We start from the raw sequence: 57,671 nt of genomic DNA, 5'->3' as shown, positions 1-57,671 counted from the left end.
GTTATGGAGTTCTTAAGAAAAGAATTATAGTAAATTATTGAATCACTTTAATTATAAATACATAATTCTTAAAATGCAATCGTTTACATTGATGTTATGTTCTGCATTAATGTTTTATGATTAATTATTAATCAAATTATTGGTGAATTATATAAAATTTATAAATTTGACTGAATCAAAAAAATATTAACTATGAAACTCAAATTCAAAACCACATTATCTGTGGTTGCAATGGGTGCTATACTGGCATTCGCTTCATGTACAAACGCCCAGCTTGAAATGCTTCAGACAGAAAATTCAATTGGGACATCACCAAATTCACTGGTTTCCAAAACTGTTGTTCCTTTAGCAAATTGTGTAGCTCCCGGATGGGCCTCCCAAAATGGTGGTACTAATGGTGGCGGAACGGCTGCTGAAACAACGGTAACAAATTTTTCTGAGCTTAAATCGGCTGTTGAAAATTCAAATGTTAAAGTAGTAAAGGTTGTCGGAACCATTACGCTAACTACACGCTTATCTCTTCAGGACCAAACAGGGAAAACAATTTATGGAGTAAGTGGAGCAAAGCTGGTTTCCTCCAATCAGACTAAGGATGGTTCAGGAATTATCAATATTAAGAGATGTAATAATATCATTGTACGAAATCTTATTTTTGAAGGCCCCGGAGCTTATGATACTGATGGTTGGGATAATGCAATTCTTGATGATTGCAGAAATGTATGGATCGATCACTGTGAGTTCAGAGATGGAGTAGATGGTAATTTTGATATAAAAAATAAATCAGATTTTATTACGGTATCATATACCAAATTCCACTATCTAAAAACTCCAAAAGCAGGCGGTTCAGGAGGGACTGATGATCATAGATTCTCTAATCTCATTGGTTCTAGTGATGGTGCTACTGCCGATGCAGGTAAATTAAATGTAACATTCGTACGCTGCTGGTGGGCACAAGGCTGCAGAGAACGTATGCCGAGAGTCCGTTTTGGAAAAATTCATATTCTTAACAGTTATTTCAACAGTACAGTAAGCAATAAATGTATTGCCGCTGGTGTTCAAGCTAATATTTTAGTGGAGAGAAATGTCTTTGAAAATGTGAAGCAGCCTATAGATTTAATGAGTGGATATACGGCAGTTACTGAAACCGGAAGCACTTTTACCAACGTGACCGGAAACAAAGTTGGAAATGGTACTGCATTTACTCCACCATATACAATAGGAAAACTTACAGTAGGTTCTGTTAAGTCTGATGTAATGGCAAACGCAGGAGCTACCTTAATTGGAAATATATGTGAAACTTTTTAAGAGAAGAGTATGTATTATGTAAAAGCTTGACCCAATGGTCAGGCTTTTTTTCTTATAACGATTCTTTAAAAGAACTGTTGTCGTTGTTAAAATATTATTGGAATGTTGTAAAATCATTGGCTCTGGCTCTAGATTGGGCGAGTTTTCTATATTTAAATAAAAAATCTGTTGGTGTGAGAGGCTCATTATTATATGTCCAAATCCAGATTTTAAAATAATTTCTCAACTGCTTGATGTTCTCAAAAGATAAACATCTAAAAATGGATTGGTTAACTTCGTTAGAACACAATTCTCATGCTCTATACCTTAAAAAGATCACAAAAATATAGCAACAATAAACCTAGCATTTGTTTGCAATGCGCCTGGGGCCTTGAAGGATGTAAAAAATAGACGGAGAATATCTGGTAAAGGGTGAAAATGTCACTGGATTCAACAATACTGAGGAAAGATGCTGTTCAACTGACCGATGTTGTTCCTTTTTTGGTTGAAGATATGCTTAAAAGAATGGTGGTGTATATAGTAAAATAGAAGATTGGAGTACTTATGTTATAGTTGACGGAAGAGACTGGTCACAGGACAAAATCCTGCCTCATCTGAAAAAACGGCTGAGGAACTTTTAAAACTGATTTAGGCTTCATCATAGAAGATGAGACGTATGAGCTTCTACTGTAGAATAGTTTCATTTTTTGGAAATATTAAGATAATCAGGCCTTTTTTTTAAATACAATTAACACGGTTGATCATCTTCATATTCATTTTAACTTGTATTTAAGTTATAAAAATGAAATCAGAAAATTGTCTATATATATGATAATTTCTGATAAATAAAAAAATATCATAATGTCTTCTTCTTATAAATAATCTTGAAAATTAAATTGGTAGATTTAAATATATTATTACTTTATTATAAATAGAAAAAAATGATTTATTTTACCGAATGAACTGTTACAGTTTTAAATTTATCCAATATAGTATGATAATTTTCTGATAAATAAAATCATATCATCATATCTTCTTCTCATAAATAACCTATTGAAAATTAAATTGGTACATTTAAATATATAATTACCTTATCATAAATAGAATAAAAAATTGATTTATTTTACCAAGTGAATTGTCACAGTTTTAAATTTATCCAAAGACCTTTACAATCGTTTCAATATCTGTGCTTTTATAATCGGTATAAATATGAGAATGAAATTCATTAAGTTTTTTCAAAATCCTCAGAAGTTCATTCTTCTCATCTTTGTCAAGCTTTCCGGATAAAAGTTTTGATGTTTGGTTGACTTTTGCTACCGATAGATGAAATGTTTCCTCACCCTTTTTGGTCAAATTGAGTCTTTTGCTGCGCTTATCATCTAAGTCATTTTTTTCTTCTAGAAATCCTGCTTCCAAAAGTCTTTTGATAATTTGAGTTCCGGTCTGTTTTTCGTGTCCGTTTTTTTCGATCAACTGAATTTTCGTTAAAAAAGGTTCGTCTTTTAAGCGGTACAGATAAGTAAATTCTTCATTCGCTAATTCAGGAAAATCTCCTAACCCTTTTCTGATTAGTAATTTAGAATATCGTCCTAATAAGAGAACCTGTTTGCAAATTTCATTTTCGGTAAATGAAACCTGATGTTTTTCATTCTTAAAAAGCTTAGTCGGACTTTCGTCGGAATATTTTTTATCATTCATCCACACCCGAAAATCGTCCACAGTCGAGTTATGTTTACACACATCAGAATTTTCAAATTCTTTGACTTGATGAAGTAATTCTATGATAAAATCAGTTTGCATTTTTGTAATTTATGGTAAAGATATTAGTTTTTGGGAATGGTTACAATTTGATGTTACTCATTCCGCCGTCAATCCCGATGATTTGTCCTGTAATCCAAGATGAATTTTCAGATAATAAAAACTCAACCATTTTTGCGATTTCGTTCGCATTTCCAACTTTTTGCAACGGATGTCTCTTTCCCGAAGCTTCTCTTTTTTCAGGTGTTGAAAGAAGTTGTGAAGCTAAATTAGTATCCGTTAAAGAGGGAGCAATGGCATTAACTCTGATTTTCTGAGCAGACAATTCAGCCGCCAGACTTTTCGTTAAACCTTCAACAGCACTTTTACTTGCAGAAATCGAAGCGTGAAAAGGCATTCCTAATTTTGCAGCCACCGAACTGAACAATACAACAGAAGCACTTTCCGACTTCTTCAAATTAGGTAACAGCTTCTGAATCATTTTCACCGCACCCAAAACATTGACTTCAAAATCATTCTTAAAATCTTCAATCGAAAGCCGATTAAATGGTTTTAAATTAATACTTCCCGGCGAATAAACCAATCCGTCAATAACTTCAGGGAATGTGATTTTATCCAGATTCCCCGAAATGATATCTATCGGATGAAATTCAATATTTAAATTTTCAATTTTAGGATTTTCTGTTCTTGAAATGCCGATTACATTGTAGTTTTCCGACAATATTTTTGCAGCAGCAAATCCAATTCCCTGTCCGCAACCGATAATGACTATGTTTTTCATTTTTCTAATATTTTTACCGTTTCGAAATTTTATTATGACTTATCATCCGTTGTCTAGTGCACTTAAATCTCTCAATTTCAGGATTTCTCTTCATCAGATGTTTCTGGCTAACTCCCGAATTCACTCTCATTCTCCAAAGTCTAAAACTCGAAGGTTTCAATTCTCTTCGCATCACGTCAATCACTTCAGATTCAGAAATTCCAAACTGAAATTCTATTGCTTCAAACGGCGTTCTGTCTTCCCAAGCCATTTCAATGATACGGTCTGTCTGTATTAAATTAAATTCTTTCACAATTATTTTAAATTTTTAATCGTGTGCTGTGCGATTTTAAAGTGTTCAGATTTTTTCTCATCCGTCATTTTATCCAAAGTTCGCAACATCATTCCCAATCTTGGATTTGTTTTGAAAAATTCTCTGTTATCATTCACAAAATTCCAAAAGAGGGCATCCCATTTTTCCGTCCAGCCGTCATCAGAGTAATCGCTCATCTTTTTGATATAATTGCTTCCGCTGATGTACGGTTTTGTACTCATTTTTCCGCCGTCAGAAAAGCTGCTCATCCCATAAACATTCGGAACCATTACCCAATCGTAAGAATCGATGAACATCTCCATAAACCATTGATAAACGTCGTCTGGATTGATTTTCAACAGATTCATAAAGTTGGCGAAAATCATTAATCGCTCGATGTGATGCGCATAACCACTTTCCAAGACCTTCAAAATTGTGCTGTCAATCGGTTTAATTTTAGTCTTTCCAGTATAAAAAGATTCGGGTAGTGGATTTTGATGTTTCCAGTAATTTTTATTCCGCTGAAAAGTTCCCTGATAGAGGTAAATCCCCCTCACAAATTCTCTCCAACCTAAAATCTGACGCACAAATCCTTCCAGAGAATTGATGGGGATTTTATATTCGTTCGCATATTCAATAGCTTCTTTCAAAACGTTTTCAGGAGCCAAAAGTCCAATGTTTAACAATGGCGAAAGCACGCTGTGATGCAGAAAATGTTCACACTCCACGATACTGTCTTCATATACTCCAAAATCGGCAAACCGCAGTTCAAAAAACTGATTCAACCAATTTTCAGCTTCCTCAAAAGTGACGGGATAGAGTTGATAGGAAGTTAAATTGCCATAATTTTCATTGAAATTTTTCTCCGTATAAATTTTTGCTTCATCATAATATTTGCTGTTTTGAGGAAAATGAACAGATGGTGCTTTTTTGTTTTTAGGATATTTTTTACGGTTTTCTGTATCGAAAGTCCATTTTCCACCGATTGGTTTTCCGGCTTTCATCAGAATATTTCGGGAAATTCTCTGTTGCTTGTAAAAATCGGTTTGATGATAAGATTTTTTATCTTCAAAATAGTCTTTTAAATCTTCTCGGGTATTTATGAATAAAGGACTTTCAAGAATTTCTAATTTCAATATCGTTTCCTTAATTCTCTTTTCAAGCCAATCGTCGCAAACATCCGTAATGAGAATTTTCTCAAATTCTTCTTTTTCTAAATGTTTAATTAAATTCCGAATATCAGAAAGTGGGGAAGTGCTTTCAATATATTCAACCTTGAATGTTTTCTTGGTCAAATATTCCTCATAAAACTTCATACTCGCCCTGTGCAAGGCAATTTTCTGTTTGTGAAATTTGTATTGTTTGAAAAACAGAAACTCTTCCACCAAGAAGACCGGTTGATTTTTATCCAAATAATCCGTGTCTTTAAAAAGCTGATGCGGAAATATCAACTGCGCCGTACTTACTTTTTTTGATGGCATATTTTTCAAATTTTAATACTTAATCTGAAGATTTTAAACATTTAGTTCTTCGGCATTTTTCGCTGCAATATTTTACGTCGTCCCAATTTTTCTTCCACTTTTTCCGCCAATTGAAGGGCAATCCGCAGACTTCACAAATCTTTGAAGGTAAGTTGGCAGGCATTATTGGATGAAATTTTTGTACTGATCGATGACGATATTTTTGGCTTTCAAATCGTGCATCATATTGTACAAACCAAAAAATGTTCGGTTCAGATAAATAAAATGTTTAGAACCTCTATTGGTATTCATCCCTTTCATATCACTGATTTTTGCGTATTTTTGACCCAAATCTGCAATTTCCTGAAAGAAAGATTCATCAGAAAAATCAAAGATTTCTGCGTTGAAAGGTCTTGTGAACAATTCCAGCAATTCGTAGAATAATTTGGTGAAAAATTCCTGTTCCTTCGCAGAATCATTATCACTCAAGATTTCAAGCTCGTATAATTTTTCTTTATAAAATTCAGGATTATTTAGATTATCACGTTTTGCCAATTCAAAATAAGGTTTGTAAAAGTCATTTGGAATTTCTTTGATACAGCCAAAGTCAATTACAAGTAATTTTTTATCTTCCGAAACCAAGAAATTTCCGGGATGCGGGTCAGCATGAACCTGCTTCAAGACGTGCATTTGGTACATATAAAAATCCCAAAGCGTCTGTCCTATCTTGTTCAGATCTTCCTGAGAATTATCCAATTTTGTGAATTCCGAAAAATGTTTTCCGTCCACCCAATCCATCGTGATGATTCTTTCACAAGAGTATTGCGGATAATATTTTGGGAAACTGAGATTCGGAAGATGAGCACATTTTTCAGAAATTTCCTGGCTTCTTTTAAGCTCCAAATCATAATCCGTCTCTTCAAACAATTTATTTTCCACTTCTTGAAAATAAGATTCCGAACCTTCTTTTTTGATGTTAAACATTTTCATCGCAATCGGTTTTACCATTTTTAAATCGCTCGAAATGCTCTCTCTCACGCCAGGATATTGAATTTTAACGGCAAAATTCTGACCATCTTTTTTCGCTTTATGAACTTGTCCGATGCTTGCTGCGTTGACAGATTCATTCGTAAATTCATCAAACATATGCTCAGGATTTTTACCAAAATATTTTCTGAAAGTCTTTTTTACCAAAGCTCCCGAAAGTGGCGGAACAGAAAATTGAGACAAAGAAAATTTGTCTACATAAGCTTGCGGAAGAATATTTTTCTCCATGCTCAACATCTGAGCAACTTTCAACGCAGAACCTTTCAGTTCTTTCAGAGAATCGTAAATGTCGGTTGCGTTGTCTTCATTTAAAGTTTTTCTTGCTTCGTCCTCGTCTTTATCTTTCGTGATTTTGTTTCCGTAATATTTGATGTAATTAACACCCACTTTTGCACCGGCTTTCAGCAAACTGCTTGTTCTTTCCAACTTTCCGGTTGGTATTTTATTAAGTGTCTTCATCTAATTCTTTTTAAATTTTTCTTTGAATAAAAACTTTCCGAGGTCAACAACTTTTCTTAAAGGTTCATTATCCATCAGTTCAAACCCGGTATCAATGGTTTTTTCAATGAAAATATCTGTCTTTTCGAAGGCTGGAGAAGTGTCTTTTTCCCAAAACTCAATGGCGGAAACCAAATGAATCCACAATGCTTCTTCACGGGCTTTTTCGTGGAAATTTTTTACATCATCTTTCGCTTTTTGAATTATTTCCCAATCGTTGAACTCGAGAGTTTTGATGAATTGTCGATGCGTTTCTTTGAGCTGATTCAAGATTTTTGCCGAATGTAATTTGTCATTTCCCAAAATCATCAAAACCAAAGAACGGTTCATCGTCATATTTTCAAAAAAGATGAAATAGACGTTCAGAAGTTTTTCTTTCGAAGTGATTTCATCAGAACTGCTAACTTTTGAGGCCAACTCTACAGACTTCTCAAAAAGATTGACCAACATTGATTTTTCAATCTGTTCAAAGCTTGAAAAGTAATCGTAAAAGTCTTTTTCTTCGAACTCATTGTCTTTTGCGAAGCGGTAAATATTCTTTGGTCTTTCGCCGTGATTCAAAATGTAATCGCCATACAATTCAAATATTTTATCTTCTGTAATTATATTTTTTGGTTCCATTATTGATTTTATTTATCAACAAATTTAGTAATTAAATTTACTAATTAAATAAATAAAGTATAAATTTGTACTATAACAGTGATTCAAAATATAACTAATGCTTACAATACAGGCTCAATCTAATGTACCGACCGATTTTGGAATGTTTACCGTCTACGCATTTTCTGAAAATGAAAATGACTGGAGTCCACATTTGGTTTGGGTTGCTCAAAAAACAGATTTTAATAAAGTTGTCAATGTACGTTTCCATTCGGAGTGCATTACAGGAGAAGTTTTTCATTCGAGGAAATGTGAATGCGGACAACAATTGGATGCCGCGATGAAATTTATGTCGGAAAACGGAGGAATGATTATTTATCTCAGACAAGAAGGCAGAAATATTGGAATCATCAATAAATTAAAGGCTTATGCTCTTCAGGAAGAAGGTTTTGATACGGTAGAAGCTAATTTAAAATTGGGTTTGCCGGCAGATGGTAGAAATTTTGATGTAGGCATTGAGATGTTGAAAATTCTTAAAATTAATAAAGTTAATTTACTGACCAATAATCCTGAAAAACTTAAAGCTTTCGACAAAAGTGGAATTTTGCTCAACAAAAGAATTCCTTTGGAAATTGAATCAAATCCTGTCAATGCGTCTTATCTTACTACAAAGAAAGATTATTTCGGTCATCTTTTAGAAAAGCTTTAAACTCAGTTTTAAATTCATAAAAAAATTATTTAACTGATTCAAAATTAAACTCGTATGAAAAAGATTTTATTAACAGGAGCAACAGGTTACATCGGCAAAAGGATGATAAGCGTGATTACTGAGCAAGGCTACAAAGTGGTTTGCTGCAGCCGTGACGTCAGCCGATTTTCTAAACCTGCAGGCATCGATGATAATTTAATTGAAGTCATTGAAGTTGATTTTCTGAAAGAGGAGACTTTGAAGAATATTCCGAACGATATTTCCGGTGCTTACTATTTGATGCATTCTATGAGTGCGAATGGTGATTACGAAGAATCGGAGAAAATTTGTGCGCAGAATTTTGTTTCTGCGATTGAGAAAACGGAGTGCGAACATATTATCTATTTGTCCGGATTGGTGAATCAGAAAGAATTATCAAAACATCTGAATTCAAGATTTAATGTGGAAAAGATTTTAATTGAATCTAAAATTCCAACAACAGTTTTACGAGCTGGGATTATCATCGGTTCCGGAAGTGCGTCATTTGAAATTATCCGTGATTTGGTAGAAAAATTGCCCATAATGATTACACCTAAATGGCTTACTACCAAATGTCAACCTATTGGTATTGCTAATGTTCTGGATTTTCTAATTTTCACTTTATTCAAAAAAGAAACTTACCGTAAAAGCTTTGATATCGGTTGCGATGATGTCTTGACTTACAAAGAAATATTGCTCGGCTTTGCGAAAATCAGAGGTTTGAAAAGAACTATTATCACATTGCCGGTAATGACACCGAAATTGTCTTCCTATTGGTTATATTTCATTACTTCAACCACTTACAGTTTAGCAAGTTCACTTGTTGGAAGTATGAAAATTGAGGTGGTCTGCAACAAAGAAAGTTTATCAGAGATTAAAAAAATAACCGGAATACAGCCATTTTCTTACAAACAGGCTTTGGAGAGAACGATGGCAAAGATTCAGGCCAACGAAATAAGTTCCAGCTGGAAAGATAGTTTTGTCAGCAGCAGAAACGATTCTTCACTAAAAGAATTTATAGAAGTACCGCATTTTGGCTGTTTTAAAGATATTAGAAGTGAAAAATATGACGACCGGGAAAAATGTCTTGACCGTGTTTTTGGTTTGGGCGGTAGCAATGGTTGGTACGGACAAAAACTTTGGAAAATAAGAGGTTATATGGATGTCTTGGTTGGTGGTCCCGGATTGAGAAGAGGAAGAACACACCCTTTACAACTTCACGAAGGTGATGCTTTGGATTTTTGGCGGGTGCTTTATGCCAGCAGGGAAGAAGGTAAATTGATTCTTATTGCTGAAATGAAACTACCCGGAGAAGCTTGGCTGATGTTCAAGTTATATAGGGGCAAACTCTGGCAGAAGGCAGTTTTTCGACCAAAAGGATTGTGGGGAAGATTGTATTGGTTTTCTGTATTGCCTTTTCACGGATTGATTTTTAAAGGGATGGTGAGAAAATTGGCTGCGAGGCATTAAATGAGTTTAATTCATAAAAAACCTTTTGAACACAGGAAACGTAGATCAGCAAACCCCTTTATGATAGTGTTATTGAAGGTAAATAATAATCATCCCTAATTAGAAAGAGACCTTGAAAAATATCATCTATTTGGTACATTTAAGTGTATAGGTCTTATTTTTGATTTATACATACAAATATATTACTGCCATTTCTTATTTCCTCAAAATAGATTTAATAAAACAATAAAATCCTGATCTGGATTATTCTGGAATCAAAAAGCAAAAAAAATGGCTCAATTTGGGTGTTTGTGAACTTAAAAGGACTCTATTCAAGCCAATTAGTAGAGGATATTGATAATATTTTGAAGGTGTTAACTGGTATTTAAATTATAAAAATGAAATCAGAAAATTTTCTGTTTATAAATGATAATTTTCTGATAAATAAAAACATATCACAATATCTTCTTCTCATAAAAAGCCTAATAAAAATTAAATGGTACATTTAAATATATAGTTGCCAAAATCTATTAGTACTGATGGATGAAATTAATTCATTAATCAACTGCCTCTATACGTCGAATAGCCATAAGCAGAAAGTGTAATCGGAACGTGATAATGATTTTTATCCCTGATTTTAAACACAACCTCAATAAAAGGATAAAAACTTTCTATATTATCTTTTTTGAAATAATCGCTGGTGTAGTAAGTCAATTTGAAAATCCCGAGATTATCTTTTTCTGAAGGTAGAAAGTCCGAAATCCTGCCGTTTGTATCAGTATTTTTCTCGTCTAGAAAAGTCCATATTTTCGATTGGTTATTATACTTTTCTAATTTTATTTTGACTCCTGAAACAGGGATACCTTTAGATACATCCAAGATATGACTTGACAGCTGAAAAGTATTTTTCTGAGCAAAAGTCCCGATAGACAAAAGTCCTAAAAGGATGGTAAAGATGAATGATTTCATTTCTTATTATTTTAAATTAAAACTTTTTTGCTGTGGTGATTCCAATTTCAGGGATGGAAGCAGACTGAGCGATCCAATCATCAAATTAAAACGGTTTTTACATATTGGTCAATAGAGTAGAGCTGTATCGCTTTTTCAGTCTTGTTTTGTCCGAAGCATAAGTATGAACTCAGCAGGACAAACAAAAATTGTATTTTCATATCCTTTCTTTTGCTGCAAAGTTAAAGACCAGAAAAATCAAAAACGTTGTCCTATGTCAAGGTTTTCAGAGTTTAGATTTGATTCTGCTTAGGGTGGAAGGGGAGATTCCAATATACGAAGCGACCATCCTGTTGGATACCCTACGTAAAAGATGTGGTTGATATTCGATGAGCCATTTTACTTTATCTAATGCGTGAAACCCTTGAAATCCATAGATCCTTTTTTGTGCGATGATGAATCCAAGCTCCAAAATTTCAGTATATATTTTTGCAAATTCAGGCATTGTTTCAACGAGATGATAAAAGTCCTTCCTCGAAATACAAAGCAATTCTGATTTCTCAATTGTTTGCAGATATTCTCTTGCCGGTTTTTGGTCAATAAAACTAGGCAAAGCCGTTGCAAAATTTCCTTCAAAAGCGAAATACCTTGAGCTGTCTAGACCCTCTTTTGTGGTTGTGAATAAACGAATACAGCCTTTGTTAATAAAGTAATACCATTTGCATACCTGATCATATTGGAGAAGTATTTCATTTCTATTCGTTTTAAGGGGTTTAAAGAAGGAGTTTATCATCTCAAGTTTTTCTAACGAGATATTACTTCTACTCCGGATAAATTTTTCAAGAATTGAATACATAGTTGAGCAATGCTGATCTAATTGAGTGATTCTTAAAGTTACATTTTTTTATTTATTCTGAGACAAAAAAGTGGATACATAAGTATGTTCTCTAAACTTTAATCGAGTTTAATATAGTAAACTTTGTTTATAGAGTTTCTTAGCTTGATGAAATTTGATTAATTTAACTGAAATATAAAATAAAAGATTACCTTTTAAAAAATAAACTATGACAAGGCGATTTCAAATTTTAAATATGGTTGCTCTGGTGGTAACAATTGGCATCAACTATCTATCCAACACCGGAATTTTTAATAATGAAACGATGGCAACCATTTCAGCCAAGTATCAGAATCTGTTTACTCCTGCGGGATATGCTTTTTCCATTTGGGCACTTATTTATCTCGGGCTTCTTGGTTTTGTAATTTATTTCGGTCCTTTTACAAAAAATACAGATGCCAAGGAGAAGACTGTTTTAAATGTTGGATGGTGGTTTGTTATTTCCTGCATTGCGAATAGTCTATGGGTATTGACCTGGTTGTACGAATATACTTTTCTTAGCATTCCAATCATGGTTCTCTTATTTATCTCTTTGCTGAAAATTATTGGAAATAATCGTGGTCTGATAGAATCTAAAGACTTCAAAACGGGAATTTTCCTTCGTCTGCCCTTTTATATCTACTCAGGTTGGATCTCTGTCGCTTTAATAGCAGATGTAGCAGCCTATTTGAAAAAAATACAATGGTCAGGGTTTGGAATTTCGGAGGCTAGCTGGACTCTTGTGATGTTTGCCGTTGCAACAATTATTCATTTGTATATGGTTTGGAAGATGAACATGAGCGCATTTGCGTTGGTTGCGGTCTGGGCATTAATTGCTATTGCGGTAGCGAATCAGGATTCCAACCAGACAGTTTACATTGCGGCTATCATTACAGCAATATTCATTTTTGTAAATGTTTGTTTTCAGATGTTTAAAAAAAGAACCGCACCCTTAAACTAATGTTTTTTTATGTGAAATTTCCGCTTTTAAAATAACAGTCTGATTGTGATATTTTTATTATCAGTTTTTGTAAATTAAAATATTTTCTAAGGAATTAAAACACTAAATACCAGGAGGTTTCAAATTAAAGATCACTTATCATATGAACATAATAAATATATTATAATTAAAAATAAATCAAAATAATTGATGTTAACTCATTTTACCAATCAACAGATAGCTGATTTAGAGGAAAGGAGAAGAATTGCAATGATCAATTCCCTGAGCGGCTTCAAAAGTCTTAATTTAATTGGAACTTTCAACAAAGAAGGAAAAACCAATCTTGCTATATTTAATTCGGTGATGCACATTGAGGCAAATCCTCCTTTGATAGGGTTTATTTCCCGCCCCGATTCCGTTGAAAGACACACCTTGGAAAATATAAAGCAAACAAGCTATTATACAATTAACCACGTTAATAAAGATATTTTTGAAAAAGCACATCAAACATCGGCACGATACAAGCGAGAACAGTCAGAATTTGATGCTACAGGACTGGGCATTGATTACAAAAATAATTTTGTTGCGCCTTTTGTTCTGGAGTCGCCGATACAAATGGGTTTAAAATTGAAAGAAATTGTTTCTATCAAAAGCAATGGTACGCAACTGATTGTTGGTGAAATTGTGGATTTATATTTCCCAGGTGAAATTTGGGAATACAACGATATTATTGATATTGAAAAGGCAGGAACCATTGCCGGCTCTTCTCTTGATGGTTATCATACCACCCAATTAATTAAAAGAATGAAATACGCGAAGCCTTAGTAGTCGCAATAATAGATTTGATTTTGTAATTATTATCTAAAATCCTGGTCATTATTTTACATTTGTCAAAATCAAATTATTCATTTGTATTTGACTGATATGAAATGATCATGGTTATAATACAAATAAGTAAAATATTTATGATTTTCATACTTTATTTTTTTCTGTATCACGATGAATAATCTTTCCATCTTTTGCAACATTAATATATAATCCATTAAAAATCCATATATTTTGTTTAATCTGAGAGTCTCCCAATTTAAGTTTTAAAGCTTGATTTGCTTGTTTCAAAATATTGAATCCTTCTTTTATAAAAAGTATTTACTTTATTATTAGTTGGGTCTTTTAGATTCTGCCTGCATATAATAGTGTTGACCATTTTGTGAAGACTTAGAATCTCAAGATTTTAAGCATATCAGTAGAAAATAGACTTACTGGATATTATCTTTAATGAATAGAATTCACATTTTGTCATCAATGGTGATAAGCTAGTAAATAAAAATAAAATGTTCAGTCAATTTATCAATAACGGCACAACTTTTAATTTAACCAATATATTTTAGTTTTAAAAGTAATATCGGTAAAAAAGTTTGATATGAATAAAAATTTTACGACTATAATGGTGATCTTTTGCGGAATATTATTTCCTTTAAAAGGATTTGGTCAGAAAGCCTCAAAAAAAAATTTCTCCTTGTTCAGCCCTGTGCCCCGAACACAGATGCGGGACATGGAAACCGACCGTCCCGATGTCACCTAGTCTCCTTATACTGTAGATGCCGGACATTTCCAGTTAGAAACAGATTTGGTTAGAACCATCAGGGAAATAAGTGAATCCAAAGAGACTCATACCGTATTGATTAACCAGATGAATCTTAAGATCGGGCTTACCAATTCAACAGCGGTACAGATCGGTTACCAAACTTACGGCAGGCAGAGCGAAAAAGAATTGGATTCAGATTCTAAAACCATTAATGATGGTCATGGTGATCTCACTCTTAGAATCAAACAAAATCTTATAGGAAATGATGGTGGTAACTTCGCATTGGCATTACTACCTTACGTAAAATTCCCCATTTCCGGATATGAGGACAGCAGACTCGAAGGCGGATTAATCGTACCGATGCAATATAAACTCCCCGGAGAATGGAATCTGGGATTTCAGGTAGAAATAGACCGGCTCAAAGATCAGGATCAGCAATCCATGCATACTGAATTCTTACAGACTCTGACCATCAGTCATTCCATCATAAAAGGGTTAGACGGAATCGCAGAAACATACTACACCTACGATTTCAAAGAGCATCAATTTTCGAACTACATCAACGCATCCCTTCAGTTGGATGTTGCCAAAGATTTTAAACTGGATGCCGGTCTAAACATTGGTATACAGCATACAGCGGCTAAGCATTATTTTATCGGCGCCTCTTATCGCCTTTAAATAGTAGATGAAATTTAATGTATGTGAGCAATTTTACTCAATATAAAATGCCTTGAACAATTTACATGGTATTTTTAGGATTGCTTTATAAAGTGTTAGATGAGCTTTTATCCTGAAGGTCTTCCAAACAAGTGCTATATTATTCAAAGTTTTATGATAAGTTGATGAGCAATAAAACTATCGAAATTCAGTAACAGATTTTAAAAACAGTGAACTGCTTTTTCCTATTTCAATCTTATTCTGGTTGAAATTTTACGTCAATTAAAGATTTATCGTATGGTATATTATTTGTAAAGTGGTATTGTGTTAAAATTATTCGTTATGAAGTATATAAGAGTTAAATATTACGTATTTAAAAAGTATTTGAAAAGAAAAATTTTTATTGAGGATATTGTGTAGATTACTTACCTACTAAAAGTGTATAATTAGATGACAATTGTTTTAAAATGTTGAAGCCATAATGCTGATTTTTTTAGTGGCGAAACTTTTTGAATTGCTTTTTTTTGCATTATTTTAGACGGCTGCTCAGATTCTCCTATTTGTTTGGTGATAAATACGAAGTCCTTTATGTGAATATTTTCAATAAAACTATGGATTACACCAATCTAAATCCTTGTTTTATATGGACTCCTTTTACAAAAATAATATAAGCCAAATAAAATATAATTTTAAGAAAATTGATAATTTATCAACGATTTAATAACCTACAACTTGTATTACGCAATGGACTGATTAGTGAGGGCAGGTTCTATAACATCTGTGAATTTGATTGAAATTGCTGCACAGTTTTTAATCTCAATAGTAAACTTTCTATGATGATTTTGTAAATAATTTTTGATGTTTTCGATTGTGATTTGTAACAGCCATAGCAGAAAGTTATTATGGGAAGGTAATTCTGAGGGGTTATTCCAGATTTTGACGAAGGTCTCTTTCAAAATGTCTGCTGAATATTTTTCTGACAGACCTGAGTTTAGTAAAAAACCATATAAAACAGGGCTGTAAAAATCATAAATATAATTGAAATATTTTGTTTCTCTTGTCTTAAGTAACAGAAATAATTCGGTATCTGAATATTGTAATTGCTTGATCTTCATGATTCGACAAAGAATATATTAAAGTTGTTATTATTGTACAGACCCTTCCTCTCAATCACTAAATTCCTGCTGTTATGTTTCACATAGCAAATGCTGTGCTAAAAATATAATGAGCTAAATTTTAAACTCTGATAGGTAATAAAATTTCAGGTACTGCTAGAGAGAAGCAGATGATTTCTTGGGATTTTGAGCTATTGAGAAACCTGTGAATACATTGGCCTAATGCCAAAATCATAAATTGTTACGCTCCATATACAATGGCTGGAAGACATTTTGATTTGTAAAATTAAAATATTTATTACCTTCTTGTTTTAATAGGATGGTTTAAAAATTTAATCTTTATATTCCGGGTTTTGATTTTCGTAAATGAAATATGGAGTTTAATAAAAGCAATCTTGATAAGTTTTTTTTTGAAAAAAATACAGTGGAAAATGCTGCAGGCATGTAAGCTTTAATGATAATGTATTATCTAATTATAAGATTGTCTGTTACCTGGCTATAAAAATCTAAATTAATTTTATTGGAAAATTTAGTGAAAATAGCATTGAGACCCGCTCCGTTATCAAGAATGAATTTTCTTTCACATTGTTGATCTTTGCTTTGATGATATATCATCCAAAATTCCATATCAGACCCCGGAACTGATGAAAAGTACTTACCAGTTAATGCTTGAAGATCAAGTTGACATTGATCTGAAATACTTGGCCTATCTTTTTGATAGGATCTACTTTTTTGAGGGCACACCACAGAAATTCGTAACTCAATACAACGCAGAGGGCAGCATCTATCCGGTTGTCAGTAAAAATGAACTCGACAAATTGCGAAAAAAAATACAATTTACCGGAGCTCACACAAGATGAAATTGATATGATCCCTCTGTAGAAGATATATAATCTATCGAGAACCAGAATCCAGATTATATTTTATGGAGAACAAGAGTGGGATGGAAATGAAATATTGAATTTTCGTTGAAAATTAAAAAACAATTACTAGGACAAAAGAACCTATATGATAAGCTCATATTTGTTATATACTTAACAGAAGAGCTTATTGTGATTTTATTTCATAACATACATAATTAAAAAAAATCAAATTGGTAATATTGATTGTAAATCAATATTACCAATTGTTTATGCTTTGAGATTTATTAATAATTTCTTTTATAAGGGAATTGAAGTGATTGTTCAAACCATTATAAGCATCTTCAAATCTTATTTTTCCATCATCTTCGAATAGATATAATTTAGATTTTCCAATTTTCAAAAGTTTTAAGGTGACCCATTCATCACCAGTCCAGCCACTTGCCCCTCTGTAGGTACCTTCAACATATCTTTTAGCTTCAAAATCAGGACTGTTGATCCGAATTTTGCCATCTTTAAAAAGAAAGGTTAGTTTATATGATAGATCATATTTACGAATTGTTTTCCCGAGCCCATTAGAAAGTTTTACAGGCAGAACTTCTTCTTCATATGCTGTTATACTGATGCTTTCACCTTCAACGACACTAAGTCCTTTTTGTGGATTTTTGAAAATTGAATTGATAGCATTGAGCGTATTTCTATACAGATCTTTTTGTTTCACATTTGGCACATCTACGACAGTAAAATCGTTTTCTTCATTGGACAAAAATCCAGTTGGAGTCAGTTTGAAATATTGTGCAAAGCTTAGTTGCGTTGCAAGCAAAAGTATGACAATACTGATATTTTTTATTTTCATAATATTTTAAAATTTTTAGGTTATGATAAATTCAGGATTTTTACAGTTAATGTTTTGGAATCTCAGCCAGTGGATGACCCAGCAAATTCGCTAGTCTGATATCATTGTTTGCAGTCCTGCTTCGGCACGTTCTGTAAATATTCTGTTTCTTAATGGATTTCCTGATGTACCTGTAAAATAATTTAATCATATACTATGATAAAAATAAATCGAGTTTCGGTCAATCACTATAGTAGTTCAGAAGTGCACCTGCATCTCCGGATGTATCGACAATAAAATTAGTTGTCTTTAGGATATTAGCATCCTTATCTAAAATTGAAATTGTATAACTTGCCCCCGGTGTCCCTTCGGTAATGCTCGCAGAAAAACCAACACCACCAATATTTTTATGAAGTCTGACAGTTTTTTGCCAAGGTGGTGTTACCTGCTCTTCGTATTCAAGGTCGTCCGGGATCTCCGTTATATTGGGATCAGTCATCGTTGGGGTATATTGAACTACCAACTTGTTGTTGCTGGGTCCAGTCAATTGATAAGTGTATTCGTAATCCTGCTCTGCATTGTCTTCTCTGGAACAGCTAATTAACGCAATTGCAGAAATAAGGAAAAATAGGGTGGTGATTTTTAATTTCATAATTCTTTTTGCTAAAGCTTTATTATATTGAGTTATACCTTACAAAACTAAATTATAACGATTCGGCAGTCAATCCATTGAAAACAGTATTTATATCTACCTGCTTTTAGGTATTTTTTACTTCTTTATTTTTTTTTATATTGTAAAAATTCTTACAATTAAAAAGAACTGAATGTAATGATGAGACTCACCCTATTGCTAAGTATTCTATTTTCTTTGAGCTTATTCTCACAACAGATCTCTCCACTCAATGAAAAGCGATATGAAGACAGCTTAAAGATCGTTGTAAAATCACATTTAGACAATAGTAAAAAGGCAGATGCATATTATTTACTCTCTAACTACAGCAGAAATACAGATTCTTCCTGGAGTAAAAAATGCTTGGAATCAGGAAGGGTATTATCGAAAAACAATGCATTTCTGATGGCTGAATTTTATTACTACAATGGGCTGTATTTTTTAGAAAAAGACAAGGAAAAAGCTTCCGGATATTTTCAGATGGCCATTAAAGAACTAGGCAGATTTAAAACTGAAAAATCTGATATAATTCAAGCATTGTCGTGGTTTAACTACGGATTAATTAAAAAAAATAAGGAAGGCTATCCTTTTTTTATAAAAATTATGCTGGAAAAAAGCATTCCCCTCGTCGAAAAATATGAGACCAGTAGAACTTTAGGGTTTTTATACACTCAGCTTGCTCTCACATTTACCTACAATGCTGAATTTCAAAAAGCGGAATATTATAATAATAAAGCAATTGAAAATCTTCAAAAAAATTCTCCGAATTCTGCAGAATTATTTTATGCCTACTTAAGCTCGTCGAGTAATTTCTGTTATCAGGCGAAGGGTGACAAAGCCAAGAATTTTTTAGACAAGGCAGAAAAAATGATTCAGCTTTATCCCGAATCTTCTGCGAACGCTGCCTATTTATATGGTAAAACTTTATATCTTATCACTAAACAAAAAAACGAAGAAGCGCTTCCTGTAATAGAACAGGGATTGGTATACGCTATAAAATTTAATCAAAATCTTTTGGCACAAATGTTTTATCTGAACAAATGTGACATTTTCAGAAAACTAAAAAGATATACAGAAGCCAAGAATGTTTTAGAAAATATTCTTAAAGAAAAAACGCTCGTAATAGATGCCAATAACAGAAAAACAATATACAGACAGCTATCCAACTTGAATGAGGAAATGGGAAACTCATCTGATGCGTTGTCTTGGGAAAGAAAGTATTCAAAGCTGAACGACAGCTTAAATTCTGAAAATATAAAACTGGAAATCAATACACTTGAAAAAAAGTTCAACACCGCAGAAAAAGAAAGGAAGATCGCAACCTTACATGCAGAAAAAAAACAAAAGGAACTCGAAGTCAACAAAAAGAACTCCTACCTTTGGGGGCTGGGTCTCAGCTTGCTACTGATCATCAGTCTTTTTGTTTTATTCATGATCATTTACAGGAAAAATAATAAGATCTCAGAGCAGAAAGAGATCAATCTTCAGCAGAAAATAAAAGACATCAGACAAAAAGAAGAGCTTACCCTTACAAAAGCTATACTTGAAAGTGAGGAAAGAGAAAGGGAGCGCATTGCCCGTGATCTTCATGATGGTTTAGGCGGAATGCTGGCTGGTGTAAAAATAAATCTTTCATCATGGTCATCAAGTTATTTTAAAGAAGAAAATACGGAGTTCAGCAAAATTCTTGAGCAACTTGATCGGTCAGTGGGTGAGTTGAGGTATGTCGCAAGAAACCTGATGCCGGAGTCACTCCTCAATTTTGGTTTGGAAACGGCTCTTAATGATTTATGCGAATTTTATACAAGGACAGATATGGAAGTCGATTTTCAGCCCTTGAATATTGAAAGTACGCTCTCACTTCCGATACAGGTCAATATATATAGAATTGTACAAGAATTATTAGCCAATGCAGTGAAGCATTCCGGAGGAAATCATATTTTGCTTCAGTGCTCACAGTCTGAGGATCATTTTATGATCACGGTTGAAGATGACGGTGAAGGATTTGCAGAGGATATCTATAAAACAACAAATAGTATGGGCCTTCGAAATCTCAGAAATAGGGTAGGTTATCTCAAGGGCAAACTTGAGATCAACTCTGATCATGAAGGCACCACCATTAACATAGAACTGGATACGAATGCCATCTGAGAAAATAAATATTATTATTGTTGACGATCACCCCATTGTATTGGAGGGATTAAAGACCATGCTGAAAAATGAGCCTCTTTTTCATATCTCAGAGAGCTTTACATCAGGAGAAGGAATTCTTGATTTTGTGAAATTGAATAATATAGATATTGTTCTCCTTGATATCACACTTCCAGATATCAGCGGGATAGAACTTTGTAAAGAAATTAAAAAAGTCTCACAAAATACCTCAGTGATCATGTTCAGCAACCGGTCTGAACGAAGTGTCATCATGCAATCCATACAAAACGGAGCAAGCGGATATCTTCTGAAAAATACCTCAGTCAAAGAACTTATAGATTGTATAAAAGGAGCACTCTCGGGAAATATTGTTTTCTGTAACGAAACAAAACAGATGATCAGTAAACCTTCTAAAAATGAATTGATAAGCATTCCAAGGCTTACCAAGAGAGAGAAACAGATATTAAAATTACTGGCAGGAGGCAAAACTAGTGTGATCATTGCAGAAGAATTATGCTTGAGCTCTTTAACAGTAGATACCCACCGGAAAAATCTTCTGCAAAAATTTCAGGCTAAGAATTCCACAGAACTGATAACGTTGGCAATACAACAAAATTTAATTTGGTAAGATTGAGAAATGAAATTGTTGGGAGGGCTTGATGTTATTATTGCTTTTCCAAAAACGGTACAGTTCAGACCAACAACGAAATAGTCACGATATTCGAAAAGTCGTGTGATGAAAGAACCGGAATTCCTTTTTGCAGATACATATATAGGCAGCTAAAAGAAGATATTAAATAAGATTATTTAACTTTTTCAGCATACATGGATAATTTTACAACTTGTTGTCCATCTTTATCTTCATTCTAGAAATAATTTAATTCGTCCTCGATGGATAAAGCTCCAGTTTGTAATTCATTGATTTCGAGGTCATCGAGATGTTTGAAGTGGGGGAATTTTAATGTTCTGAATCCTGAAAATTATTGAAGTAAAGTAATCTCCGACGTATTTGTCGGGGATTACTTATAATGTTAATGATTGTATGAAGATATGATAACTTCATTAGATTGTTAATTTCGGGCAAGCGTCAATTTCATCATAATGTCTATTTGCTCTTCGTTTCCCAGCTTGAATATGTGTTTGTCAAATGCTGTAAATCCATTTTTATCATAGAATCGGATTGCTCTCAGGTTTTGTTCCCAAACACCCAGCCAGACAAAATCTACCTTTCGTTCTATGGCAAGCTCAATAGCTTTTTCGTAAAGTATTTGTCCGACGTTTTTTCCATGAAACTCTTTCAATACGTAGATCCTTTCAATTTCAAGTGCATTTTCGTTTTTGATTTCAGTTTGCGAAGCCCCATAATTTACTTTTAAGTAACCGATGATCTTATTCCCATCCTCTGCAAAATAAAATTCAGAGTTTTTATCTGACAGTTCGCTTTTGACTTTCTCGGTTGCAAAAGCAGTTTCCAGGTATGCTTTCAGGTTTTCTTCACTGTTGTCTGAAGAGAAAGTTTCGGAAAATGTTAGCTTTCCAATGTTTTGCAAGTTGATAAGATCCGTGTCTGCTGCTTTTCTTAATTGTATTTGTCGCATATTTCTATTAATTTTCTTCTGTATTCCATTCGTAACTGAGCCAGTCATTATTCTGTGATGCACCAATTCTTTCATAAAATTTTTGACCTGATGTATTCCAAGGTGCGACGGTCCATTTTATCTGTAAACAATTGTTCATGATAGCTTCTTCTTTCAGTGCGAACATCAATTTTTCACCAATCTTATGACCGCGATAATTCTGATCGACATAAAGTTCTTTCATATAAATAGCAGGACGGTTTTGGGCTGTGAATGGTAAAAAATAATACACCAAAATACCAATGATGAGATCGTTGTCACTGGCCACTAGACAATAAAAATCTGGTGGTTGCTTCTGAAATCCTTTTTTCCGAACGATTTCCGGAGTAATTGCAAAGCTATCAATGTACTTCTCAAAAACAGCCAATTCTCTCATGAGATTCCAAATTTGCGTGCTGTCCTTTTTTACAGCTTTTCTAATGGTCATCTTTACTTGTATAATTTTATACAAAGTTCTGCATTAAAAATATAGAAGAATTTTACAAATGATAAAAAAGTAATTATTTGATGCTGGCTCTGATGCGGCTTAGGCTGACTTGTGTGATCCCTAGATAGGAGGCAATATAGCCTAATTGAACTCTTTGTAATAGATTAGGGTAATTTTTTAATAGTACTTCATACCGGTCGGAAGCATTGCCGAACTGTCTTGTAAGCAATCTGTCTTCTGCTTTTAAGAGTTCATTCTCTGCGAATCTGATGCCCCAATTGGCAATCTCTATATTTTCATTGTAAAGCTTTCGCAAGTCTTGCGTATTGAGTTTGTAAACGATACAATCTTCCAACAGTTCCACATCCTCGTATCCTTTCTGATTGGAGATGTAGCTTTTGAAAGAAATAATGGTGTCACCCTCTTTTCCAAAAGAAAATGTAGTTTCATCACTGTCATTGAAAACAAATGTTCTCGCAATCCCTTTTTTGATAAAGTAAAGTTGTTTTTCAATTTTATCAGAGGAGATGAGGATATGATTTTTAGGAAAGCTTAACTCTGTGATATAACTTTTGAGTATCAGCCTGGAAGGTTCTGATAACGGATAGATCTTATCAAGGATTTGTTCAATATCCATTGGTTCTAATATAAATGAAGGTTTACAACGATGTTCAAAGATACAAATTTCTTGTACTTTCAATTTCCAAATTTTGAATAGAGGGAAACTCACCATACTGAAATGACATGAGTTTTTGATACTTTTCAGCAGCTTGCAGAAATGGCGAAGAAGAAAGACCCGCTATTTCTGACTAGATTTAAGGAAATTTATCCTGATCTTCATGAAAATCTGATCACTTATAGACCAAATTTGAAAACATCAGAACTTACACTCTGTGCCTATCTATATTTTGGGTTCACCAGCAAAGAAATAGCCAATTATACCTTCCGGTCGATAAAAACAATCGATAACAACCGACATAATCTTAGGAAAAAACTTGACCTTACTTCGGAGATTGACCTGTGTGTATGGTTAAAAAAAATGGCAGACCGTCAAGACAGCGATTAAAGATTGATCTTATAACGATGTTTATCCTGAGCTGTAATTTAGAAATTTAAAAAAGTACTACATTGTAAAAGAAAATCACCATCAATAAGAAGGTTTAAGGATTCTAAAGGAAAGTGACCTGAGAGAGGAAAGAGGCAGATGATGTTTGTAAAATCGAAATATAGCTTACCAAAATGATATGGGTATAAAAAGCTTCATTTTGCAGTAAATAAAGATGATTTTCTACCGTTTTTCTATTTCGGAAGATAGACAACCAGTTCGACCTCCAGTTTTGAGTCGGATCTATATAGTCTTTAAACCTGTACCCTGTAGCTGCCGGAAAATCATTGTTGTAGAATTTCTTCCTTATATCATTGTACTTTTTCATAGCCTCGATGTCGGTAGTATAGAGATTTTCCTTCACCATATTGTTGAATGTTGCTGCAGAAATACAGAAAAGGAGAAGTAGTTTTTACTCAATAACTTTTGAAAAAAGATCCAATCTAATTTGATTTTGTATCAAGAGCGTAATATCAAAATAACTTTCATATCATAAGAAGACCTGTTTTTTTCAAAAAAATCGAAATAGATTTGAATTCAATCTTTTTATCATTAAATAAAAAAAAATAAATAGTAGTTTTATACCATATAAAATATTTCAAAGCATACATTTTATTGATAAAGATAATATGATTTATAGTATGACGATATGTAAAAACTGCGGAAACTCGTTTGAAGGAAACTACTGTAACCAATGCGGACAATCGGCAAAAACCAAAAGAATCAATCATGAATTTCTTTGGGAAGATGTTCAACATGGTCTACTTCATTATGACAAAGGGATCGGGTATTCCTTGAAAAAGCTTTTCGAAAAGCCGGGTAATGTCATCAATGATTACATTGAAGGGAAAAGGGTCAATCATTTCAGACCAATCTCTATGGTGATCATTATGTCGACGATCTATGCTCTGATATATCATTTGCTGAATTTGAACCACAGATCAGCACTTGACGAGTCGTCAGGTTTGATATTGGAGAAAATTTTTGAACATTACTATTGGTTCGTTGTTGCTACGCTTCCTATTTATGCGTTCACAACATACATTATGTTTAAAAAAACAGGCTATAATTTTTATGAAGTGATCATTTTTGAAGCATTTAAAACTTCACAGAGACTTGGTGTCCATATCGTTTTTCTTCCTATTCTCTATTTCCTAAAAGAACGTTCAGGTTTTAATACGGTATCAAACATACTGATCATTATTGATTTTATCCTGATTCTGTGGACGAATAAGCAGTTCTTTAATACAATGTCATCAAAAAAAGTTTTTCTCAAAAGCTTAGCGGGCTATATTCTTTATTGTACGCTTGCATTTTTACTGGTTGTCATAATTATTTTAGCTTTTGGATTTGACCGCTAAGATGCATTCCTGCCTGTAAATGATGATGGAAATACCGATCCCAGTCCCCACTGAAGACTCAGATCTAAAGAAAATCTCTCGCAGATATCCCTGTTGATCCCTTCGTACAGACCATAATCGAACTTTTTTTATTTTATCTGAAAAGTCAAAAGTTGCTGATGAAATAATTACTTTTTCACCTTTTGAACCCCTGTTTCTGATGTAGCCGTCTGAAACAATTCCCTGAAACTCTGGTTTTAGTAGAAATGCAAAATAACTGCCCAGTCGGTAATGCCATTTTTTTCCTGAAGTAAACTGTACGAATACAGGAACGCCGAGGTATAGATTTTTTGCTTCTGTATCCAAAGGGTATTCATAATTATCTGTCGAATTTGTTGTCCATGTTTCGAAGTTGAAGGTTCAGTTTCCAATTTCCACAACTTCTACTTAATAGGTCTTTTGGTTTTCACCTGACTCTGACTGTAATGTATAAAAAACAGGCTGATCAAATTTGACCAGTGTCCCCGATGCAGGAATTATTGTAGCTCCTTGTGACAAATTTAAGGAAAGCGAAACTCCACTTTGGTAGGCATCAAGTTTCAGGTAGATCAATATTTTACTATTGGCCTGATCAATGATCGTGGATGAAGATAAAAACTGACCATCTATTTTAAATTCTTCAATATCTGCCTCAGGATTAAGAGGTGCCTCCCGAATGCAGGAGACCACAGAAAAATAGGCTATGATGAGATAATGAATATTTTTCATCTGCAATGAATTAAAGTTGAAAACTATTGAGAGCTAATGTAATTTTCTCACTGAAACATTCGGCTCCTCGCTTTGTGGTACAATGAAAATTGCATTGTCGGTTGAGCTGTCTCTAGGATCAACATAATATCCTGCCACTACGGGAATTACTGAATTTTCATATTTTCCGTCTTTATTGTATGCCCAATAGGTGACATTAAGGTTATGTGCTTTTGGTTTTAAATCGATCTTTTTTGAAGTTAATTTCGCTCCGGTTACATTGATGCAGTTCACCTCGATCAAGCCGATGTTGGTTACGATCTGAGTGCATTTGCCAATCTCATATTGATACTTTTTCCACTGTTGTTGGTTGCAGAAACTTTATAACGGTCAAAGTTTTTGCCGACAACATTGACGGACTCTCTATTCAGAATATTAAAAGTTACATCCAAGCTGCTGACGTCAACTGTGACACCGTCGGTAATCTTCTGGCTGTAAAAATTGGCAAGGGAGAAAGAACAAAAAAAAGTTAAGAATGGTGATTTTTTCATGATATTAATTTTAGAATGAATAGGTTTTTTGGGTAGTTGCGTCAAAAAGTTTTACGGCATTGCTTTCGGGAACTTCTTTTGTACTTTTAAGTAAAGATGGGTTTGATGGATACTTTCCATTTTTGCTGGTTAGGATTTTCCAAGAATTTCCATCCTGAAGCCATACGACTTTCCACCCATTTTCAGTTTTGGAGTCTACAGTAATAGGAGTTCGGGTAACTGTAAATTTGTTTATCAGTTTTAAATTACTATCCAAAAGAGCCAGGCTGCATCCACCAGAACCACAGAAATAAGGCGTAAAGAAATTAATGAATATCTCTTTTTTACCATCATTGTTCAAGTCGATCTGATACAGATTAAATTTTCTTTCTGCAGCATCAATAACCCTAAGATCTTCAGGCTTTAAGTATTCCGAAGTAATGTAATCTTTTATTTTTATCGCTAATGAATCGTCGCTTGTAATTAGTGAATCTCTTATTTCAGTTTCACCTGAATCTTTAGAATTAATGAGCTCATTCGAAGGAGGTATTTCTTTTAAAGGTTTTTCCGGTGTTTTACTGCTGGATGTTATAGTAAACAACATGATACATGCAAGAGATGCATTTAAAATAGTTTTTTTCATAGTATATTTTTTGGTAAATAAAGATAATGAGATTCAATTAAATAATTGTTATCAGTATTAATTATCTAATTAATTTTCTCAAAATACTGTAAGCAAATTTGAAATAATTGAAATACATTTATTTTTTTTAACTGAAAATAAAAAGTACAGACCAAAAATTCAGTCTGTACTCCAAAAATTAATTATTCTAACTATTAGTTTTTGATAAAGGTTTTCTGTGTTCTTTTGCTGCCTTCTTTTACCACAACAAAATAGGTTGCATTCGGAAGATCTGAAATATTCAATTTTTCACTGTAATCGCCTGTAGAGGATTGTATATCTTTAGTTAATACTGTTTTACCTGAAAAATCAATGACCTGCAGGTTGATTTTACTTTCAGCAGACTTAAATTTCACCGTCAGTTCGTTTCTGGCCGGATTAGGATAAACTGTAAGATCCGAACTGTTTTTTACCTGCTCGTTTACCGCCAGGCTTCCCAGGTTGCAGGCAGGAATTCTGTTGGTTCCGTCAATCCCCCATGCAGACATAACCGGAATACACAACCAGTTGAGCACTGTTGGAAAGTGGTCGGTTTGCCGTGGGGTATTCAGATAATTCTGGATGGTAAATATTTCTGAAGTCTGAAGATTTCTCGTTGGCGATCCGGTAATGACAGCATTATTTGCCAAAGGCCCTGAATCGGTCAAACTGTTTCCGGAGGCTTCAGTCATTTTGTAATTTGCCAAAAGATTAGAATAGAAAGGATGCGAAGCCGTTATATCCTGATTGGCCCACTGCACAATGGCTTCATTCGATAATTTTGCATTCCATATTCTTACATCTTTGTAGGAAGCAGCGAGATTCACACCGTAAGTATTGGTGCCGTCCTGATTAATAGTTAACGGTAGGTTGGACGTGATGTCACCGATGGTGTTCATTTTTCCTACTGTTACCGGAACTCCATCGTCATACATTGTTGCGAGACCGTCTCTGTCAAACGTTACAGCGATGTGTTTCCATTGATTGGTTACTAATTTTCCGCCCACAAGATCCAGTCTGTTGCTGCCGTCACCAATATTCATTTTAAAGGTCTGCCCCGAATATCCTGAAATCACAAAACCTTTGTTGTAACCGTTATTCCAGTTTTTATTGCCGATAAAAACCGGATCGCTGGTATAACTCGCGTTAGGTTTCACCCAAAATTCTATGGTGAAATCCTGTGTTGTTCCGAAATTAAAACCAGTCTGTACTGCTGGTTTCGCATACGTTCCTGCAGGAAAATTCATTCGGTTATACGTTGGCGTATTCTGAATCTGCGTTTTGCTGATCTGCTGAGGAGTAAATGACGGATTGGAATAAATTGAAAAAATATCTCTTTCAGTAAGGTTTGCTCCACCGTGAGCTGTATCAGTTGCTCCGTGATCTGTTGTAACGACTACCAACCAGTTTTCGTTATTATACGTACTTCTGTTTTTCATTGCCGTCAGGATTTCACCGATGTAAACATCTGTGGTTTGGATAGAATTCACGTATTGAGGCACAGCTGAAGAAAAGCCGTAAGAATGCCCTGCATGGTCCACATCATCAAAGTCCACAAAAAGCACATCGGGATTGTCATTCTGCAAAGCATTTACTGCCGCGTTTTTTACTGCAAGGTCAGTAGAGAAATTGGTTTTCACATCTGCATTCTGAATAATATTGTTGTTGATGGGAGCCCAGTGTGCTAAAGAGATGGTTCTCAAATTAGAATTATACGTTTCAATTCTGGAGAGAAAGTCGGGATAGGCTGTAAAATTGGGAGCCGTAAAATTGTTGTCCTGCACATTATGTTTGTTATAAAATACTCCGGAAAGCATCGTGCTCCAGCCATTTCCACTCCAGGTCGGTGCCAGAGTAATGGCATCTAAAGAATAAATTGAGGTCGGCAATAATCCCTGAATGTTTGGGGTGTTGGATGACATCATCACATCCGGCCTGCAACCGTCTATCCCGATAAACAGGACTTTTTTGGTCTGTGCGCCCATCAATGCCGACGCAAGAACCAGAAGGGAGAAAAGTTTTGTTTTCATAATACTTATTTTATTGATTTAATTTTTGGAAACCGAAATAAAACTGATTACAGAAAACTCCCGTAATCAGTTTTTGAAGTAATTAAAAAAGAATATGTTCAGCCTCAGAGAGGTTATTTAAAATATGATCGGGCAATGCTAATTCCAGTTGTGCTCTGGTTTGTGCACCACTCAAAACGGCAATGGTCACTCCGCAACCAGCGTTTTTCCCTTCCTGAATATCGATGGCGGAATCTCCGGCCTTTAAGACCTCCTTCGGATCTGTAATTCCGAATTTTTTCATTGCCAGGACTATCATTTCAGGGCTGGGTCTGCTTTCCGAAACATCATCAGCAGTAATCAGTGCATCATAATGCACACCGATTTTCCAGTTAAGTTTGGTAAGCAATTGCTGTGCTATTTTCTGAGTATAACCTGTATTTAAAACCACTTTTTTTCCTTTGGATTTTACTTTTAATAAAAATTCTTCTGTTCCGGCAATAGGTTTTACATTAAGATTTTCATAAGCCACAGCCAGATCATCAGAAAAGTTTTCGAATATCGCTTCCGTATCATCAGTATTTCCGCCGATGTTTTCGAGAAGGTTTTTAATAGCTTCTGCTTTTTCCATTCCGGCACAGATTTCTAGAACTTTATTTAATGTCACTTCGTAGCCACAATCATTAACAGCTTTTGTAAGTGTTTTATACACCACATTATCTTCATCGACCGTTGTTCCGGCCATATCCAGAACCAATAATTGTATGTTCATTTGTTTTAAGAAAAAATTGTATTGATATTAAATTTTGAATAACCACCGCTTCCGGTCATTCCTTTGCCTCCGATGCCCGTCACGATATGAATGTTGGGCGAAACACTGTGCTCGAAAATATCTTTGGTCTTGCACTGAGAATAAATCCCGAACCATCTTCTCTGAATTTCGTAGGTGGGCAGATCGATGATTTTTTTGGCTTCGCGGATCATAAATTCGTCAATGTCCATATTCAGGTCATAACCAAGATCATCAGCATTTCTGGCATCTGCATATTCGTGCGAATCGCCGATAATCACCGAACCGTCTAAAGCCTGTTTGAATAAAATATGAACTCCAAATTTCTTTTCAAAAGCATCCTTGTCATCACTTTCCTTTATTTTGGCGAAAGAGGCACATTCGGTAAACGATTCATATCTTCTGATGGAAAGTCCGGTCAGAATATTTCCAGGTAACGAATAAATCCCCTGCGGTTTGGTCTGAAGCATCTGCAGTTTGCTTACTTCGAGATCACTTTCATTAAAAACTTTGGGATACAATGTTTTAAACTCGTGTCCACCGCAGATGATGATCTTTGAAGACCTGATTTTATTTCCGTCAGCAGTTATGGCAGTACACTGCGAATTATTTTCCTTAGTCTCTACCACCGTTGTGTTGTAGAAAATATCAAGACCTTCCTGACTTTTCAGGTATTGATGAAGCTTAACAATCATCTCACTCGAATCTACTGAGATTTCCTGGGGGAAAAACAGTCCACCCTTGCAGTAATCAGATCTCAGTCCGTCAAACTTTTGAATACATTCACTTTTAGAGAGAATGACAGACTCGTAATCATTGTTTTTGTTAATCTGAGCCAGTTCTTCGATCAGCTGCAGTTCTTCATCGTTGGAGGCGATATAGACTGAGCCGTTCTGTCTTACGGTAAGATCAGTCTCAGACTGCAGATTTTTATAAATCTTTAAACTTTCCTTTCCGAAATTCTGCCATTTAATGTCCATTCCTGATGGAACTACCTGTCCGAAATTTCTTACGGTTGCGCCCTGAGGAACAGAGTTTCTTTCCAGAATGGCTACTTTGAGGTTTTTCTGCAATGCGTGGTAAGCATGGAATGTTCCTAAAATTCCACCACCCACAACGATAAGATCATATTGAGTATTCATATTTATTTTTTTAAATTTTAAAAGCACCGAAACGAATCGGCTGTGATGTTTCTCCGTTGTCTGCACCGGATTTTGATCCTGATTTCTTTTGAAAAGCCAAAAAAGCAATCACCGAAAAAATGAGAACAACTGCTGCGATAATATAATTAAGATGAATGTAAAACTGAAGCCATGAGCGGTCCTGTGAACCTAAATTTTTGAGAAACAATACTGAAACACTTCCTAAATATCCGAAGGCATCGACAAAATAGATGAAGAATCCTACATTTCCTTTAATTTTAAAAGCAGCAATCATCCGGTCGAAATAAATTCCGTTAAAAGGAATATAGCAGAGATACATCCCGAAACCCGATACCGTCATCCATAAAAATGGTGAAATAATGTTGCCCTGAAATAAAATCGTGGAGAACGCCACTAAAATAATTCCGCCAAAAAGAATGTAATGATAGTAAGCAAATGCTTTTCTGTTATTTTTAACTTTCACCATCAATCCCAGGATCAGTAAAACCATGATGGAAATAGGAATTTCAGTGAGTGTGAAAACCGAACTGTCTGCAGTGCCGCTCATTTCGTCCCAGATCTCCCGGCTGAAATTATCACGGAAATCCCTTAAAACTGTCAGACAGATATAAAGAACAGTAATGCTGACCAACGGAAGGAAAAATTTCTTTACCAACGAACTTCTTTCCTCTTCGCTCAAAGGTTTTCTTTCTTTTTTTAAGGCAATATCTTCTTCATCCGGAGCTGGAGTTTTATTTAACAGAACTGCAAAAACAATCAGAGGAATGATGAAGAGTAAGCCTGTGGCAAACGGCATCCAGAATTCTGTAATCCCGAAGCTGTCCATTAAAAATTTCCCGGCAGATTTTACCACACCTGAAGAAACGACAAAGCTTGAACAGAGAAACAAACCGATGATTTCTGTGGTTTTTCTTCCTTCAATGTAGGAGAAAACGATTCCCCAGATCATTCCCAGAGGAATTCCATTGATGAACATGAACAGAATATTGTAGGGTGCAGGAACGACTGCAAATCCGAACAAAGCAAGCTCAGCAATTCCTATGAAAACCAAAAGGAAAAGGATTCTTTTCTGAGGTTTCAGTTCAGAGATAAATTTAATCCCGATAAATTTTGAAATAAAATATCCTACTGCCTGTGCAATGATGATTAAAATTTTATAATCAAAACCAAAGAATTCCAGGTTACTGAAAGAGGCCACCGCAAAAGGTTTTCTGAAAGCATACATGCAGAAGTAGACCCCGAAAGCAGCGATGGCAGCTTTCAGAGTTACACTCACTGTGTTGTTTTTTGATGGAGAGGTCATCATCGTTTAGAAATTAAGTTTGACTCCGATATTTCCTCGTACACCGTAATATTCTACCTGCTCCGGTCTTTGCTCATCTTTTCCGAAATGATAGATCAAAGGTTTGTTCAGAATATTGTTGACATCAGCAAAAACCGTGATGTGCTTATTGATTTGGTATGAGGTTCCAAAGTCAAGATTGCTGTATTTTCCGTAGTAGGAATCGTAAAGATCTTCTTCAGCATACTCCACTGCAAACTTCCCTTTGTGGTTGTAAGCCAGTCTTGCATTAAACCCTTTTTTCTCGAAAAACAGTTGAATATTGTACAGTTCTTTCGCCTGATAAGGAAGTTTTACCATTCTGCCACTTGGTTTTTCCATTTCAGAAGTCATGAAGGTAGCATTCAGCTGCGTTCCGAAATATTGCAGGAAGCCTGGAAGAAAATCAAATCTTCTGTTGATTCCCAGTTCGATTCCACCGAGCCATGCTGCTTTTCCGTTGTTGGGAGCACTGAACTGTACGCCATTGATTCCATTATAATTTCCGATAAAAGAATCCTGAAAAATAGGGTCTGTAATTGATTTATAGAAAACGCCACCGCACAAAATCCCGACATTGGAGAAGTAATATTCAGCCATTAAATCAAGGTTGACAGAATATGTCGGGTTCAGGTTTGGATTTCCACCTTTAAACTCATTGTCCGCTTCGATGTAAGTTCCGCCAGGAGTTAAATCGCCGAAATTTGGTCTTGAGAACGTACGTGTTGCAGCAAATCGCAGATTGGTTTTATCACTGATCATGTATTTCAAATGCAGCATCGGTAAGACCGCAAGATAGTTTTTGCTATTTTCCACAGGTGTTAAGACATCTTTAATAACATTGTAACCTTTTACTTTGGTGTGCGTGTTGGATAATCTTAAACCTCCCAAAATGGTTATTCTGTCATTGATTTTGTAAGTTCCCATTCCGTAGGCATCCGCATGTTTTTCAAAAACGGCGAAATTTCTTCCCAATGCTTTGTTGTATTCCAGTGCTTCAGAATCGGTTTTGTTTATGGTTAAATTTCCCTGATTCTGGAACCAGAACTGATCCATTCCGCCAGTGGAAAGTACCGGACCGAAAGTGTTTCCGATATTCGTATTCAACTCGCTCAGATAATTCGCACCTCCAGGTTGAGTGGTGATATGCTGACTGAAATCTGATAATAATGGAGCCGTTCCGTTTGACCAATTATAGAAAATATCAGAAAAGCGCGCGTTGCGTTCTTTATCTCGGTATTTTAATCCGTATTTTAAAGTTAATTTATCAGAGGCTGTGATTTCATGATTGAAACCTGCAACGATTTTATCTTTTTCCTGAACGTACACTTTGTAGAATTCCAAATCGGTGAATCTCATTTGTCCGGCATCCATTTTAAAGTTCGGATCACTGTAAAAACCAAATAATGCATCAGGATCCTTTAAATCCAACTTTCCACCATCAGCCTTCCAGTAAGCTCTGGGACCATTTCCTTTATCTGAAATATAATTCGGATTAATACCTACACCGTTCTGAGTATATTTAATGACATAATAAGAATTATTCTGCTTATCCGGAATATTTCCATACTTGAAAAGGTTGTTGTAATACGAAAGATCCCAGTCGATTTTACTTTTGTTCAGTTGATGAACTCCGCCCAAAGAAACCGAAGTCAGTTCTGTGATCAGTAAATTGTGAATATTCTGAAGCTCAACTCTTGCCGTGTTGTTGGCCGCACTGAATTTATCGAATCTCACTCTGTGTTTATAATGCGTTTCATCGTCAGAAAGTGTTCCGTACATTCCTTTAAGATATAAGGTGCTTTTCGGAGACAACACGTATTCTAAAGCTGCATTCGCTCCCGTGGTTTTTCTTACTCCGTTGTAATCACGAAGTTCCATTCTGAAGACTCCTTCGTCACCACTTCTTCTGGCTTCAAAATTATCCGTTGACCAGTTTCTGATGAAGTGCGAAAAATTAACAAGATATCCGAATTTTTTATCTTTCGTACGTCCTCCGTACAATAATCCAAGGTTGTAAACTCCTTTATCAGATTTTGCATTGTAACCTGTTCCTAAAGTTCCTCTGAACTCAGTTTTCATCGGAGGAGTTTTGGTGATAAAATTCACACCTCCGCCAATTCCGTCTGCTTCCATGTCGGGAGTGAAAGATTTGTTGACATGTACGTAAGAAATCAGTTCTGTCGGGAAAAAGTCAAATGCTGTAGCTCTGGAAGTGGTTTCTTCTTCAGCTGTCGGAAGTCTGTTTCCATTAATCGTTGTGGAAGCCCAGAATGGAGGAAGTCCTCTTAGAGAAACAAATCTTCCTTCGCCCTGATCACGCTCGATGGAAACTCCCTGAACTCTTTGTACGGTTTCAGCAGCGTTTCTGTCCGGTAGTTTTCCGATACCGTCTGAGGCAATGACGTTTGAAATATTGATTGCGTTTTTCTGCATATTCAAAGCACGCGCTTCACTGTTTTTTAAAGAACCTGTGACTACAACTTCATCAATATTCTTCTGTTTCTGAAACATTGAAATGATTCCCAAATCAAGCGACTGATCTGATATCAAATCAACCGTCATATTTTGAGGTTCATAACCAATGTATGTAAACTGTAAATCGTAGTGACCAGGCTTAAGATCATTGACAGAGAATTTTCCGTCAACATCTGTAATTACAATTTTTGAGCTTCCATTGATTTTAACCGTTGCGCCAGGAAGTGGCTGACTGTTATCTGAAACTGTTCCGGTGACAATTTGTTTTTGAGCCGATACAAATATCGTACAGCAGGCAAAAAGAGGAAATAAAGATTTTTTTATAATTGCTTCCATTGTTTACATATATTAAATTTCTATTGCAAAACAACTTAATAATTTTAATATATGTAAATTTTCAATATTAATTTATATTTAATAAATTACTGGTGATTATTAACTCAATCTTACGGATTTATGACACTTAATACATTGAAATTTTAGTATTGAAATATATTAAAACATTGTTTAAAAGAGAGTTATTTAAATAAATGAAAAATGAACTACTTGTGAGTAGTTCATTTTGTTTGATCATAAAATGTAGAATTTATATTAACAGTCTTAAATATATAGAATACTAAATTTTACTATTTGTAAACTTTTGTTTTGGAAAAAATAAAAATTATATGATATTTTAGCTTTTATCTGAGTAAAAATAAAGCACCAACATCATACAATCTTCGTCGGAAATACTGACCGGAACGTGCGGTAATTTTCCATTGAAATACAGTGAATCACCTTTATTAAGCTCAATTTCTTCATTATCAATGATATATTTCACTTTACCTTTTAAAATATATTTAAATTCCCAGGCATCCGTAATCACTTTATCTCTTTTAGAATTGGGTTCTAAGGTCAACAAAACCGCTTCAAAGCCTAATGAATGAAGGCTTTTGCTAAAAATATGCATGTATTTAAATCCTTCAGCTTCTACCTCTTTTTCGATAACCTGCTGATTTTCTTTAGGAACAAAAATGAATTTTGCATTAGATTTTTTCTCAACACCCTCAAAAAAATAACTTGCATCAATATCCAAAGACTGTATCAATTCAAGCAAAACAGGCAATGACGGAATCGTCCTCCCATTCTCTATTCTGGAAACCAAACCGTTGCTCACATGAGCTTTCGAAGCAAGATCATTGATGGTAAGATTGTTTTTCTTTCGAATATCTTTTAGTCTTTTTCCGATACCTATTAAAAAATCACTCATATTATTTACTATTTCAAGCTATTATTTACCTAATTGATTGTAAAAATAGGAAATAAATAAACCGGTTTTGTAAATAAATTTTACAAATAATAAATATTTTAGATAATTATTGCATTTTAATTGTAGCTATTTGTATGTTGAACTGGAATGTTGAATAAAGAATTAGAATGCTTTTCTAACTACTTGTTGAAAATCAATTGAATTGGCCCGACAGATTTTGAAAGAAAGAGTCTCGAAGAGCTGTATGAGGATTAAATTCTATTTTTTAGTCCGATTTTTACGTAACGAAAATGAAACGTATGGATGGACAACAATTTAAAAGAAAGTTGATTGGCTGTGGAACATTTAATAACAAATTTGGATCAGATCAACATAGGTGAGAATGAGATGATCAGCAGGGCTGAGGAGCTCTTGATGGAAACTGATGCGACCATAAGGTAGCTGAAAATTATTTTTAGGCAATATCAATTTGCAGACTGTAGCGAGGATATTTACTTTTTTAAAAATACTAAGCACCAGTTTGTGGCGATTTACATCTATTATTCCAAAATTCTATCGATAGAAGCATCGAAGCCTTTTATCTATCCAATGGCATTCAGATCCTATTATGAGAGTGAGAGAAATAATCTTTTATATTTCTATAGCGAAGAGAAAGAATTTATCAGTTGTTATCGTCGAAAATCTACTTTTTTGGATAAAAAATACTTTATCCGATTCAAATTTGACTTTAAATTAAAGCTAAGTCCTGAACTTTACAATTATAATGTGGAATTTTCAACTTCCCACGATCATTTGGTCTCACAGATTATCGCCAACGACTTTATTGACGGATATTTAACAAGTAAGATCAATTCCGATGACAATCAGGAAAATTCTATAAGACATATCAGAAAACTTGAATGGACAGCTCCCAAATTGGAATTGACCGAATTACTTTATGCACTTCATCAAACCAACTGTTTTAATGAATGTCAGGACAAAATAATGATCAATGGCGCGAAGAATTTGCAAAGAGGAAGGCAAACCGAAGCACCAGCGAAGATTTTCTGGAGCCGTACTTTGAGAATATTAAAAATGTAAGTTTTGCAGAAGTACCCTTTGAAATTTCAATTCCAAGCATGTGGTGGCGGTCTGTTTATGCATCAACAAATGGTTTTGCTTATGAAAGTTTTTTAGATGAATTATCGCATGAGGCAGGAAAAGATCTGTTAGCATTTCGAAGAGAATATTTAGATGAAGGTACGCATAAACTTATTGATAAACTGGAAGAAGTTTCCGGCTGGAAGAAACATAAAAAGAATGAAGGTTTTGGCGTTGCCATTACAGAATGTTTCGAATCTGCGGTGGGACATGTGGTCAAAGTTTCCAAAAATCCTAATGGCGGTGTAAAAATAGATAAGGTCTGGACGGTGATGGATTGCGGCTGGTACGTCAATCCGGATATTATCAAAGCTCAGGTGGAAGGTTATGTTATAATGGGACTGGGTGCTGCAGCCTTTCATGAAATTATTTTTAAAGACAGAAAAACCGAGCAGAAGAATTTTGATGCTTATCCGATGCCGAGAATTAATGATATTCCACCCATTGAAGTTTTCGTGATGGATAATGACGAAGATGCCGGCGGAGTAGGCGAACCTGGATTACCACCGTTGGCTTCTGCATTAACCAATGCAATCTTTGATCTTACAGGAAAAAGAATCCGTAAATTGCCTTTTAAATTATCAAAAGTGTAGATCAATATAAATTGTGATGCCATCTTATACAACTGGGCGGTTAACAATTTTAAAACAAAAAGTTATTTCTGTAATTTTTTTCGGGTTAACACGGCTCGAGAATAATTTCAAGAATAACTTTTTTTAAGTTAATAATGACAATGAAATAGACGATTAGCCTGTATCTTCTCACCATCAACTTTTATAGAGATGTTTGTTTTAAGATAAAGAAAATTAGAATCTGATGAATAAAAAAACAATAAGTGACTAATTCCTAATTATTTAGAAATAATGGTTTGGGGGTCATTTATTTACCATACCTTTGTAAAATAATAAGGCCACTGGAAATCTGACAGGAATTTATCCGTAGAAATTAGTACAGCCGCTCAATTTTGTCAATAATATTTTAGGTGCTCTACCTTTTAAGAAGTTTGATTTTCACTCTTAAATTCTATTACATCCAATTTTTTCTTTCAAAAATTTATTATAGTATTGATTTTGATCAAAGCAATGGATTTTTTAATCCTAACAAAAAGAAAACAATAATTTTTTAAATAAATATACAATGCAACAATGAACAGTAAAATTCTTTAACGAAACAAAAGGATTTGGTTTTATTACTCCATCTACAGGTGGACAAGACGTTTTCGTACACACTTCAGGTTTGGTAGATAACATTCGTGAAAATGATGTCGTAACATTCGAATTACAAAATGGAAATAAAGGAGTTAATGCAGTTAACGTTAAAATAGCGTAACTCATTTAACAGCCATCATATGGTATAAAGAGCAGGTCATTAATGATTTGCTCTTTTTTATTCTCGAGAAAACCGTGATCGAGATGAAAGTTTACGTTTTACTTCGACGATATTGTGACCATCTATAGGAGTTGCTAAAGAATTTCCCTGCCTTAGTTCTTCTTCTTCACCATCAAGAAAGATCAACTATATCGTCATAACATTTATTTCAGACTCCCGCAGTTGTTAGGTATTCACACCAACTTTTTCCTTAAAAAATAATATCAACTGCCGTCGGTATTTAAGGCATAATTAATAGCAACATCGCTGATGATTTTATTGATCTAAGAAAACACGCACTTTTCAGGAAAATACTTTTATAAGAATATATTTCTGTGCTCCAGGAATATTTTTTTAATGAGTCTGAAATTGAGTGCTGGCAGATTCAGTTCTTCAGGTAATCCTGGTATTGAATACAAAGCTGTTTTTGAGGTTTATTCCATGAAAAGGAACGTTTTCTAATATGATATGCGCGTGGAGATTATTTAATAAAAGAATTTTGAACGACTTTATAATTCAGTAATATTGGTAAGCCAAACAGTAATATGTATAATCAAAAGACATATTAATTTCACGATATTTGTATACAGTCAAATTCCGGACGTGTATCAATCAAATATATCAACCTCAAAAAATATAAAATGGCCATAACTACATTAAAAATTAATAAAAAAGATTATACGGTAGATGCCGATGAAAACATGCCGCTTCTTTGGGCAATTCGGGATCTTGCTGGCCTTACAGGTACAAAATTCGGATGTGGAGTAGCACAGTGTGGTGCGTGCGTGATTCATCTAGATGGTGAAGCGGTGCGTTCCTGTGTAACGAAGGTCAAGCGTGCAGAAGGAAAGAACATCACCACAATAGAAGGACTGTCTGAAAACAACGATCATCCTGTACAAAAGGCATGGCAGGAAATTGATGTTCCTCAGTGTGGTTATTGTCATTCCGGTCAGATTATGTCAGCGGTAGTTCTGTTGAGAGAAAATCCAAATCCCACTGATGTAGACATCGATAATGCGATGTCAGGAAATATTTGCCGTTGCGGAACTTATCCAAGGGTCCGTCATGCAATTAAAATAGCCGCCGAACTTCAACGTGAGAAAGGAAAATAGTAAAAGACCTTTTGTAATTAACTAAATTTCGCACCGAAGAAAAATATATAGAAAGATGAATATGTTAAAAAATAAAATACCGGCAGTAATCTTAGTGGTCTTCCTTTGTTCTGTTGGGATTTATGCATACACCTCGCAGAGAGTGCATAAGCCGATTGCAACATCGCCAGTAGAAAAGAAGGTATTTTCTGCAAAAAAAGACAGCGTAGCATCTGTAAAAGCGTTTGAGAAAGTGTATGCTGTATTGATGAGTCCGCGCTGCATGAACTGTCATCCAAGTGGCGATATTCCACTGCAGGGAGACGACAGCCATATCCATACCATGCAGCCCAAACGTGGCGTTGACGGAAAAGGACTTTATGCGATGAAGTGTACCAACTGTCATCAGCCGGAAAATACTCCAGGACCTCATACGCCACCAGGAAATCCTAATTGGCATCTGCCACCTGCCAATATGAAGATGGTGTTTCAGGGCAGAACCGCCCATCAGCTTGCAAAACAACTCATTGATCCTAAACAGAATGGCAATAAGGATATAAAAAAACTCATCGAGCATGCGGATGATGGTCTTGTACTCGCAGGATGGAAACCAGCAGAAGGTTTGAAACTGCCGCCAATGAGTCATGCAGAATTTAAAAAAGCCTGGATTACATGGCTTGAAACCGGAGCTTACGCACCTCAACCTAATTAAATTAAATCGATATGTCATTAGATAAAGAAATATCAAGAAAAAGTTTTCTGAAAATTGCCAGTCTGGGTGGCATAGGTTTGTGCCTCGGTCTTTTTGCGGCTGATTCAAAAACACATATTTTGACTGATGAAGAGATTGAAGCTGCAATTCAATCTGTTGAGCTCAATGCGTGGGTCATCATCGATACCAACGGTAAAATCACTTTTGTTGATCACCGTGCTGAGATGGGACAGGGTTCTTTTCACAGTGTTCCGCAGATTCTTGCAGAAGAACTGGAGGTCAATTTAAATGACATCCATGTCATCTTCGGAAAAGGTGATAAAAAATATGGCAATCAGGTTACGGGAGGTAGTTCTACCATTCGCTCCAATTATAAAAATTTCCTAAAAATAACCGCAACAGCCCGCGAGATGCTGATCGCAGCGGCAGCCGTAAAATGGTCTGCAGATCACAGTGATTGCTATGCAGAAAACGGGCAAGTGATTCACCGTCCGTCAGGAAAAAAAGCACATTACGGCGAACTTGTTTTGGCAGCATCTAAAATGCCCATTCCTAAAGATGTGAAACTTAAAAAACGCTCAGATTACAAAGTAATTGGTAAGCCTTCGAGACGTATCGATACGAAATCTAAAACCAATGGAAGCGTAACTTTCGGTCTGGATAAAAAAATTCTGGGAATGCTTTATGCAGCGGTGGAAAGAAACCCAAGACTCAGAGGTAAAGTTAAAAGCTTTGATGCTACAGAAGCGCTGAAAGTTCCCGGTGTTAAAAAAGTTTTCAAGATTAAAATGCTTGTTTTTAAAACATATCGTGAAGGGGTAGCAGTTGTTGCTGACAATACGTATGCTGCATTACAGGGCAAAAAAGCATTAAAGGTAGTTTGGGATGACACTGGATTTGAGCACATCAATACTGCTGATATTTATAAAAGACAGGAAGAAAATGTACGGACCAAAGAAGGTTTGTCTTTTAAAAAACAGGGTGATCCGGACAAAATTTTGGCAACTGCCGGGAAAAAAATTGACGTGATGTACCAAACTCCTTATCAGTCACATTATGCAATGGAGCCGCTCAACTGTATCGCACATCATCAGGGAGATAAGGTAGAAATCTGGGGACCGATTCAGGCACCCGATTGGGTGCAGGATGCATTGAGTGAAGAACTTGGACTGAAACGGGAAAATGTAATTGTAAACATGACCTTTTTGGGAGGTGGTTTTGGCAGAAAAGCTTTCATGGATTATCCTCACGAAGCAGCCGTAATTTCGAAGGAGATCAACGCACCGGTGCAGGTCGTTTGGACCAGAGAAGATGATTCTACACAAGGACCTTACCGTCCCGGTATTACCTACAGATGTGAAGGAGTAATAAAAGAAGGAAAAATTGAAGCGTTAAAGTTCAGAATGTCAGGACAGAACAATGATCACTGGCGGGAAGAATCGGCAAAAACAAAGGCAAACCGAAGTACCAGCGAAGGTTTTCTACAGCCGTATTTTGACAATATTAAAAATGTAAGTTTTGCAGAAGTGCCTTTTGAAATTCCAATTCCAAGCATGTGGTGGCGGTCTGTTTATGCTTCGACCAATGGTTTTGCTTATGAAAGCTTTTTGGATGAATTATCGCATGAAGCAGGAAAAGATCCGTTGGCTTTCAGAAGAGAATATTTAGACGAACGAACACATAAACTTATCGATAAACTGGAAGAAGTTTCCGGCTGGAAGAAACGTAAAAAGAATGAAGGCTTTGGTGTTGCCATTACAGAATGTTTCGCATCAACAGTGGGACATGTGGTCAAAGTTTCCAAAAATCCTGACGGCGGCGTAAAAATAGATAAAGTTTGGGCAGTAATAGATTGCGGCTGGTACGTCAATCCGGATATTATCAAAGCTCAGGTGGAAGGTTCTATCGTAATGGGACTCGGTGCGGCAGCTTTTCATGAAATTACTTTTAAAGAGGGAAAAACCGAGCAGAAAAATTTCTATGCTTATCCGATGCCGAGAATTAATGATATTCCGCCTATTGAAGTTTTCGTGATTGATAATGACGAGGATGCCGGCGGAGTTGGTGAACCGGGATTACCACCGTTGGCTCCTGCATTAACCAATGCAATATTTGATCTTACCGGAAAAAGAATTCGTAAATTGCCATTTGATTTGAATAAAGTTTAAACTGATTATTATTTAAACTTGATATAACAACTGTTTGATTTAATTCCAATGACAGAAATCGGAAATATTATAGCATCCTACAACAGGGCACACGCTGCAGGAAAAAAAACAGCGCTGGCAACGGTTGTAAAAGTGGAGGGATCCTCTTACAGACAGCCGGGCGCAAGAATGTTGGTGACTGAAGATGGAATCCTGACCGGTGCCATCAGCGGTGGATGTCTGGAAGGTGATGCATTGAGAAAGGCTTTGCTTGCCATCAATCAGAAACAGAATAAACTGATCACTTACGATACGAGTGATGAAAGTATTCTGGAGTTCAGCGTACAGCTCGGCTGCAATGGAATTGTGCATATTTTATTTGAATATATTGATTCTGATAATCCTCACAATCCATTGGACTTACTGAAGAAAGTTGAAGAAAACCGCACCGAATCAGTCATTACAATGTTGTTTTCTTTGGAAAGAAACGCAAGACAAATCGGAACGGTCCATGTGTTTCAGGAAAGCGAAAGTTTTTTTGATGATCAATATTCTTTGGAAGATGAAAGTTTGAATATCTTAAAAAATAAATATTCGCAGATCAAAAATATTCAGGTCGAAAACGAAGAACAGAGCGCACTGTTTCAATATATTGCTCCACCGGTTTCGCTGGTGATTGCCGGCGCCGGAAATGACGTTCAGCCCGTGGTCAAGATGGCGGATATTTTGGGCTGGGAGGTGACTGTGGGTGAGGGAAGAGTGACTCACGCTACTCAAAAACGTTTTCCAGAAGCGAAAAATGTTTTGGTTGTAAAACCTGAAGAATTGATACAGAATATAGTGATCGACGAAAGAACTTATTTTGTTCTGATGACTCACAATTATAAATATGACCTTGAAGTTTTAAAGTTGGTTTTAAAAACAAACTGTCCGTACATCGGAATATTGGGGCCAAAAACGAAACTGCAGAGAATGTTTGATGACCTTCATGCTGATGGAAATATTCTGACGGACGAAGATTATCAGCGCATCTACGGCCCGATTGGTCTGGATATTGGTGCAGAAACGTCGGAAGAAATTGCTTTGTCTGTTATTTCAGAAATTAAAGCAGTGATTGAGGACAGGAAAGGGACTTCTCTTCGCTATAAAATTGATAAAATTCACGGCCAGCCAGCGGCAAAACATACATAAAACATGATTACAGATACTTTCGGAAGAGTGCATGATTATCTGAGGATTTCCCTTACGGATAATTGCAACCTGCGTTGTTTTTACTGCATGCCGGAAGAAAAATACGCCTTTGCTCCCGCCGCAAAACTGATGCAGGTGGATGAAATTGAAACCATCGCTAAGCTTTTCGTAGATCATGGAGTGAAGAAAATCAGACTGACAGGTGGCGAGCCTTTGGTCAGAAAAGACGCTCCGAAAATATTAAAATCATTAGGCAAATTAGATATTGAACTTGCAATTACGACTAATGGGATTCGTGTCGACGAGATGTTAAACGAATTGCTGGAAGCCAATATCAAAGCCATCAACATCAGCCTCGATACTCTACAGCCTGAAAAATTTTTAAAAATTACAAGACGCGATCTGTTTCACCGCGTCAGAAACAACATCAATCTACTCCTGAAGCACAAAATTCGGGTAAAAATCAATGTTGTCATCATGAAAGGTTTAAATGATGATGAAATTCTCGATTTCATTGCTTTGACGAAACACAATAATATCGAAGTTCGGTTTATTGAGTTTATGCCTTTCAGCGGAAATCAGTGGACGAGCAATCAGGTGTTTACGCTGCATGAAATTTTAGTGAAAGTAAGTTCGAAATATGATGTTATTCCGGTTGAACCTGAACCCAATGATACCTCAAGCAGGTACATCATCGATGGTCACATTGGGTCATTCGCCGTGATCAGCACGATGAGCCAGCCTTTTTGTGATACCTGCAACCGTATGAGGTTGACTGCTGATGGAAAATTAAAAAACTGTCTGTTCAGTAAAGATGAAACCGATTTACTGGGAGCGTTGCGGAATGGTCAGGATATTTTACCGTTAATTGAGCAAACGATGAAAGCCAAGGCCAAAGCTTTGGGCGGACAGTTCAGCGGTGTATTTGAAAATATCGATGCATCAAAATTAGAAAACAGAAGTATGATTACAATCGGTGGTTAATGGAAACAGGAATACTCATTTTAGCAGCAGGAAATTCCTCAAGGCTCGGACAGCCAAAGCAGTTATTGGATTTTAAAGGAAAAAGTCTACTGCGAAATGTTGCTGAAGAATCACTCAAAATAACAAAATCTGTTGTGGTTGTTACGGGAGCAAATTCAATTGAAATTTCAAAAGAAATCAATGATCTTAAACTTATCATCACAGAAAATAGAATATGGAACGAAGGAATGGGCTCTTCAATCCACATCGGATTTGATCAGCTTTTAAATTCATTTCCAGCCATTGAAAACTGCATTGTTTCAGTTTGCGATCAGCCTTTTATCGAAGCATCGCTTTTTTCTGATTTAATTCAGATGCAACAAGATTTTCAAAAAGGAATTGTTGCCTCAAAATATGCTGACACTCTGGGAACTCCGGTTTTATTTACTAAAAAATACTTTACAGATCTTTCAAAACTTTCCGGAAAGGAAGGTGCGAAAAAACTTCTCCAGAAATTTAAAGACGATATCGCTGAAATCAATTTTGAAAAAGGCGCTATCGACATCGATACCCAAAACGATTACCAACAACTGATTCAATGAAAATGATTTCCGTCAACGAAGCCAGGCAAATTATATTACAATCTGCAATAACGAAAAAAAGCAGTGTCGTTCCGCTGTCAGAAGCTTTTGGGCTGGTCACTTCAGAAGATATAATTGCTTCAACCGACATTCCCAATTTTGCACAGTCGTCGATGGATGGTTATGCCCTGAAATTTTCAGATAAAAATCAGTCCCTTTCCGTGATTGGTGAAATGGCTGCAGGTGCATCGAAACAATTGGCAATCGGTGAGAACGAAGCTACCAGAATTTTTACCGGAGCGCCGCTGCCTGAAAATGCAGATACTGTGGTAATGCAGGAAAAAATCCGTTTGGAAAATGAAAGGCTGATTATCGATGACGCAAATCTTTCTAAAGGACTCAACGTCCGTCCGAAAGGTGCCGAAGTAAAAAAAGGAGAGATCGCCATGAAAGAAGAAACTTATCTCTCGGCGGCGGCCGTCGGATTTCTTGCCGGAATTGGTTGTGCACAGATTTCGGTTTATACGCCTCCAAAAGTTGCCATTATTCTTACCGGAAACGAACTTCAGGATCCTGGAAATCCATTGGAATTTGGTCAGGTTTACGAAGCCAATTCTTTTCAATTGAAAGCAGTTTTAAATCAAACTGGAATTAAAAATATTGAAGTCTTCAGAGCCGAAGACAATCCTAAGGAACTGCACAAAGTCCTGGAAAAAGCAATCGAAAACAATGATGTCGTTTTGCTGAACGGCGGAGTAAGTGTGGGAGATTATGATTTTGTCACTGAGGTTGCCAATACCTGTGGTGTTGAAGAAAAATTTCATAAAATCAGACAGAAACCGGGAAAACCGCTTTTCTTCGGAACAAAGGAAAAGAAATTGATTTTCGGGCTACCCGGAAATCCATCTTCATCGTTAACCTGCTTTTACGAATATGTTTTACCGGCACTCGAACAAGTGATGGGACTGCCGTCTGGTGTTACCGAGATTAAAGCAAACGTAACTCATCATTATCCTAAACCTGCAGGATTAACGCATTTCCTAAAAGCATTTTACAGTAATGGAAAAGTAACGCCGCTTCACGCTCAGGAATCTTTCCGCCTGCATTCTTTTGCACAGGCCAACTGTTTTATTGTGTTGCCTGAAGAGTCATTGGGATGCGAAGAAAATGAAGAAGTTACGGTGCATCTTTTACCAAAATAATTTAAATAAAAAAATAGAAATCCTAACGCATCACGCCTATGTCTGTAGAAATATTTTATGTTATTCTTTTTTTCGTTGCCTTTTTGTATGCCGCAGTTGGTCACGGTGGTGCGAGCGGATATCTGGCACTTATGGCTCTGTACGGCGTGGCTCCGGAAGAGATGAAACCGACCGCTTTGGTGCTCAATCTCTTTGTCTCTTTAACCTCATTCATTCAGTATTACCGTGGCGGATATTTTTCCAAAAAACTTTTTATTCCCATTGCTGCAGCCTCAATTCCCTTGGCATTTATCGGCGGAATGATTACTGTGGAAGAAAATATTTACAAAAGGATCTTGGGAATTTTACTTTTATTTCCGGTGATTCGCTTTTTCTTTTTTAAAAATGTAGACGATAGCGAACTGAAACCTCACAACACGACAATTGCAGTCGTAACAGGTGGAGTGGTAGGTTTACTTTCAGGAATGATCGGCATCGGTGGCGGTATTATTCTTTCTCCGATTTTACTTTTGTTGCACTGGACCAATCAGAAACAGACCGCAGCAATCAGCGCGGCGTTTATCTTCGTCAATTCAGTGGCAGGGCTTGGCGGAATGGTTACGCAGGGAATTTCTTTCACTGGTGACATGATGATGTACATTATTGTTGCTTTCACAGGAGGTTTACTAGGTGCTTATTTAGGTTCAAAAAAATTCAATCAAAATGTTTTAAAGTATGTCTTGGCGACCGTTTTGCTGATGGCATCGTATAAATTATTACTCACAAAAGCTTAATATGAAAATTCTTTCAATTCTTATTTTATTTTTCAGTTTGACACTCAATGCTCAGGCTGCCAAATCGATTTCTGTAACCGGAGATATTGCCAAACCGATAACGATCAGTTTTAATGATTTGAAAAATTATCATAAACACTCGGTCGACAGTCTGGCTATTTATAATCACAAAATGGATTACAAAAGCACTCTGAAAAAATTTAACGGTGTTCTGCTTAAAGATGTTTTGTCGAAAGTGGAGTTCAAAACCGATTCTCCAAAGCTTTTAAGTGAATTTTATTTAGTCTGCATCGCCGATGACGGTTATAAAGCAGTCTTTTCTTGGAATGAAATTTTCAACAGCGGAAATGGAGATCTGGCGCTCATCGTTACAGAGCTAAATGGATCTGATGCTTCTAAATTAAAAGAAAACATCATGCTGGTAACTCCTACAGATAAAGCAACAGGAAGAAGATATGTAAAGAATCTGTCTAAAATTATAATTCAACAGGTGAAATAATTATGGAAATAAAAGTCATTTCATTTGGACAGATCGCAGAAATTACGGGAAAAGAATTCATGGTGGAAGCAGTAGATTTAGAATCGTTGAAGTTGTATTTAATTCAAAAATTTCCCGAACTTTCAGACAGGAAATTTGCTTTTGCGGTCAATAAAAAATTAGTGCAGGAAAATATCATCTTAAATCAAAATGATGTAGTGGCTTTAATGCCGCCTTATTCCGGAGGTTAATATGGAAAATTACAATGAAAGATACGCCCGGCATTATGCTTTGTCTGACTTCGGTTTTGAAGGTCAGCAAAAACTTCTACGTGCAAAAGTTCTTGTGATCGGGGCAGGTGGTTTAGGCTGTCCGGTTCTCCAATATCTCGCTGGTGCGGGCGTTAGAACCTTAGGAATTGTCGATCATGACCGCATCTCACTGAGCAATCTTCAGCGACAGACGCTTTACTCGACAGACGACGTTGGTAAATTGAAAACTGATGTCGCATCTTTAAAATTAAAACTTCTAAATCCCGAAGTAAACATTAAATCTTATCAGCTTGAGCTGACTTCAGAAAATGCCTGGGATATTCTTTCAGAGTATGAAATTATCGTCGACTGTACCGATAATTTTGCCACACGGTATCTGATCAATGATGCCTGTGTACTTTTAGATAAGCCTTTGATATTCGGGGCAATTTATAGATATGAAGGTCAGATGGCTGTTTTTAATTTAAATTTAAAAAATAACAAAGCGGTCAACTACAGACATCTTTTTCCAAATCCTCCTAAATCAGATGAAGTGCAGAACTGCAATGAAGTTGGTGTTTTGGGTGTGCTTCCAGGAATCATAGGAATGATGCAGGCGAACGAAGTGATCAAATTAATTACAGGTGTTGGTGAAGTGTTGGATGGAAGATTATTGACTTTTAATATGCTCAGTTATGAAAATTTTATAATGGATATTTCAAATGAAAATTCAGCCGTAAATTTGATTCCTGAGAATAGAAAAGCTTTTGAAGAAACCAATTATAATTTTCTTTGCGGCGTTTTTGAAGTGAATATTGAAGATTTAAGTTCTGATGATTTTATTCTACAAACCTTCAATGAAAACACGCTAACTATCGATGTAAGGGAAATTGATGAACTGCCGAAAGCAGATTTTAAACATATTCAGATTCCTCTTTCTGAATTAAAAAGCAGAGTATCGGAAATCGAGAAAGACAACGTTCTGTTATTTTGTCAAAGCGGAAAAAGAAGTCTGAAAGCAGCCGGGATTTTACTGGAACATTTCGGAAATCAGAAAAAAATAAGCCATCTTAAAGGTGGAATTACATCATTACAGGAAAGAAAAAATGAGCAGAGCAATTAAAAATATATTTACAGAAGGAGCAATCAGTCCGCTTTTTATTTCTGAAAGCATTGCAAAACATGCGACGAAAAAAGACATTGGGGCGCACAGTATTTTTCTGGGTCAGATCAGAGAAGATGTGGTTGATGGCAAAACTGTAGCAGCAATTGAATACACAGCCTACGAGGAAATGGTCCTGGAGAAAATGCACGAAATCAGAGAAGATATTTTTTTGAAATATGATCTGACCTGCATGCATGTTCATCACAGTTTGGGAACCGTGAGTGCAGGAGAAATCTGTCTTTTTGTTTTTACTTCTTCAAAGCACAGAATTGCAGCAATGGAAGCCTGTAATGAATTGGTTGAACGCATCAAATCGGAGCTTCAGATTTGGGGCAGAGAAATTTTTAACGACGAATCCCACCAGTGGAAAGTAAATAAATAATATGGTTGACATTACACATAAATCATTCACGCTGCGTAAGGCCATTGCGACGGCGACAGTCAAAACTTCTTCGGCAGAAACCATTTCAGCAATCGAAAACCGCACCGTTCCGAAAGGAGATATTTTTGAGTTTTCGCGTGCGTCAGCATTGTTTGCGGTTAAAAAAACAAGTGACGTCATTCCCGATTGTCATCCGCTACCCGTTGAATTTACATCGGTTACTTTTAAAATAGAAGATTTGTCGGTGATTATTTCCGTGGAAGTACATACCATTTATAAAACCGGAGTGGAAGTGGAGGCGATGCACGGCGCATCAGTGGCCGCACTGGTGATGTACGATATGCTGAAACCGATTGACAAACACGTAGAAATTCAGAACATCCGTCTGTTGGAAAAACAAGGCGGTAAATCTGAGAGCAATAAATTTATAAATTCAGATGTAAAAGCTGCGGTGATCGTTTGCTCAGACTCAGCATTCCGTGGCCATAAAGAAGATACTTCAGGAAAAGCAATTTGTGCAGGCTTAGAAAAATATCAGATCACTGATGTCAACTATCAGATCATTGAAGATGATTTTAATACCATCCAATCCACTTTGATCAATTGTAAAGAAGATAATTTTGATTTGGTCATTTTCACTGGCGGAACCGGACTTTCAGCCAGAGATGTCACTCCCGAGGCAGTTGCTCCACTGATCGACAGAGAAATTCCCGGAATTATGGAGACTGCAAGAAATTATGGTCAGCAGAGAATTAAAACAGCAATGCTTTCGAGAGGAGTAGCAGGATTTTCAGGTAAGACGCTGGTGCTAACGTTGCCAGGTTCCAAAAAAGCGGTTGAAGAATCCATGGAAGCACTTTTCCCACAGGTTCTGCACGTTTTCCAGTTGAATGATAATCAGATTCATTAAATCTCATTTAATTTTAATTAAAATTCGGTCTTAAGTACATCGATTATAAATTAGCTTTAATACTACCACATGAGCCGTTATGCAGACATAACGGTTCTTTTTTTGTAATATGTTCACTATACCAAAGCTCAAATTTATGTCAAATAGTGAAAAAAAATCCATTACGCTTAATGTGAATGGTGAAAATCATGATCTGGAAATTCTGCCCTGGGTTTCCCTTCTCGATGCTCTCCGGGAAAGAATTCATCTTACCGGAACAAAAAAAGGCTGTGACCACGGACAGTGTGGTGCTTGTACCGTTTTAGTAGACGGGAAACGTGTTTTAAGCTGTCTCAGTCTCGCTGTAATGAAGGAAGGCACAGAAATAAAAACTATCGAAGGAATTGCAGAAAACGGGAAATTACATCCAATCCAACAGGCTTTTATTGATCACGATGCCTTTCAGTGCGGGTACTGTACACCGGGACAAATCTGCAGTGCGGTTGGATTGCTCAACGAAAATAAGGCCGAAACACGTGAAGAAGTTCAGGACCTGATGAGCGGAAATCTCTGCCGCTGTGGTGCCAACAGAGGAATTATTGATGCTGTCATGTCAGTAAAACAAGCGATGTCTTATGAATAATTTTTCTTATACAAAAGCCGTTGACATTGAAGATGCAGTTTCTTTCATCAACGGTCATGATGGCAATAAAATCATTGCCGGCGGTACCAATATTGTAGATCTGATGAAATATTTCGTCACTCAGGCAGATACTTTAGTTGACATCAACCAAATTTCTGGGCTGAGTGATATTACCGAAACTCCGGAAGGAGGAATTAGGATCGGTGCGTTGCTTACCAATGCGGAAACTGCATATCATCCGATTATCGAACAGCAATATCCACTGTTGTCAAAAGCAATTTTAGCAGGAGCGTCGGCGCAGATCAGAAATATGGCGACCAACGGTGGTAATTTACTGCAAAGAACAAGATGCTATTATTTTTATGATATCAGTACTCCGTGCAATAAGCGTGAACCGGGCTCCGGATGTTCTGCGATTACCGGTTACAACAGAATTCATGCAATTTTGGGACAAAGCGAAAACTGCATTGCTGTTTTTCCTTCAGATATGTGTGTAGCGCTTGCTGCTTTGGATGCGGTTGTTCACATTTCAGGACCTGACGGAGAACGTACATTGGAATTTGCAGATTTCCACAGACTTCCTGGCGATACGCCAGAGCTTGATAACAATCTTAAAAATGGCGAACTCATTATAGGAATTGAGCTTCCCGAAAAAGGCTTTGCCAAAAATTATTCTTATTTAAAATTAAGAGACAGAGCTTCCTATTCTTTTGCTTTGGTTTCCGTTGCGACAGGTTTAACCTTGGAAAACGGGAAAATTAAAGAAGCCAGAATTGCTTTAGGCGGTGTTGCTCATAAGCCTTGGTGTGTAAAAGAAGCAGAAGATTTTTTGGTTGACAGAGAAGCGATAAGAGAAAATTTTTCGGCCGCAGCGGATATGATTTTAAATGGTGCAGTTGGTTTTGAACATAACAGTTTTAAAATTGATCTGGCTAAAAAAGCAATTGTAAGAAACTGCATAATGGCTTTAGACCCGAAATCACAGCGTCCCGGCGCAAAACCATCTTTATAAAAATCACTTTCAAATACAATTATTTATGGAAAATACACCATCTGTCGGAAAACCAATCAGCCGTCTCGAAGGTCATTTAAAAGTAACCGGAAGTGCAAAATACGCCGGAGAATATCAGGCTGACGATTTACTGTACGGTTATGTAGTCAACAGTACTGTCACAAAAGGTAAAATCAAGTCAATCGATACTTCGGAAGTGAAAAAAATAGCCGGCGTGATAGAAGTGTTTACCCATGAAAACAAACCTTCAACGGCCTGGTTCGATTTTCAGTATGCCGATATGGATGCGCCTCCCGGAACTGTTTTTAAGCCACTTAAAGATAGCGATATCAAATACAACGGTCAGCCGATTGCGCTGGTGGTTGCAGATACTTTTGAACTGGCCAGATATGCCGCCACAAAACTCGACATTGTCTACGAACAGGAAGATTTTGAAACCGATTTAAAAACCAATCTCGAAAAATCCCGTGATCCTAAAAAAGGACTGGCTTCTATGCTCAAACCACCACCTCCAAAACCGACCGGTGACTTTGATAAGGAATATGAAAGTTCTTTTATTAAAACAGACAGTTATTTCAGTCATGGAACGGAGCATCACAATCCGATGGAAATGTATGCATCTACTGTTATTTATGAAGGAAAAGATAAACTGAAGATTTACGATAAGACACAGGGAACGATCAATTCCCAGATGTACGTGGCAAATGTTTTCGGACTGAAAATGAAAAATGTTCAGGTAATTGCTCCTTTTGTAGGTGGAGGTTTCGGTTCGGGTCTCCGTCCACAGCATCAGCTTTTTATGGCTGTGATGGCATCTTTAGCTTTAAAAAGAAACGTCCGCGTCACTTTGGATCGGGCACAGATGTACATGATCGGGCACAGACCACCGACCTTGCAACAGACAAAATTCGGAGCAGATAAAGATGGAAAAGTCAATGCTATTTACCACAAAGCCACCGGCGAAACTTCAAGATTTGAAGATTATGTCGAAATTGTTGTCAACTGGGCAAACATGCTTTATCCTGCTGAAAATACTTTACTGGAACACGAAATTGTTCCGTTGGATGTTTACAGTCCTTTGGATATGAGAGCGCCGGGCGGAAGTACCGGAATGCACGCTATCGAGGTGACCATGGATGAAATTGCTTATCAGTTAAATATTGATCCTGTGGAACTGAGACTGATCAATTACTCAGAAACCGACAAGAGCAGCGATAAGGAATTTTCGAGCAAAGAATTGAGAAACTGCTATCTTCAGGGAGCCGAAAAATTTGGCTGGAACCAGAGAAATCCTGAACCGAGAAGCATGAAGCGTGGCAACAAACTGGTGGGATATGGAATGGCCACAGGAATGTGGGATGCCAACAGACTTTTGGGCCGCGCAGAAGCCATTATGACACCTGACGGAAAGGTTGAAATTAAAAGTGCGGTTACCGATATCGGGACGGGAACTTTAACCATTATGACCCAAATAGCAGCAGATGAACTTGGACTTGCAATTGAAGATATAACTTTCTCATATGCTGACAGTAAAATGCCTTTCGCACCGATTCAGGGTGGATCTTTTACAACGGCAACAGTGGGTTCTGCAGTACAGAATGCCTGTCAGGCTCTGAATGAAAAACTATTTAGGCTTGCCAAAAAATTAAAAGATTCAGTTTTAAGTGATGCTAAATTTAAAGAGGTTCAGTTCATAGATGGCTGGATCAGTTTAAAGAATAATGCTGAAATTAAAATCAGTATCAAGGATGTTTTGGCTTCAAATGAAGGAAAGTCAATCAAGACAACCAATTCTGCGATGCCTAACCCACTGACGTACGGCAAAAAAGCAAGAGCGGTGCACAGTGCTGTTTTTGTGGAGGTGGAAGTGGATGAAGAACTTGGAATAATTGAAGTTAAAAGAGCCGTGACAGCAGTCGCAGCCGGAAAAATTATCAATCCCAAAACAGCGGAAAGTCAGGTTTTGGGCGGAATGATCTGGGGAATCAGCAAGGCTTTGCACGAAGAAACAATTCTCGACCATCAGTTTGGAAAATATATGAATGCAAACTTAGGCGAATACCACATTCCGGTGCATGCAGATATTCATGATCTTGAAGTTTTGTTTGTGGAAGAAAATGATCAGTTTGTGAATGACCTCGGTGTAAAAGGAGTAGGAGAAATTGGTGGAGTAGGAATGCCACCTGCGATTACCAATGCTATTTTTCACGCAACAGGAAAAAGAATCTACGATTTACCGATTCATTTTGACAGACTTCTGTAAATCAACTTTATATAAAAAATTCAATCCCACTGCAACCGGTGGGATTTTTTTATGCTCTTAGCTGATGAACCAATTCGGTTACTTTTTTAATTGCAAAATCGATTTCCTCCGAAGTTGTAAATCTTCCAAGACTGAAACGGATTGAGCTTAAAGCATCTTCGTCCGATAATCCAAGTGCTTTCAAAACATGAGATGGCTTTGAAGTAACCGATGAACAGGCAGATCCGCTGGAAACTGAAATATTTCCCAGTGCGATAATCAACTGCTCAGACCAAACTCCAGGAAAACAAATGTTTGTCGTATTGTAGATTCGATTCTTTACCGAACCATTCACAAATGTTCCCTTAATTTTTAATAATTCTGTTTCAAGGTAATCACGAAGTTGGGCAATTCTGTTTTCATTATTTTGCATTTCAGATTTTGCAATTTCGCAGGCTTTTCCAAAACCGATAATCCCAGGCACATTTAAAGTTCCGCTTCTCAGATTTCTCTGCTGGCCACCACCGTGAATCTGTCCGGAAAGTTTAATTTTTGATTTGTTTGAAACGTATAGCGCACCAATTCCTTTCGGACCATAAAATTTATGTGCAGAAATGGTCAGCATGTCTATTTCTAAGTCTTCAGCATTAATGTCTATTTTTCCAATGGCTTGAGTTGTATCGCACAGTAAAAATGCACCATTTGCGTGCGCTATTTCTGAAATTGTTTTAATATCGTGAACCGTTCCTGTTTCATTATTAGACATCATCACAATCACAAGAAGTGTTTCTTCGGTAAGGGATTTTTTGAGATTCTCAATGTTGATACTTCCATCAGACTCAACATCAAAATAATCCACATGAAATCCCTGATTTTCCATATATTCACAGGTATCCAGAACAGCCTTATGCTCTGTTTTAAAAGTGATAATTTTCTTCCTGGATGAACAATCTTGTCCTTTAATTGCTAAATTTAAAGCTTCTGTTGCGCCTGATGTGAAAACAATCTCATTCTCCTGTGCACCGATCAAATCTGCAATTTGCCATGCTGCATTTTCCACTGCATCTTTTACAGAAAGTCCTTCAATATGCGAACTGTTGGCATTGGCGTAAGCTTCTGTAAAGTAGGGCAACATCGCCTCAAGAACTCTTGGGTCGGTTTTTGTGGTGGCGTTGTTGTCGAGGTAAACGTTTTGATCATTCAGCATGCTTTGTGATAAATTAAATGTTGTATACTACTTTACAAAATAACTATAAATATAAAAATTAATTAGCTGTGAACTATTCCTTTGCTTTATTTTAAGTCGATAGATAGTAAATTTATTTAATGTTTATTAAGCAAAATATGGAAGTAGCTTTGAAATTTTGACTGAAATTAAATTTTTAATTTCAAAAAAGATATAATTCATCAAATCATTATGATATTTGCTGAATAAGAAATTAATAAATCAATAAATCAAAATTTGATTATTAAATAGTTGTTAAAATACCATACTTGTACCGAAACAATGTAATGTATTGATTAATAGTGTATTTGTGTTTGAGGAAGTAGAAAAAAGACTCTTTCTTTCAATTGAATTACTTACTACATTATTGAAAGTTTTGTGATAAAACTGACGAGTGATGAAACTCTCCGCTGGTTGAGAAACTAAAAAACATCAAAAGCCTTGAAATCGTATTATTTAAAGGCTTTTTTGTATTTATGATATATCAAAAAATATCATAGTACTACAAATAAAAAGAGAGTCATTCGGTGAGTAGTAAAAAATGAAAAATAAGTACTCACCAAATTTTTATTATAACAGCCTATTCATCAATTATTCAAACTAGTGAACATCTTGTAGGTTTAAAGGTTCAGAAATACATTTACCAACCTTTAAAATCATTACTTATGCAAACCTACAGTTTACTATTCTATGCAAAAAAAACGAAAGGCAACTCTGATGTATCAGCCATTTATATGCGGATTACCGTTGATGGAAAACGAAATGAAATTTCCACAGGAAAAACAATCAAAACTTTCGAATGGAATTCCAAATCAGGAAAAATTTCAGGTAGCTCATCTCAATCAAAATCTTTAAATTCATTTCTTGAGGGTTTACGAACAAAAATGTTCGAATCTTACACCTATCTTTTAAATAGCAAAAAAACAGTTACATGTGAAAGTTTGAAAAACAGGTTTTTAGGTATTGATGTTAGAAAAGTTACGTTAATAGAGGTCTTTAAAGATCACAATAATCAAAAGAATTAATCGGAAAAGGATTTACTCATGGAACTTGGGAACGATATGAGACTTCTCTTAAACATACTCAGCAGTTTATGAAGTGGAAATATAATGTCTCAGATATTGACTTAACAGAGATTAATCCTGCATTTATTGCAGATTATGAATTCTTTCTAAAAACAGTTCTTAACTGTGCAAATAATTCTGCGGTAAAGTATATCAAGAATTTTCAAAAAATAATTAATATTTGTTTAGATAATGAATGGATGATTAAAAATCCCTTCTCGAATTATAAATCTAAAATTGTAGTTACTGATGTATGTTTCCTAACAGAAACCGAATTAGATAGAATTAAGAATAAATTATTTGAAACTGAAAGATTGAGAATAGTTCGGGATATATTTCTTTTTTGCTGCTTTACAGGATTGTCATATTCAGATGTAAAGAAGTTAGCAAATGAAAATATCGTGCTGGGTAGCAATGGCGAGAAATGGATTAATATCAAAAGGACAAAAACAGAAGTTGAGGCTAATATTCCTATTCTTCCTATTGCTAAAGAAATTTTAGATAACTATAAAAAACATCCTAGATGCATCAATGACGAAAAAGTTTCACCTGTGTTTAACTACTTTAATTCTTACTAACGTAGTAGACAAAAATAGAGGTTTTTCTTTCCCTTTAAATTATTTTTTTAAATCTTAACAGATAAAACCATAAAAATCAACTGATGAAAATCAGATTCAAAAATGCAATTCCTTCCGTTGGTTGGAAACGCATTTTTGCAAGAGTATTGGTGCAACCACATTGAAAATATTTTCAGACTTTGGCTTTTGGAATATTTTGAAATGAGATTGCGGTTTTATTTTTAATAGTTTAAATTTTAAAAATATTATTAATTTCAGAAAACTTTTTAATCCCCAAATTCTAAACTTCATTAATTCTTATTGGTTCATATCAGAGAATTTTTGTAGATATTTATCTACAAAGGTGAAAAATTACGGAATTTTCATTTTGCGAATAATTTAGCTGTAGTATTTTATTAATGAAAATAAATATTATGTTTTTCCTTTATGTGAAAATTTGAATGTAAATTCCGATTGATCTTTTGCGATTAAATTTATGTAACAATTTGATTATCTATTTGTTGTTTAAGGGAAATGAATTTTAAAGTATTTGCAGGATAAAAAATATTTCTACATTTGATTTATAAATATTTCCACATGATTG

At 35.7% G+C, this 57,671-nt stretch carries 57 protein-coding genes and 2 pseudogenes; 31 read left to right on the top strand and 28 right to left on the bottom strand.

Going from position 1 to position 57,671, the window contains the following annotated elements; all coding sequences use genetic code 11:
* Positions 1–192: 192 nt before the first annotated feature.
* Positions 193–1,305, top strand: coding sequence for a pectate lyase family protein (locus tag OEA66_RS00300; protein ID WP_267279469.1), 1,113 nt, complete (start codon positions 193–195; stop codon positions 1,303–1,305).
* 1,131 nt (positions 1,306–2,436) lie between these two features.
* Here OEA66_RS00300 and OEA66_RS00290 read toward each other — a convergent pair.
* From OEA66_RS00290 to OEA66_RS00260, 7 genes are read right to left on the bottom strand one after another with little or no spacing between them, the layout of a single operon-like run.
* Positions 2,437–3,084: a MarR family winged helix-turn-helix transcriptional regulator gene (locus tag OEA66_RS00290; protein WP_267279468.1), complete on the bottom strand. Its 648-nt coding sequence runs from the start codon at positions 3,082–3,084 to the stop codon at positions 2,437–2,439.
* A gap of 40 nt (positions 3,085–3,124) precedes the next feature.
* Complete coding sequence (locus OEA66_RS00285; protein WP_267279467.1) at positions 3,125–3,823, bottom strand: SDR family NAD(P)-dependent oxidoreductase; 699 nt, start codon at positions 3,821–3,823, stop codon at positions 3,125–3,127.
* A gap of 13 nt (positions 3,824–3,836) precedes the next feature.
* On the bottom strand, positions 3,837–4,118 hold the full coding sequence (locus OEA66_RS00280) for a TIGR03643 family protein (protein WP_267280061.1): 282 nt from the start codon (positions 4,116–4,118) through the stop codon (positions 3,837–3,839).
* A complete protein-coding gene (locus OEA66_RS00275; RefSeq protein WP_267279466.1) occupies positions 4,118–5,596 on the bottom strand; it encodes a cryptochrome/photolyase family protein in 1,479 nt (492 codons plus the stop codon). Before OEA66_RS00275 ends, OEA66_RS00280 begins: the two co-directional genes overlap by 1 nt.
* Positions 5,597–5,615: 19 nt before the next feature.
* Complete coding sequence (locus tag OEA66_RS00270) at positions 5,616–5,759, bottom strand: DUF2256 domain-containing protein (protein WP_267279465.1); 144 nt, start codon at positions 5,757–5,759, stop codon at positions 5,616–5,618.
* A complete protein-coding gene (locus tag OEA66_RS00265) occupies positions 5,759–7,081 on the bottom strand; it encodes an ABC1 kinase family protein (protein WP_267279464.1) in 1,323 nt (440 codons plus the stop codon). The genes OEA66_RS00270 and OEA66_RS00265 overlap by 1 nt, the downstream gene beginning before the upstream one ends.
* Positions 7,082–7,741, bottom strand: a complete 660-nt coding sequence (locus OEA66_RS00260; protein ID WP_267279463.1) for a TetR/AcrR family transcriptional regulator — start codon at positions 7,739–7,741, stop codon at positions 7,082–7,084.
* Between the two features lie 97 nt (positions 7,742–7,838).
* Here OEA66_RS00260 and ribA point away from each other — a divergent pair, with 97 nt between their 5' ends.
* Both ribA and OEA66_RS00250 read left to right on the top strand, forming a co-directional pair.
* A complete protein-coding gene (gene ribA / locus OEA66_RS00255) occupies positions 7,839–8,429 on the top strand; it encodes a GTP cyclohydrolase II (RefSeq protein ID WP_267279462.1) in 591 nt (196 codons plus the stop codon).
* A 54-nt stretch (positions 8,430–8,483) separates the two neighbouring features.
* Entirely contained in the window at positions 8,484–9,917 is a 1,434-nt protein-coding gene (locus OEA66_RS00250) for an SDR family oxidoreductase (RefSeq protein ID WP_267279461.1), read from the top strand.
* A gap of 540 nt (positions 9,918–10,457) precedes the next feature.
* On the opposite strand, the gene uraH is transcribed toward OEA66_RS00250, so the two are convergent.
* Both uraH and OEA66_RS00240 read right to left on the bottom strand, forming a co-directional pair.
* Entirely contained in the window at positions 10,458–10,865 is a 408-nt protein-coding gene (gene uraH / locus OEA66_RS00245; protein ID WP_267279460.1) for a hydroxyisourate hydrolase, read from the bottom strand.
* A 265-nt stretch (positions 10,866–11,130) separates the two neighbouring features.
* Positions 11,131–11,637, bottom strand: a complete 507-nt coding sequence (locus OEA66_RS00240; protein WP_267279459.1) for a Crp/Fnr family transcriptional regulator — start codon at positions 11,635–11,637, stop codon at positions 11,131–11,133.
* A gap of 271 nt (positions 11,638–11,908) precedes the next feature.
* Here OEA66_RS00240 and OEA66_RS00235 point away from each other — a divergent pair, with 271 nt between their 5' ends.
* The 3 genes and pseudogenes from OEA66_RS00235 to OEA66_RS00225 form a co-directional block, all read left to right on the top strand.
* The gene (locus tag OEA66_RS00235) at positions 11,909–12,679 is read left to right on the top strand and encodes a TspO-related membrane protein (protein WP_267279458.1); all 771 of its coding nucleotides are present in this window, start codon (positions 11,909–11,911) and stop codon (positions 12,677–12,679) included.
* A 189-nt stretch (positions 12,680–12,868) separates the two neighbouring features.
* Complete coding sequence (locus tag OEA66_RS00230) at positions 12,869–13,483, top strand: flavin reductase family protein (RefSeq protein ID WP_267279457.1); 615 nt, start codon at positions 12,869–12,871, stop codon at positions 13,481–13,483.
* A 772-nt stretch (positions 13,484–14,255) separates the two neighbouring features.
* Positions 14,256–14,921: pseudogene (locus OEA66_RS00225) on the top strand (transporter); the annotation flags it as partial.
* Positions 14,922–15,637: 716 nt separating this feature from the next.
* Here the strand turns inward: OEA66_RS00225 and OEA66_RS00220 are convergent.
* From OEA66_RS00220 to OEA66_RS00210, 3 genes are all read right to left on the bottom strand, one after another.
* Complete coding sequence (locus OEA66_RS00220; RefSeq protein WP_267279456.1) at positions 15,638–16,015, bottom strand: RNA polymerase sigma factor; 378 nt, start codon at positions 16,013–16,015, stop codon at positions 15,638–15,640.
* Between the two features lie 1,119 nt (positions 16,016–17,134).
* The gene (locus OEA66_RS00215; RefSeq protein WP_267279455.1) at positions 17,135–17,731 is read right to left on the bottom strand and encodes a DUF4468 domain-containing protein; all 597 of its coding nucleotides are present in this window, start codon (positions 17,729–17,731) and stop codon (positions 17,135–17,137) included.
* 220 nt (positions 17,732–17,951) lie between these two features.
* Positions 17,952–18,362, bottom strand: a complete 411-nt coding sequence (locus tag OEA66_RS00210) for a hypothetical protein (protein WP_267279454.1) — start codon at positions 18,360–18,362, stop codon at positions 17,952–17,954.
* A gap of 177 nt (positions 18,363–18,539) precedes the next feature.
* Between OEA66_RS00210 and OEA66_RS00205 the strand changes: the two genes are divergently transcribed.
* Together OEA66_RS00205 and OEA66_RS00200 are read left to right on the top strand one after the other, a co-directional pair.
* Positions 18,540–20,531 carry a tetratricopeptide repeat-containing sensor histidine kinase gene (locus OEA66_RS00205; RefSeq protein WP_267279453.1) on the top strand — a complete coding sequence of 664 codons (1,992 nt, stop codon included), beginning with the start codon at positions 18,540–18,542 and terminating at the stop codon, positions 20,529–20,531.
* Positions 20,521–21,159 (top strand): response regulator, encoded by a 639-nt coding sequence (locus OEA66_RS00200; RefSeq protein WP_267279452.1) that lies wholly within the window; start codon positions 20,521–20,523, stop codon positions 21,157–21,159. Before OEA66_RS00205 ends, OEA66_RS00200 begins: the two co-directional genes overlap by 11 nt.
* Before the next feature lie 442 nt (positions 21,160–21,601).
* On the opposite strand, the gene OEA66_RS00195 is transcribed toward OEA66_RS00200, so the two are convergent.
* From OEA66_RS00195 to OEA66_RS00185, 3 genes are all read right to left on the bottom strand, one after another.
* Positions 21,602–22,129 carry a GNAT family N-acetyltransferase gene (locus tag OEA66_RS00195; RefSeq protein WP_267279451.1) on the bottom strand — a complete coding sequence of 176 codons (528 nt, stop codon included), beginning with the start codon at positions 22,127–22,129 and terminating at the stop codon, positions 21,602–21,604.
* 7 nt (positions 22,130–22,136) lie between these two features.
* Positions 22,137–22,595 carry a GNAT family N-acetyltransferase gene (locus OEA66_RS00190; RefSeq protein WP_267279450.1) on the bottom strand — a complete coding sequence of 153 codons (459 nt, stop codon included), beginning with the start codon at positions 22,593–22,595 and terminating at the stop codon, positions 22,137–22,139.
* 73 nt (positions 22,596–22,668) lie between these two features.
* A complete protein-coding gene (locus tag OEA66_RS00185) occupies positions 22,669–23,295 on the bottom strand; it encodes a Crp/Fnr family transcriptional regulator (RefSeq protein WP_311136902.1) in 627 nt (208 codons plus the stop codon).
* Positions 23,296–23,373: 78 nt separating this feature from the next.
* On the opposite strand from OEA66_RS00185, the gene OEA66_RS00180 reads away from it, so the two are divergent.
* Positions 23,374–23,661 carry a helix-turn-helix transcriptional regulator gene (locus OEA66_RS00180; RefSeq protein WP_267279449.1) on the top strand — a complete coding sequence of 96 codons (288 nt, stop codon included), beginning with the start codon at positions 23,374–23,376 and terminating at the stop codon, positions 23,659–23,661.
* A 103-nt stretch (positions 23,662–23,764) separates the two neighbouring features.
* Here OEA66_RS00180 and OEA66_RS00175 read toward each other — a convergent pair whose 3' ends face one another.
* Entirely contained in the window at positions 23,765–24,067 is a 303-nt protein-coding gene (locus tag OEA66_RS00175; protein ID WP_267279448.1) for a hypothetical protein, read from the bottom strand.
* Between the two features lie 274 nt (positions 24,068–24,341).
* Here OEA66_RS00175 and OEA66_RS00170 point away from each other — a divergent pair, with 274 nt between their 5' ends.
* Positions 24,342–25,061 (top strand): DUF3667 domain-containing protein, encoded by a 720-nt coding sequence (locus OEA66_RS00170; protein ID WP_267279447.1) that lies wholly within the window; start codon positions 24,342–24,344, stop codon positions 25,059–25,061.
* Here OEA66_RS00170 and OEA66_RS00165 read toward each other — a convergent pair.
* The 11 genes from OEA66_RS00165 to OEA66_RS00115 all read right to left on the bottom strand — a co-directional run bounded on the left by OEA66_RS00165 (position 25,038) and on the right by OEA66_RS00115 (position 35,988).
* Positions 25,038–25,406 carry a hypothetical protein gene (locus tag OEA66_RS00165; protein WP_267279446.1) on the bottom strand — a complete coding sequence of 123 codons (369 nt, stop codon included), beginning with the start codon at positions 25,404–25,406 and terminating at the stop codon, positions 25,038–25,040. The two genes, OEA66_RS00170 and OEA66_RS00165, sit on opposite strands and share 24 nt — an antisense overlap.
* Before the next feature lie 81 nt (positions 25,407–25,487).
* Positions 25,488–25,808 carry an SGBP N-terminal domain-containing protein gene (locus OEA66_RS00160; protein ID WP_267279445.1) on the bottom strand — a complete coding sequence of 107 codons (321 nt, stop codon included), beginning with the start codon at positions 25,806–25,808 and terminating at the stop codon, positions 25,488–25,490.
* A 33-nt stretch (positions 25,809–25,841) separates the two neighbouring features.
* On the bottom strand, positions 25,842–26,090 hold the full coding sequence (locus OEA66_RS00155; protein WP_267279444.1) for a hypothetical protein: 249 nt from the start codon (positions 26,088–26,090) through the stop codon (positions 25,842–25,844).
* Between the two features lie 11 nt (positions 26,091–26,101).
* A complete protein-coding gene (locus OEA66_RS00150) occupies positions 26,102–26,338 on the bottom strand; it encodes a hypothetical protein (protein ID WP_267279443.1) in 237 nt (78 codons plus the stop codon).
* 10 nt (positions 26,339–26,348) lie between these two features.
* Positions 26,349–26,960, bottom strand: coding sequence for a hypothetical protein (locus tag OEA66_RS00145; RefSeq protein ID WP_267279442.1), 612 nt, complete (start codon positions 26,958–26,960; stop codon positions 26,349–26,351).
* A 194-nt stretch (positions 26,961–27,154) separates the two neighbouring features.
* On the bottom strand, positions 27,155–29,008 hold the full coding sequence (locus tag OEA66_RS00140) for a LamG-like jellyroll fold domain-containing protein (RefSeq protein WP_267279441.1): 1,854 nt from the start codon (positions 29,006–29,008) through the stop codon (positions 27,155–27,157).
* An 82-nt stretch (positions 29,009–29,090) separates the two neighbouring features.
* Entirely contained in the window at positions 29,091–29,759 is a 669-nt protein-coding gene (locus tag OEA66_RS00135) for a phosphonatase-like hydrolase (RefSeq protein ID WP_267279440.1), read from the bottom strand.
* 5 nt (positions 29,760–29,764) lie between these two features.
* The gene (locus OEA66_RS00130; protein ID WP_267279439.1) at positions 29,765–30,919 is read right to left on the bottom strand and encodes a TIGR03364 family FAD-dependent oxidoreductase; all 1,155 of its coding nucleotides are present in this window, start codon (positions 30,917–30,919) and stop codon (positions 29,765–29,767) included.
* A gap of 10 nt (positions 30,920–30,929) precedes the next feature.
* Positions 30,930–32,243 carry a DUF5690 family protein gene (locus OEA66_RS00125; protein ID WP_375379285.1) on the bottom strand — a complete coding sequence of 438 codons (1,314 nt, stop codon included), beginning with the start codon at positions 32,241–32,243 and terminating at the stop codon, positions 30,930–30,932.
* Between the two features lie 6 nt (positions 32,244–32,249).
* Positions 32,250–35,075: a TonB-dependent receptor gene (locus tag OEA66_RS00120; RefSeq protein WP_267279437.1), complete on the bottom strand. Its 2,826-nt coding sequence runs from the start codon at positions 35,073–35,075 to the stop codon at positions 32,250–32,252.
* Positions 35,076–35,412: 337 nt separating this feature from the next.
* A complete protein-coding gene (locus OEA66_RS00115; protein ID WP_267279436.1) occupies positions 35,413–35,988 on the bottom strand; it encodes a helix-turn-helix domain-containing protein in 576 nt (191 codons plus the stop codon).
* 522 nt (positions 35,989–36,510) lie between these two features.
* On the opposite strand from OEA66_RS00115, the gene OEA66_RS00110 reads away from it, so the two are divergent.
* The 19 genes and pseudogenes from OEA66_RS00110 (at position 36,511) to OEA66_RS00020 (ending at position 54,242) form a co-directional block, all read left to right on the top strand.
* Complete coding sequence (locus OEA66_RS00110; RefSeq protein ID WP_267279435.1) at positions 36,511–37,068, top strand: RteC domain-containing protein; 558 nt, start codon at positions 36,511–36,513, stop codon at positions 37,066–37,068.
* Positions 36,957–37,721 carry a molybdopterin cofactor-binding domain-containing protein gene (locus tag OEA66_RS00105; RefSeq protein ID WP_267279434.1) on the top strand — a complete coding sequence of 255 codons (765 nt, stop codon included), beginning with the start codon at positions 36,957–36,959 and terminating at the stop codon, positions 37,719–37,721. The genes OEA66_RS00110 and OEA66_RS00105 overlap by 112 nt, the downstream gene beginning before the upstream one ends.
* 556 nt (positions 37,722–38,277) lie before the next feature.
* Positions 38,278–38,457, top strand: a pseudogene (locus OEA66_RS00100) (cold-shock protein); the annotation flags it as partial.
* A gap of 680 nt (positions 38,458–39,137) precedes the next feature.
* A complete protein-coding gene (locus tag OEA66_RS00095; RefSeq protein ID WP_267279433.1) occupies positions 39,138–39,611 on the top strand; it encodes a (2Fe-2S)-binding protein in 474 nt (157 codons plus the stop codon).
* Positions 39,612–39,858: 247 nt separating this feature from the next.
* Entirely contained in the window at positions 39,859–40,302 is a 444-nt protein-coding gene (locus tag OEA66_RS00090; protein ID WP_267279432.1) for a c-type cytochrome, read from the top strand.
* Positions 40,303–40,313: 11 nt separating this feature from the next.
* On the top strand, positions 40,314–42,470 hold the full coding sequence (locus OEA66_RS00085) for a xanthine dehydrogenase family protein molybdopterin-binding subunit (RefSeq protein WP_267279431.1): 2,157 nt from the start codon (positions 40,314–40,316) through the stop codon (positions 42,468–42,470).
* Between the two features lie 48 nt (positions 42,471–42,518).
* On the top strand, positions 42,519–43,640 hold the full coding sequence (locus tag OEA66_RS00080; protein WP_267279430.1) for an XdhC family protein: 1,122 nt from the start codon (positions 42,519–42,521) through the stop codon (positions 43,638–43,640).
* 3 nt (positions 43,641–43,643) lie between these two features.
* Positions 43,644–44,624, top strand: coding sequence for a GTP 3',8-cyclase MoaA (gene moaA / locus OEA66_RS00075; RefSeq protein ID WP_267279429.1), 981 nt, complete (start codon positions 43,644–43,646; stop codon positions 44,622–44,624).
* Entirely contained in the window at positions 44,624–45,205 is a 582-nt protein-coding gene (locus OEA66_RS00070) for a nucleotidyltransferase family protein (protein ID WP_267279428.1), read from the top strand. The genes moaA and OEA66_RS00070 overlap by 1 nt, the downstream gene beginning before the upstream one ends.
* Positions 45,202–46,386 (top strand): molybdopterin molybdotransferase MoeA, encoded by a 1,185-nt coding sequence (locus OEA66_RS00065; RefSeq protein WP_267279427.1) that lies wholly within the window; start codon positions 45,202–45,204, stop codon positions 46,384–46,386. The genes OEA66_RS00070 and OEA66_RS00065 overlap by 4 nt, the downstream gene beginning before the upstream one ends.
* Before the next feature lie 38 nt (positions 46,387–46,424).
* Positions 46,425–47,159 (top strand): sulfite exporter TauE/SafE family protein, encoded by a 735-nt coding sequence (locus OEA66_RS00060; RefSeq protein WP_191734896.1) that lies wholly within the window; start codon positions 46,425–46,427, stop codon positions 47,157–47,159.
* A gap of 1 nt (position 47,160) precedes the next feature.
* The gene (locus tag OEA66_RS00055) at positions 47,161–47,658 is read left to right on the top strand and encodes a molybdopterin-dependent oxidoreductase (protein WP_267279426.1); all 498 of its coding nucleotides are present in this window, start codon (positions 47,161–47,163) and stop codon (positions 47,656–47,658) included.
* Between the two features lie 2 nt (positions 47,659–47,660).
* Positions 47,661–47,888, top strand: coding sequence for a MoaD/ThiS family protein (locus tag OEA66_RS00050; RefSeq protein ID WP_267279425.1), 228 nt, complete (start codon positions 47,661–47,663; stop codon positions 47,886–47,888).
* 1 nt (position 47,889) lies between these two features.
* Entirely contained in the window at positions 47,890–49,011 is a 1,122-nt protein-coding gene (locus OEA66_RS00045; RefSeq protein WP_267279424.1) for a HesA/MoeB/ThiF family protein, read from the top strand.
* Positions 48,995–49,435, top strand: coding sequence for a molybdenum cofactor biosynthesis protein MoaE (locus OEA66_RS00040; protein ID WP_267279423.1), 441 nt, complete (start codon positions 48,995–48,997; stop codon positions 49,433–49,435). Before OEA66_RS00045 ends, OEA66_RS00040 begins: the two co-directional genes overlap by 17 nt.
* A gap of 1 nt (position 49,436) precedes the next feature.
* Positions 49,437–50,345 (top strand): bifunctional molybdenum cofactor biosynthesis protein MoaC/MoaB, encoded by a 909-nt coding sequence (gene moaCB / locus OEA66_RS00035; protein ID WP_267279422.1) that lies wholly within the window; start codon positions 49,437–49,439, stop codon positions 50,343–50,345.
* 136 nt (positions 50,346–50,481) lie between these two features.
* Positions 50,482–50,967: a (2Fe-2S)-binding protein gene (locus tag OEA66_RS00030; RefSeq protein WP_267279421.1), complete on the top strand. Its 486-nt coding sequence runs from the start codon at positions 50,482–50,484 to the stop codon at positions 50,965–50,967.
* Positions 50,960–51,979: an FAD binding domain-containing protein gene (locus OEA66_RS00025; protein ID WP_267279420.1), complete on the top strand. Its 1,020-nt coding sequence runs from the start codon at positions 50,960–50,962 to the stop codon at positions 51,977–51,979. The genes OEA66_RS00030 and OEA66_RS00025 overlap by 8 nt, the downstream gene beginning before the upstream one ends.
* A gap of 25 nt (positions 51,980–52,004) precedes the next feature.
* Positions 52,005–54,242: a xanthine dehydrogenase family protein molybdopterin-binding subunit gene (locus OEA66_RS00020; RefSeq protein WP_267279419.1), complete on the top strand. Its 2,238-nt coding sequence runs from the start codon at positions 52,005–52,007 to the stop codon at positions 54,240–54,242.
* A 49-nt stretch (positions 54,243–54,291) separates the two neighbouring features.
* Here OEA66_RS00020 and OEA66_RS00015 read toward each other — a convergent pair whose 3' ends face one another.
* A complete protein-coding gene (locus tag OEA66_RS00015; protein WP_267279418.1) occupies positions 54,292–55,428 on the bottom strand; it encodes a cysteine desulfurase family protein in 1,137 nt (378 codons plus the stop codon).
* A 683-nt stretch (positions 55,429–56,111) separates the two neighbouring features.
* Between OEA66_RS00015 and OEA66_RS20465 the strand changes: the two genes are divergently transcribed.
* Positions 56,112–56,471, top strand: a complete 360-nt coding sequence (locus OEA66_RS20465; RefSeq protein ID WP_375379280.1) for a hypothetical protein — start codon at positions 56,112–56,114, stop codon at positions 56,469–56,471.
* A complete protein-coding gene (locus OEA66_RS00005) occupies positions 56,471–57,088 on the top strand; it encodes a tyrosine-type recombinase/integrase (RefSeq protein ID WP_267280059.1) in 618 nt (205 codons plus the stop codon). Before OEA66_RS20465 ends, OEA66_RS00005 begins: the two co-directional genes overlap by 1 nt.
* The last annotated feature ends 583 nt before the right edge of the window (positions 57,089–57,671 follow it).

It is taken from the genome of Chryseobacterium luquanense, from assembly GCF_026460945.1.
In the GTDB taxonomy this organism is placed as follows: domain Bacteria; phylum Bacteroidota; class Bacteroidia; order Flavobacteriales; family Weeksellaceae; genus Chryseobacterium; species Chryseobacterium luquanense.
Note: the sequence above shows the minus strand (reverse complement) of the source record. Positions and strands in the feature narration are given on the sequence as shown.

Excerpts from the sequence above, each read along its gene's own strand:
- OEA66_RS00300 (WP_267279469.1), top strand. The coding sequence starts at position 193 with ATGAAACTCAAATTCAAAACCACATTATCTGTGGTTGCAATGGGTGCT.
- OEA66_RS00290 (WP_267279468.1), bottom strand. The coding sequence starts at position 3,084 with ATGCAAACTGATTTTATCATAGAATTACTTCATCAAGTCAAAGAATTT.
- OEA66_RS00285 (WP_267279467.1), bottom strand. The coding sequence starts at position 3,823 with ATGAAAAACATAGTCATTATCGGTTGCGGACAGGGAATTGGATTTGCT.
- OEA66_RS00275 (WP_267279466.1), bottom strand. The coding sequence starts at position 5,596 with ATGCCATCAAAAAAAGTAAGTACGGCGCAGTTGATATTTCCGCATCAG.
- OEA66_RS00270 (WP_267279465.1), bottom strand. The coding sequence starts at position 5,759 with ATGCCTGCCAACTTACCTTCAAAGATTTGTGAAGTCTGCGGATTGCCC.
- OEA66_RS00265 (WP_267279464.1), bottom strand. The coding sequence starts at position 7,081 with ATGAAGACACTTAATAAAATACCAACCGGAAAGTTGGAAAGAACAAGC.
- OEA66_RS00260 (WP_267279463.1), bottom strand. The coding sequence starts at position 7,741 with ATGGAACCAAAAAATATAATTACAGAAGATAAAATATTTGAATTGTAT.
- ribA (WP_267279462.1), top strand. The coding sequence starts at position 7,839 with ATGCTTACAATACAGGCTCAATCTAATGTACCGACCGATTTTGGAATG.
- OEA66_RS00250 (WP_267279461.1), top strand. The coding sequence starts at position 8,484 with ATGAAAAAGATTTTATTAACAGGAGCAACAGGTTACATCGGCAAAAGG.
- uraH (WP_267279460.1), bottom strand. The coding sequence starts at position 10,865 with ATGAAATCATTCATCTTTACCATCCTTTTAGGACTTTTGTCTATCGGG.
- OEA66_RS00240 (WP_267279459.1), bottom strand. The coding sequence starts at position 11,637 with ATGATAAACTCCTTCTTTAAACCCCTTAAAACGAATAGAAATGAAATA.
- OEA66_RS00235 (WP_267279458.1), top strand. The coding sequence starts at position 11,909 with ATGACAAGGCGATTTCAAATTTTAAATATGGTTGCTCTGGTGGTAACA.
- OEA66_RS00230 (WP_267279457.1), top strand. The coding sequence starts at position 12,869 with ATGTTAACTCATTTTACCAATCAACAGATAGCTGATTTAGAGGAAAGG.
- OEA66_RS00220 (WP_267279456.1), bottom strand. The coding sequence starts at position 16,015 with ATGAAGATCAAGCAATTACAATATTCAGATACCGAATTATTTCTGTTA.
- OEA66_RS00215 (WP_267279455.1), bottom strand. The coding sequence starts at position 17,731 with ATGAAAATAAAAAATATCAGTATTGTCATACTTTTGCTTGCAACGCAA.
- OEA66_RS00210 (WP_267279454.1), bottom strand. The coding sequence starts at position 18,362 with ATGAAATTAAAAATCACCACCCTATTTTTCCTTATTTCTGCAATTGCG.
- OEA66_RS00205 (WP_267279453.1), top strand. The coding sequence starts at position 18,540 with ATGATGAGACTCACCCTATTGCTAAGTATTCTATTTTCTTTGAGCTTA.
- OEA66_RS00200 (WP_267279452.1), top strand. The coding sequence starts at position 20,521 with ATGCCATCTGAGAAAATAAATATTATTATTGTTGACGATCACCCCATT.
- OEA66_RS00195 (WP_267279451.1), bottom strand. The coding sequence starts at position 22,129 with ATGCGACAAATACAATTAAGAAAAGCAGCAGACACGGATCTTATCAAC.
- OEA66_RS00190 (WP_267279450.1), bottom strand. The coding sequence starts at position 22,595 with ATGACCATTAGAAAAGCTGTAAAAAAGGACAGCACGCAAATTTGGAAT.
- OEA66_RS00180 (WP_267279449.1), top strand. The coding sequence starts at position 23,374 with ATGGCGAAGAAGAAAGACCCGCTATTTCTGACTAGATTTAAGGAAATT.
- OEA66_RS00175 (WP_267279448.1), bottom strand. The coding sequence starts at position 24,067 with ATGGTGAAGGAAAATCTCTATACTACCGACATCGAGGCTATGAAAAAG.
- OEA66_RS00170 (WP_267279447.1), top strand. The coding sequence starts at position 24,342 with ATGACGATATGTAAAAACTGCGGAAACTCGTTTGAAGGAAACTACTGT.
- OEA66_RS00160 (WP_267279445.1), bottom strand. The coding sequence starts at position 25,808 with ATGAAAAATATTCATTATCTCATCATAGCCTATTTTTCTGTGGTCTCC.
- OEA66_RS00150 (WP_267279443.1), bottom strand. The coding sequence starts at position 26,338 with ATGAAAAAATCACCATTCTTAACTTTTTTTTGTTCTTTCTCCCTTGCC.
- OEA66_RS00145 (WP_267279442.1), bottom strand. The coding sequence starts at position 26,960 with ATGAAAAAAACTATTTTAAATGCATCTCTTGCATGTATCATGTTGTTT.
- OEA66_RS00140 (WP_267279441.1), bottom strand. The coding sequence starts at position 29,008 with ATGAAAACAAAACTTTTCTCCCTTCTGGTTCTTGCGTCGGCATTGATG.
- OEA66_RS00135 (WP_267279440.1), bottom strand. The coding sequence starts at position 29,759 with ATGAACATACAATTATTGGTTCTGGATATGGCCGGAACAACGGTCGAT.
- OEA66_RS00130 (WP_267279439.1), bottom strand. The coding sequence starts at position 30,919 with ATGAATACTCAATATGATCTTATCGTTGTGGGTGGTGGAATTTTAGGA.
- OEA66_RS00125 (WP_375379285.1), bottom strand. The coding sequence starts at position 32,243 with ATGACCTCTCCATCAAAAAACAACACAGTGAGTGTAACTCTGAAAGCT.
- OEA66_RS00120 (WP_267279437.1), bottom strand. The coding sequence starts at position 35,075 with ATGGAAGCAATTATAAAAAAATCTTTATTTCCTCTTTTTGCCTGCTGT.
- OEA66_RS00115 (WP_267279436.1), bottom strand. The coding sequence starts at position 35,988 with ATGAGTGATTTTTTAATAGGTATCGGAAAAAGACTAAAAGATATTCGA.
- OEA66_RS00105 (WP_267279434.1), top strand. The coding sequence starts at position 36,957 with ATGTCAGGACAAAATAATGATCAATGGCGCGAAGAATTTGCAAAGAGG.
- OEA66_RS00095 (WP_267279433.1), top strand. The coding sequence starts at position 39,138 with ATGGCCATAACTACATTAAAAATTAATAAAAAAGATTATACGGTAGAT.
- OEA66_RS00090 (WP_267279432.1), top strand. The coding sequence starts at position 39,859 with ATGAGTCCGCGCTGCATGAACTGTCATCCAAGTGGCGATATTCCACTG.
- OEA66_RS00085 (WP_267279431.1), top strand. The coding sequence starts at position 40,314 with ATGTCATTAGATAAAGAAATATCAAGAAAAAGTTTTCTGAAAATTGCC.
- OEA66_RS00080 (WP_267279430.1), top strand. The coding sequence starts at position 42,519 with ATGACAGAAATCGGAAATATTATAGCATCCTACAACAGGGCACACGCT.
- moaA (WP_267279429.1), top strand. The coding sequence starts at position 43,644 with ATGATTACAGATACTTTCGGAAGAGTGCATGATTATCTGAGGATTTCC.
- OEA66_RS00070 (WP_267279428.1), top strand. The coding sequence starts at position 44,624 with ATGGAAACAGGAATACTCATTTTAGCAGCAGGAAATTCCTCAAGGCTC.
- OEA66_RS00065 (WP_267279427.1), top strand. The coding sequence starts at position 45,202 with ATGAAAATGATTTCCGTCAACGAAGCCAGGCAAATTATATTACAATCT.
- OEA66_RS00060 (WP_191734896.1), top strand. The coding sequence starts at position 46,425 with ATGTCTGTAGAAATATTTTATGTTATTCTTTTTTTCGTTGCCTTTTTG.
- OEA66_RS00055 (WP_267279426.1), top strand. The coding sequence starts at position 47,161 with ATGAAAATTCTTTCAATTCTTATTTTATTTTTCAGTTTGACACTCAAT.
- OEA66_RS00050 (WP_267279425.1), top strand. The coding sequence starts at position 47,661 with ATGGAAATAAAAGTCATTTCATTTGGACAGATCGCAGAAATTACGGGA.
- OEA66_RS00045 (WP_267279424.1), top strand. The coding sequence starts at position 47,890 with ATGGAAAATTACAATGAAAGATACGCCCGGCATTATGCTTTGTCTGAC.
- OEA66_RS00040 (WP_267279423.1), top strand. The coding sequence starts at position 48,995 with ATGAGCAGAGCAATTAAAAATATATTTACAGAAGGAGCAATCAGTCCG.
- moaCB (WP_267279422.1), top strand. The coding sequence starts at position 49,437 with ATGGTTGACATTACACATAAATCATTCACGCTGCGTAAGGCCATTGCG.
- OEA66_RS00030 (WP_267279421.1), top strand. The coding sequence starts at position 50,482 with ATGTCAAATAGTGAAAAAAAATCCATTACGCTTAATGTGAATGGTGAA.
- OEA66_RS00025 (WP_267279420.1), top strand. The coding sequence starts at position 50,960 with ATGAATAATTTTTCTTATACAAAAGCCGTTGACATTGAAGATGCAGTT.
- OEA66_RS00020 (WP_267279419.1), top strand. The coding sequence starts at position 52,005 with ATGGAAAATACACCATCTGTCGGAAAACCAATCAGCCGTCTCGAAGGT.
- OEA66_RS00015 (WP_267279418.1), bottom strand. The coding sequence starts at position 55,428 with ATGCTGAATGATCAAAACGTTTACCTCGACAACAACGCCACCACAAAA.
- OEA66_RS20465 (WP_375379280.1), top strand. The coding sequence starts at position 56,112 with ATGCAAACCTACAGTTTACTATTCTATGCAAAAAAAACGAAAGGCAAC.